This window comes from Pseudomonas sp. GW704-F2 (genome assembly GCF_059423025.1).
Map to the genome: position 1 here is coordinate 1 of NZ_JBWKXO010000036.1, position 55,642 is coordinate 55,642.

Consider the following 55,642-nt stretch of genomic DNA (forward strand, 5'->3'; position numbering starts at 1 on the left):
GCGTCCCCTAGGGGACTCGAACCCCTGTTACCGCCGTGAAAGGGCGGTGTCCTAGGCCACTAGACGAAGGGGACACACGTACAACATTCACTCCCTGCCGCGTTTCGCTGTGTGCTTTACGCTGCAAGTGGCGCGCATTCTATGGATGGATTGAAAGGTCGTCAACCCCCCAGGATAAATTTATTTAAATCAATGACTTCGCCCCCGTTTCCAGACCCGTGCGGGCATTCTGCGCGTCCGTGCCTTGACGCCTATATTCTGGCGCCCGACAAGACGCTATAGTTCGCTCAGCAACTGATGGCATTGTGCATCTACGCAGGGAATGCTTACGTATATAGAAGAAACTACCTGGGCAACTGGTCGAACAGTCCTATCCGGCAGATGTCTCAGTCACTACACTCCACAGCAAACCCTATAAAGAGGTCGCACCGGTGACACCACTCATGATCACCCTGCTGGTAATAGCCGGGATCGTAATACTGATCGCCATTGGCTATATGAACCATGTGGTGGAAAACAACAAACTGGAAAAGCAACGCACCGTGATCGAGCTTAATGACCGGCTGCGTCGCTGTGGTGAAATCACCGAGACCTTCCCCGGCCAGTTGATGACTCCGGCACTCAAGCTGCTGCTGACCCGTCTGGAACTCAACGTCAACCAGCGCTTGCTGCACCTCAACAAGTCCAGCGCACCGCTCAAGGCGCGGATCGCCGAACTGAATGCGCTGGTGGCCCAGGGCGAATCGATCCCGGTCAACAACCCGCCCGGCCCGATCCAGACCGAAGCCAAGGCCAAGGACGTGCGCTTCCTGCTCGAAGCCCTGCACGGCCAGGTCACCCGCGCGGCCCAGGACGGTTTTCTGCCGGCCAATGAAGCCAAGCACTGGATCAGGGAGATTCGCCACATCCTGGTCCTGCTGCACATCGAGTTCTTCAACAACCTCGGCCAGCATGCCCTGCAACAGGACCAGCCGGGCCAGGCGCGCCTGGCCTTCGAGCGCGGCGTGCAGTACCTGCGCAAACAGCCTGAGCCGGCGATCTACAGAGAGCAACTGCAATTGCTGGAGAGTCAATTGGCGCGCGCCAACTCCACGGTGCTGACCAACAGCAAACCGGCGGAAGATGAAGTCAACGAACTGACCGAAGGCCTGAAAGTCGCCGACACCGACGCCGAGTGGAAGAAAAAAGTCATCTACGACTGACCTCCCCCACCCCATGTGGCGAGCGCTCCTCGCCACATGCCATCATTTAGCATCTATCCCCTCGCCGTCGACTCGCGTACAAAAGTCCCCCTCACTCCGTGAAGTTAGAGGCCCGCTATGCCTGTCGCCGTGATTGATGGACAACCGCTGCACTATGTTGACCAGGGCCGCGGCCCGGTCGTCCTGCTGGGTTCGAGTTACCTGTGGGACCGCGCCATGTGGGCACCGCAGATCGAAGCGCTGTCGCAGCAATACCGCGTGATCGTCCCCGAACTGTGGGGCCACGGCGAGTCCGGGCCGCTGCCGGCGCACACGCGCTCCCTGGACGACCTGGCGCGCCAGGCCCTGGCACTGCTCGACCAGTTGCAGATTGCCCAGGTCAATCTGGTGGGTTTGTCGGTCGGCGGCATGTGGGGCGCACGCCTGGCCCTGCTGGCACCCGAGCGGGTCAACAGCCTGGTGCTGATGGACACCTACCTCGGCGCCGAGCCCGAGGCCACGCGCCAGCACTACTTTTCGCTGTTCAAGATGATCGAAGACGCCGGCGCCATCCCCGAGCCGCTGCTGGATGTGGTCGCGCCGATCTTTTTCCGCCCGGGCATCGACCACGCATCGGCGCTGTACCAGGATTTCCGCAAAGTATTGCAGGGCTACCCCACGGCGCGCCTGCTGGACAGCATCGTGCCCCTGGGTCGGCTGATCTTCAGCCGCGCAGATGTGCTGGAGCAGTTGTCACGCCTGGACGCCGACACCACCCTGGTGCTGTGCGGCGAACAGGACACGCCTCGCCCACCCGCCGAGTCCGAGCAGATGGCCAGCCTGATCGGCTGCGGCCTGAGCCTGATTCCCGACGCCGGGCATATCTCCAGCCGCGAGAACCCGGACTTCGTCAATGAAGCGCTGCTGACCTTCCTCGCCAACCACGCCTGATCGCGCCCCGGCCCTTTGATCGCGGCCCGGCGGCGGCGATCAAAGGCGGAAGTGCCCCACCATGCCCTTGAGTTCCGCGCCCAACCGCGCCAGCGCAATACTCGACGCGGCATTGCCTTGCATGCTCAACGCCGATTGATCGGCACTCGCGCGAATGCTGGTGACGCTGCGGTTGATCTCTTCGGCCACCGAACTCTGTTGCTCGGCCGCTGCGGCAATCTGCTGATTCATTTGTTGGATCAATGACACCGCGACCGCAATGCTGCCCAGCGCGCTTTCGGTTTCCAGCGCATCGCTGACGGCCAGCTTCACCAACTCGCCGCTCTGCTGGATCTGCTGCACCGACGCTTGCGCCGCGCTGCGCAAGGTGCCGACCAGGCGCTCGATCTCCTCGGTCGATTGCTGGGTGCGCTTGGCCAGCGCCCGCACCTCATCGGCCACCACCGCAAAACCACGGCCTTGCTCACCGGCGCGCGCGGCCTCGATGGCTGCGTTGAGCGCCAGCAGGTTGGTCTGTTCGGCCACGCTTTTGATCACGCTCAACACGCTGCCGATGTTCTGGATTTCGCTGCTGAGGCTGTCGATGCTGGCGCTCGCGCTGGTGCTGGACGTGGCCAGCTGTTCGATGCGCTGCAAACTCTGGCGCACCACCTGCTGGCCGCTGTCGACTTTGTCATCGGCGGTCTGCGCAGCCTGTGCGGCCTCTTCGGCGTTGCGCGCCACATCGTGGACCGTGGCGGTCATCTGGTTCATCGCCGTGGCGACCTGCTCGGTTTCTTCCTTCTGGCTGCTGACCTCGATGTTGGTCTGCTCGGTGACGCTGGACAGCGAATGCGCCGAACTGGCCAATTGCTCGATGCCCGCTTGCAGCCTGCTGACCATATCGCTCAAGCCGCTGCCCATCTGTTGCATCGCCTGCATCAGCTGGCCGATTTCATCGCGGCGACTGACGTCCATGCGCCCGCTCAAATCGCCGGCTGCGATCTGCTGGGCCACCGCGATCACCCGGCGCAGCGGCGCGACGATCAACCGGGTAATCACCCAGGCAGCAATCAAGCCCATCAACAGCGCCAGGGCCGAGGAGCCGATGATCAGCAGCGCGCTTTTCTTCAACTGCGCCTGCATCGACTGATCTTCGGCGGCATACGCCTGGTCGACGCGGCTGACCACTTGATCGGCGCGATCATGCAATTGTTTGTAGACCACTTTTTCCTGGGCCAGCAGGCCGGTGTATTCGCCGAGCTTTTCATTGAACGCAGCGATATGCCCGCCGACCTCATTGAGCACCGTCTGGTAACCGGCGTCCTTGACCGAGGTCTTCAGTAACTCGACCTGGGCCAGCGCCTGCTCGGCCTGTTCGATCTTGCCTTGTTCGGCGTTGTCTTCCTGCCCTTTGCGGCTCTGATCGAGGCGCACATGGGCCTCGTTCATGGCTTGCAGCATCAACCGCGAAACCTGGCTGACCTGCCCCGCCTGCTCGATAAACTCGGCGCCCTCCTTGCCCTGGCTTTCCTTGAGGCCATAGGCGCCATCGTCGGCCAGGCCGGCCTGCAACACATCGAGGTTATTGGCCACGCTGGACACCGACCAACTGGCCATTTCCAGTGCCAGGTCCTTGGTCTGGGTCAGTTCGACGAACTCATCGAACGCCTTGCGGTAAGCCGCCAGGGCCTGTTCGACCTCCGTCATCAGCGGCACGTTGGTCGCAGACTCGGCCTTGAGGCTGGCGGCCAGGGCGGCCAAGGCGTCGACTTGCTCATGCAGGGCGTCGACGGACTTGGGGTCGGCGTGCAGCGCGTAGTCCTGCTCGATCAAACGCACCTTGAGCAGCCCGCTGTTGAGCGAAGACATGCTCTTGAGGCCCTCGAAACGCAGGCCAACGGTTTGCAGGGACCACACGCCAATCGCTGCGACCAACGCAGTCAACAGCAGCACCAGGCTGAAGCCCAAACCCAGTTTTTTCGCCATACCGAGGTTGGCGAAACGTCGTTGCACGGCCGAAATCATTGCACTCGAATCCTCTTGCAATGGCGGATGCCATCAAGTCCGGTTTCCCAGTAGCGAGATTCGCAACCCCAAGGCCCTGAACACAAGTCGTTGGCGCCACAATAATGGCAAAAAGCTACACACTCGTCGTTTTCAGAATGGTCGAGGTCGATCTGGCGGGCCCCGCGGCGCGGAACAACGCCAGGGCCCGCTGATCAGCAGCATAGGCCACATTGATGCGCTGCCACTCGCTGTGTTCACCCGTGGGGCTGAACAGCGCCCCCGGCGACATCAACACGCCGAGTTGCCGCGCACATGCCTGCAAGCGTGAACGGTCGGCCATGCGAGGCCGCGCCCAGACAAACATGCCGCCGGCGGGCACGGCGAACACCTGCCACTCCTCATCCTCCAGCACCTGCAAGGTCGCGGCCATTTGCGCGTTCAGGCGTTTGCGCAGGCGCTGCACCCATTTGCGATAGGTGCCGTTGGCCAGCAACGTGGCCATCACCGCTTCGGCAAAACGCGAGGTGCCGATGCCGGTGAGGGTCTTGAGGTGTACCAATTGCGCAATGATCGGCGAACTGGCGCTAAGGTAGCCGACGCGTAGGGCACTGCTGAGGGTCTTGGAAAAACTCGAGACATAGATCACCCGGTCATCATGGGGCAACGCCGAGAGCCGCGTGCAACTGGCGTGTTGCAGGTCGGCGTAGACATCTTCTTCGATGATCAGAAAGTCTTCGCTGTGCGCCAGCGCCAGCAAACGCTCGGCCACCTTGCGGCACAGGCTGGTGCCGGTGGGGTTGTGATACAGGCTGTTGATAAACAGGCACTTGGGACGATGGCCACGCAGCAGGGCTTCCAGCGCCGGGACGTCCGGGCCGCCCTGGGTACGCGGCACTTCCAGCAGCGTGACGCCGTGGAAGGCCAACTGACGAAAGAGGTTGCCATAACCGGGGGTTTCCACGACCACCGTGTCGCCGGCCTTGAGCAAGGTGCGGATCAGCAGGTCTTGAGCATGGCTGGCGCCATGGGTGGTGAGAATGCGGTCGAGGCTGGTGGCCACGTGAATCTGGGTCAGGCGCTTGAGCAGTTGCTCGCGCAGCGCCGGCAGCCCCAGTGGCGTGCTGTAGTTGAACAGGCCGCCGGTATCGATGCGGCTGACTTCGCGGATCGCGTAGCTGATGTCATCGCTTTCGCGCCAGGCGTCCGGCAGCCAACCGCAGCCGAGTTTCAACTCGCCCAACGGGCTGTCGGTGAAAGCGCCCCACTCTCGCTCCGCGCCTTCATACCAGTGGCGTTCCTGAGCCACCGGAGGCTGCGCCACCACAAACCTGGAGCCCTGCTTCGAGGTCAGCAGACCCTGGGCCTCCATGCGCTCGAATGCCTCGATCACGCTGGACTGGCTGAGCAGGTTGTCGAGGGCCAGTTGGCGGATGGACGGCAAGCGTGTACCGGGGCTGACCCCGCTCTTGCGAATCCATTCCGCCACCGCGCTGACGATTTGCTGCACCACCGGTACAAGGGCTTGTCGATCGATCCCTAAATCCATGAGCCACTCACTTAACTATCTGTTATTCAACCCAAAACAGTTAAGCACAGAAGCCCGCTCCAACCGGTCGCCAACAGTAACTAAAGTATTGATTTTATTGACTTATTTACCTCCTGATACACATTGGATCACGGCGTTTTGCCAGCTATGGAAATGCCCCACAGCACCTCAAACTTTTTCGAATGAGGTGCGGCTTGGAGTCCTAGATCGCGGTGGCGCCGCCGTCCACTGCCAGGGCGTGGCCGGTGGTGAACGCCGCACCGTCACTGCACAGGTACAACACCGCACTGGCGATTTCCTCGACCTTGCCGATGCGCCCGACCGGGTGCATGGCCGCGGCGAATTCGGCTTTGCGCGGGTCAGCTTCATAGGCACGGCGGAACATGTCGGTGTCGATCACGGCCGGGCATACCGCGTTGACGCGGATGTTCTTTTTCGCGTACTCGATGGCCGCCGATTTGGTCAGGCCGATCACCGCGTGCTTGGACGCGGCATAGATGCTCATCTTCGGCGCAGCGCCCAGCCCCGCCACCGACGCAGTGTTGACGATCGCACCAGCGCCCTGGGCCAGCAACAACGGCAATTGGTACTTCATGCACAACCACACGCCCTTGACGTTGACGCCCATGATCGCGTCGAACTCATCGAGGGTGCCGTCCGCCAACTTGCCTTTCTCGATCTCGATCCCGGCGTTGTTAAAGGCGTAGTCCAGGCGGCCATACGCGGCAATGGTCTGCGCCATCAATTGCTGCACGTCGGCTTCCAGGGTGACGTTGCAGCGCACGAACTGCGCCTCGCCACCGGCCTCGCGGATCAGCGCGACAGTGCCTTCGCCGCCCGCTACGTCGAGGTCGGCAACCACTACCTTCAAACCTTCGGCGGCAAACGCCAGCGCGGTGGCGCGGCCAATACCGGCAGCGGCGCCGGTTACCAGGGCGACCTGGCCGGAAAACGTCATGCTCATGGGGGATGTCCTATGGGAGAAATAGCCGTGGGCCGAGTCTAGCCAAGCCCGACAGCGGCGCGTCAGCACTATCAGAAGGCCGGTTAGCGCTGCATGAATCACAATGATAAGACCGCCTGGCTGACTATCATCGAAGCCTATCGCCAAGCATTCGCAGCCCTCGGCCGACCTTGCTCGCAGGCCATTATGGGTCTATCAATCAGGCTTCATTTCTCAAGAGTCCTTGCCATGACTGCCCAGACCAACCGCCAGTTCCTGCTCGCCAAACGCCCGGTCGGCGCGGCCACGCGGGAGACCTTCACCTACCAGGAAGTGCCGGTGGGCACGCCACAGGACGGGCAGGTGCTGGTGCGCAACGAATACCTGTCCCTCGACCCGGCCATGCGCGGCTGGATGAATGAGGGCAAATCCTACATTCCGCCCGTCGGCATCGGCGAAGTGATGCGGGCGCTGGGCGTAGGCAAGGTGATCGCCTCGAACACCCCTAAATTCGCCGTCGGGGACTACGTGAACGGCGCCCTGGGGGTGCAGGATTACTTCCTCGGCGAGCCGCGTGGTTTCTACAAGGTCGACCCCACGCTTGCGCCCCTGCCGCGCTACCTGTCGGCGCTGGGCATGACCGGCATGACCGCCTACTTCGCCCTGCTCGAGACCGGCGCACCCAAGGCCGGCGAAACCGTGGTGATCTCCGGCGCGGCCGGGGCGGTGGGCAGCATTGCCGGGCAGATCGCCAAGATCAAAGGCTGCCGTGTGGTGGGCATTGCCGGTGGCGCCGACAAGTGCAAGTTCCTGGTGGATGAACTGGGCTTCGACGCCGCCATCGATTACAAACACGAAGACCTGCCCGCCGCGCTCAAGCGCGAGTGCCCCAAGGGCGTGGATGTGTATTTCGATAACGTCGGCGGCGATATTCTCGACGCCGTGCTCAGCCGCCTGGCATTCAAAGCTCGCGTGGTGATCTGCGGTGCAATCAGCCAGTACAACAACGAGGACGCGGTAAAAGGCCCGGCCAACTACTTGTCATTACTGGTCAATCGCGCACGCATGGAAGGCTTCGTGGTGATGGATCACGCGGCGAACTTTGCCGCCGCCGGGCAGGAAATGGCCGGCTGGATGGCGCAGGGCAAGCTCAAGAGCAAGGAAGACATTGTGGAGGGACTGGAGACGTTCCCGGAGACGCTGATGAAGCTGTTCAACGGGGAGAACTTCGGCAAGCTGGTGCTCAAAGTCAGCTGATACACAGCAGATGTCAATGTGGGAGGGGGCTTGCCCCCTCCCACATGGTTGATCGGTGATCGATCAGGCGATCTCGGCGACCACTGCCGCCAATGCCTTGGCCGGGTCCGCCGCCTGGCTGATCGGGCGGCCGATCACCAGGTAGTCCGAGCCGGCGTCCAGCGCCTGACGCGGCGTGAGGATACGGCGCTGGTCATCCTGGGCGCTGCCCGCCGGGCGAATCCCCGGGGTGACCAATTGCAGCGACGGGTGGGCGGTCTTGAGCGCCCGGGCTTCCAGCGCCGAACAGACCAGGCCATCGAGGCCGGCTTTTTGCGCCAGGGCCGCCAGGCGCAGCACTTGCTCCTGAGGTTCGATATCCAGGCCGATCGCGGCCAGGTCTTCGCGCTCCATGCTGGTCAGCACGGTCACACCGATCAGCAAGGGTTTAGGGCCGCTGCGCTGTTCCAACACTTCACGGCAGGCGGCCATCATGCGCAGGCCGCCGGAGCAGTGTACATTGACCATCCACACGCCCATTTCGGCGGCAGCCTTGACCGCCATCGCGGTGGTGTTGGGGATGTCGTGGAATTTCAGGTCGAGGAACACCTCGAAACCTTTGTCACGCAGGGTGCCGACGATGTCCGCGGCGCAACTGGTGAACAGTTCCTTGCCGACCTTGACCCGACACTGCTTCGGGTCCAACTGGTCAGCCAGCTTCAGTGCGGCGTCACGGGTGGGGTAATCCAGGGCGACGATGATAGGAGTCTGGCAGACGGACATTGGAATGGGCTCTCAGGCAAGTCGAAATCGGCGCGGATTGTAGCGCAAGCGACGCCGTTGCGGGATCCGATGATCGGTAAATACTGACCAAGCGCACTCAGGCGGACCTTTCGGCCATTTGTATCAAATCAGATACATTCACGACATGCCCTCAACACGCCCTACCGCTAGCCTCGCCCGCACGACCCACCGACCAGCACTACCAGCCATGGGGCTGGGCGCCTATGCTGACCGCTACCACCAGGCAGATGATCGCACTATGCATACTTCCGTCCCGCTGAACGACGAGCAAAAAAACGCGGTGAGCGCCGATGAAAAGCGCTGGAACACCCGCGCGCTGATTGTCGACGACGATGTGCCGATCCGCGAACTGCTGATCGACTACCTGGCGCGCTTCAATATTCTCGCCACCGGCGTCACCGACGGCGCCGCGATGCGCGTGGCGATGCAAGCCGAAACCTTTGATGTGGTGGTGCTCGACCTGATGCTGCCGGGCGAAGACGGTCTGTCGCTGTGCCGCTGGCTGCGCGCCGAGTCGGACATTCCGATCCTGATGCTCACCGCCCGCTGTGAACCCACCGACCGTATCATCGGCCTGGAACTGGGCGCCGACGACTACATGTCCAAGCCGTTCGAGCCGCGTGAATTGGTAGCGCGCATCCAGACCATCCTGCGCCGGGTGCGCGACGACCGCACCGAGCAGCGCGCCAATATCCGCTTCGATAACTGGCGTCTCAACAGCGTGTTGCGCCAATTGGTGGCCGACGATGGCCTGGTGGTACCGCTGTCCAACGCCGAGTTCCGCCTGCTGTGGGTGTTTATCGAGCGGCCGCGCCGGGTGTTGAGCCGCGAACAGTTGCTGGATGCGGCCCGCGGTCGTTCCATCGAGGCCTTCGATCGCAGCATTGACCTGCTGGTTTCGCGCCTGCGCCAGAAGCTGGGCGATGACCCCAAAGCACCGCAGTTGATCAAGACCGTGCGCGGTGAAGGCTATCTGTTCGACGCACGGGATATCGGCTGATGCGTAACGCCCTCAACACACTGTTCGGCCGGTTGTTCGGTGTGTTGCTGCTGGCGATTGTACTGGCCCATGCGTTGGCATTTTTCTGGTTCCACCACTATGACCCGCCTCCGCCGCCGCCAAAGGCCACCTTTGTCGAGCAACCGGACGGCACGATGAGGCCCCTGCCTAAACGTCCTCGCCCATGGTTTGGCGGCCCGGTGGTGCCGCTGACGTTTCAGTTTTTCTCGTTGATCATCGCCGCCTGGTATGGCGCCAAATTGTTGAGCCGGCCGATCCAGCGCCTGAGTGAGGCCGCCGAGCGCTTGAGCCTGGACCTCGACAGCCCGCCTCTCGACGAGTCCGGCCCCCGCGAAGCCCAGCAGGCCGCGTCAACCTTCAACCTGATGCAAAAACGTATTCGCGAACAAGTCGGCCAGCGCGCGCGCATGCTCGGCGCGGTCTCCCATGACCTGCGCACTCCGCTGTCGCGCCTCAAGCTGCGCCTGGAGCAGATCGAAGACGCCAAGCTGCAAGGCCAGATGCGCCAGGACCTGAACGACATGATCGGCATGCTCGACGCCACCTTGAGCTACCTGCACGAACAACGCACCAGCGAAAGCCGGCACTGGCTGGATGTGCAGGCGCTGGTGGAGTCGATCAGTGAGAACGCCCAGGACCAAGGTTCCAATGTGCAATGTGCCGGCACCTGTGCGCCTTTGCAGGTGCAGCCGATGGCGTTGCGTTCATGCCTCAACAACCTGATCGACAACGCCTTGCGCTACGCCGGCAGCGCGCGCGTGGAGCTGGAGGACAGCCGCGAGGCCCTGACCATCCGCGTAATCGACCACGGCCCCGGGATTGCCGCCGACAAGCGCGAGGCGGTGTTCGAACCGTTCTATCGGCTCGAAGGCTCGCGTAACCGCAACTCCGGCGGCGTGGGCCTGGGCATGACCATCGCCAAGGACGCGGTGGAACGCCTGGGCGGACGGTTGAGCCTGGAGGAAACCCCGGGCGGCGGGTTGACCGCCGTGATGTGGTTGCCCCGCGCCTGACGGCCAACGCCGGCCAGCTCCCCCATAAATCTTGGTCAATCAGCTACAGCGGTTCGTCTTCGCGGCGGCCCTGGGCCTGGGTCGCGCTCCAATCCATCAGCAGGCTGTACGCCACGGCGAGTAAGGTCGGGCCGATAAACAGGCCGATGAAACCAAACGCGATCAGGCCGCCGAATACCCCGAGCAACACGATCACCAGCGGCAGGTTGCCACCACGGCTGATCAGGTACGGCTTGAGCACGTTGTCCACGCCGCTGATGATGAACGTGCCCCACACGCCGAGGAACACTGCGTAGGTGTAATCGCCCTTCCACGCCAGCCAGGCCGTGGCCGGAATCCACACCAGCGGCGGCCCCATGGGGATCAGGCTGAGCAGGAACGTGACGATACCCAGCACCAGCGCGCCCGGCACCCCGGCGATCAGGAAGCCGATCAGCGCGAGCACCGCCTGGGCGGCCGCCGTACCGATCACGCCATTGACCACGCGTTGCACGGTGCCGGCCACCAGTTCGATGTAGTAACCGGCACGTTCGCCGATCAAGCGCTCCAGCAGGCGGTGGACGAACATCGCCAGGCGCGGCCCGTCACGGTAGAAAAAGAACACGAACACCAGGCTGAGGGTCAGCTCCAGGATGCCGCCGCCGATCTGCGCGCTGCGCGCCAGCAGCCAGTTGCCCACCTGCCCCAGGTACGGCTTGAGGCTGACCATCAGCGCCGCGCCTTGCTGGTCGATGCTGTCCCACATCGCCACCAGCCGTTCTCCGACAAAGGGAATCGACCCCAACCAGGCCGGTGCCGCCGGCAAACCGTCGACCTGAATATCCTTGATCAACGCCACCGCGTCGCGCACATGGTCCGCGAGGTTGAACCCCAGCCATACCAGCGGCACCGCCACCAGCAGCATCCAGCCCAAGGTCAGGATGCCAGCGGCCAGGGATTCGCGGCCGCCCAGCCAGCGGGTCAGCAACACCATCAGCGGCCAACTGGCAAACGCCAGCACCGCCCCCCAGAACAGCGCCGACCAGAACGGCGCCATCACCCAGAAGCTGGCACCGAACAGCACCAGCAGCAGGATTTGCACCAGCAGGCGATCGTTATTGAGCATGGAGTTTCTCTAGGAAAAGGCTGAAGGCAGTCAGTTTAGGCGAACGGCGCGGGTCCGTTCGCCCTGTTTCGGTCAGCGTATCAGATGCAGGTGCAGGCCTTTGGCTGGCTCGGTACCGGTTTCCAGGCGTGCGGCCCGCACGCCCTTGTCAATCAGGGCCTGGCGCCACGCTTCGGCATGGGGGCCGGTCAAACTGACACGCAGGGTGGTGTCGAGGTTCAAACCGCGGGAAATCAGGGTCAACCAGGTGGCATCGGGGTCCGTTCCCAAAGCCGGGAAATCCAGCTCGCCAGTGCTTTTGAGTTCGCGCAACAGCGTGGCGGAGGTCGGCAGCAGCTCCCCAAGCGGGGTGCCGGCATCGATCTGTTCGACATGCAGGTAAGCCCGGCGATTGCCGCGGGTGATGCCGTACAACGCCACCAGGGAATTGTCCTGCGGGGCGGCCAGACGCAACAGCAGGTATTCCTGCTGGCCATCGGCGCCGACCAACTTGGCATTACCGAACACTTCATTGGCCCACAGGCTGCTTTCACCGCAGTCACGGGCCTGGCACCAGAACAACAGCTGCGCGCCCTGCTGCTGCAGCGCTTCGCGCGTGGCGGTGAACGCAGCGCTGGAGGTGTGCTCGGCGGGCAGTTCATAGGTGATGGCGGTGGCCTGGCCGCGCGCGGTGGCCTGGGCTTCGTAACGCAACTGGCCGCTGATCTTGCGGATCGCGCCCATGGGGTAGATGCGCTCTTTTTCTTCGGCGGGACGATAATCGACGATTTGCGCGTCGACCTGACGGGCCACGGCGGGCAAGTCCTGGCTACCCGGCACATCGGCGGCGAACACCAACGGGCTGAACACACACAGCCCGAGGGCACGGATACAGCCTTTACGCACGCTCATCGGATAGTTGAGCCCTGGCCATCGGAGGTCGCAGCAGTTTCAAGATCGGTGTTGAGATCGTTCATGGTTGACTCCCTTTCAATCCGCCCAGCCTCGGCAGTTGACCGCGCCAAGTCAAGGTGCAGAGAAGAACCGATTGAAACAGTCTGCAACAAGGACCGCGCCCGCCTCGTCATTCAAGTGCAAATGATGGCCACCGGGCAGGGTCGTCACGGTAAACGGTAGCTGGGAAAGCAATTCGGGATGTCTCGCCAGCATGCCGTCAGCGGCCACCACCAGTTGAGTAGGGCAACCTACGCGGCGCACGAAAGCCATGGCTTGCTCGTCGGTCAGACGCATCGGCGATGCCAGGGTCAAGCGGCTGTCCGTTCGCCAGGTGTAACCGCCCGGCACCGGCATCAACCCGCGCTGGGCCAGCAGTTCAGCGGCTTCGCGGCTGACGGCCACCAGCCCTTTCATCCGCGCTTCGACGGCGCGATCAAGGTTGCCGTAGACCGGCTTGCGCTTGCCCTGCAGGTTCAATTGCGCCTGCAACGCCATGCCCAGCCGCTCGGCGGCGTTCTCGCCAGTGGCGGTCGGCGGGATCACACCGTCGATCAAACCCAGGTGCGTCACCCGCTCCGGCAAGGCACCGGCCAATACCAGGGAGACGATGGCGCCGAGGGAATGGCCAAGTAATGCAAAACGTTTCCAGCCCAGTTGTTCGGCGACCTGCAGCACATCGTGGACGTAATCCCACAGGGCATAACCGGCCCCCGTCGGACGATGCGCCGAATGCCCGTGGCCGGCCATGTCGAGGGCGACGATACGCATGCCCTGCAGTTTCGGCGCCAACCGCGCGAAGCTGTTGGCGTTGTCCAGCCAGCCATGCAAGGCGATCACCGGCAGACCGTCTTCGGGACCGAACAGATGCGCGGCCAATTCGATATGCGGCAGGCTCAGGCGCACTTCTTCGACCGGCGTACTCATGCGCAACTGCGCTCGCGGGTTTCCCAACGGGCGAACAGCTGCTTGAGCAAGGTCGCGGTGTCCTGGGGGCGTTCGAGGGGGAACATGTGGCCGCCGGGCATGGTGAGCATTTCTCCCATGGGCAGGCGCCCGACGCCGCTGGCGTGGTGGCGCATCACCACCCGGCTCTGGCGCCCGCGCACCACCGCCAGCGGCACTTTCAACTGGCGCACCTGGCCCGGGCTGGTGTGGGGCACGCCCCGGTAGATACTGATTTCAGTGGCCGGATCGAAACGCAGGCGCAGGCGATCGCCGACCTGATACAGGCCATGTTGCAGGTAAGCGTCGAAGCATTCCGGGTCGAAGCCGCGAAACAGGGTCTTGCCGGCGAAGTAACTGCGCGCGGCGTCCAGGTCGGCGAATTCTTCACGGCGGCCCAGGGTGCGCCCGGCCGGGGTGAGGCGGTCGATAAAACCAAAGCGCTTGGCGGCGCGGATCACCCAGCGGTCGGCACGGGTCAGCACCGGCGAGTCGAGCATCACCACGCCGCGATACAACTGCGGGCAGCGCATGGCCGCGTGCAAATGCAACACGCCGCCCAGGGAATGGCCCACGCCCCACACCGGTTCGGGCTGCTGTTGCAGATGGTGGATCAGTTCGTCCACCAGGTTCTGCCAGTTGTCGTCCACCGGAAACCGTGGATCGTGGCCGTGCTGCGGCAGGTGCGCGACGGTATATTCCGGGGCCAGGCCGGCAAACAACTTGCCGTAGGTAGCCGAAGGGAAGCCATTGGCGTGGGCAAAAAACACGTGCTGCGACATACCGGTTCCATCTATAAAAACAGACATTGATTGTCACCACGCCCGACCGTTACGGCAATGACCGTAACCGCCAGGAATGATGACACTCACGCCACGCCTATCGCGCCGGCGGGTTCTCGCCCAGGGGCACTACGGCCATGGTCAGGCGCGAGACGCAGCTGGACTTGCCATCATCGTTGGTCAGGCGGATGTCCCACACCTGGGTGGTGCGGCCGATATGAATCGCCCTCGCCACCGCCGTCACCCGCCCGCTGCGCACCCCGCGCAGGTGGTTGGCATTGACCTCGAGGCCGACGCAATAGAACTTGCTCGCATCGATGCACAGGTAGGCCGCCATGGAGCCGACGCTTTCGGCCAGCACGACCGACGCGCCGCCGTGCAGCAGGCCGTAGGGCTGATGGGTACGCTGATCGACCACCATGCTGGCGGTCAGGGATTCTTCGTCGAAACTTTCGAAGCGAATATCCAGCACTTCACCGATGGTGTTTTTCTGCAGAGCGTTGAGTTGCTCGATATTGGGTTGGGTGCGCCACAGGCTCATACCGTTGTCCCTATTGGTTTTATGATGGCCCTAATCCTGCCACAGAATGACTTCGGTGCGCTCGCTCCACACCTGAAACTGTGGGCCGTAGGTCGATTCGATGACATTGCGCCTGATCTTCAAGGTCGGTGTCAGGAAGCCGTTTTCCACCGCCCAACTGTCTTTCACCACCACCAATTGACGCAGGCGCTCATGCTTGTCCAACGCCGCGTTGACCTGCTCCAGCCAGCGCTCAAGGCTGCCGTGCAAGGCTTGGCGCGCATCCGCCGGGCCCGCCGCCGACAGCACGCACAGGCCCATCGGCGCAGGCAGGCCGTCGCCGACCACACACACCTGTTCGATCCGTGCATGTTCGGCCAGACGGTTTTCGATCGGCGCCGGGGCCACGTACTTGCCCTTGCTGGTCTTGAAGATTTCCTTGAGACGCCCGGTCAGGCGCAGACGGCCCTCGGCGTCCTGCTCGCCCTTGTCGCCGGTGCGCAGGAAGCCGTCCGGGGTGAGGGTTTCGGCGGTTTTTTCCGGGTCCTTGAAGTAACCGAGCATGGTCGCGCCACTGCGCACCTGCACTTCACCGAGCGGGTCGATACGCACTTCAACGCCCGGGCACGGCAGGCCGATCCAGCCGATTGTCTGCTGGCCGGGGCGACACACATGGGAATAGCCGCAACTCTCGGTCATGCCGTACACCTCCAGCACATCCAGGCCCAGGCGTTGATACCAGCGCAACAAGGCTTCGGGCACCGGCGCCGCGCCGGACAGCGCAATGCGTAACGCGTCCAGGCCCAGGCCGGCCAGCACCTTGCGGCCCACGCGTTTGCCGATGAAGGGCAGCCGCAACAGGCGTTCCAGGCGCGTCGCCGGGATCTTGCCGTAGACGCCCATCTGGAATTTGGTCCAGATACGCGGCACCCCGAACAGCGCCGTCGGCCGTGCCCGACGCAGGTCCCTCAGAAAAGTCTCAAGGCTTTCGGCGAAATACACGGTTTGCCCGGTATAGATCGCCGCCAATTCCACAAACATCCGCTCCGCCACATGGCACAAGGGCAGGTACGACAGCAGCCGGTCACCCTCCCCCAGGCCGAACAATTCGGTGCCACCGGTGGCGGCAAAGCCCAGGGCGCCGAAGCTGTGCATCACGCCCTTGGGCAGGCCGGTGGTGCCGGAGGTGTAGATGATGGTGGCCAGATCCGACGCGGCAGGTAGCGGCTGATCCTGGATCGGTGAACAGGCTTGCAGCTCGGTCCAGCTGAAATCCAAGTCACCCGCCGGACACAGCGGCAGGCCGATGGTGGGCACGTCGGCCGGAACCCCGGGCGCCATGGCGGGCCAGTCATCGAGCTTGCCGATGAACACCAGCGCCGCCTCGGAGTGCTTCAGCACATGGGCGACGGAATCGGCGGTGAGGTTGGGATAGAGCGGCACCGAGACATGCCCGGCCATCCAGATGGCCAGGTCGGCGATGATCCAGTGCGCGCAATTTTTCGAGATCAGGGCTACGTGCGAACCCTGGGGCAGTTCCCTCGCACGCAGCCAATGCGCGGCGCAGCGGGCCTGGTGGCCGACCTCGGCCCAAGTGAGGGTCTGTACCTCGTCGCCGCCGACGGGCTGCACCAGGAAGGGTTTGCGCGGATGCCGCGCTTCACGTTCGAAGAAGACCTGCAACGGCAAACGAAAAGCGACGGGCATGGGACGCGCTCCTTTGTGGTCCGATGATAGCCAACCAAGCACTTGCTCGGTTGACTATATAGCACACACAAAGCAGTGAAAGCGCCTACGGATGTTTCACACTGACCAGGCTCATCAGCCCCGCCAGCGGGCATTCCCCCTCCAACTCCGCCAGGCTGGCGGTGTACATCGGCAGCGGTTGACGCTGATGGCCATGCTGCAAAAAGCTGGTCAGGCTGCCGACCAGCGGCTGATGGCTGACCAGCAGCACATTCTCATCCGTGTCGAGCTTTTCCAGCACCTGCTGCGGATTGCCGTCCGGTGTCAGCCAGGGCACGGTGCGGATGTCCGGCACGGAGCCCAGCGCTTCACGCACCAGCTGCGCGGTCTGCTGCGCCCGTACATACGGGCTGGCAATGATCGCGCTGATGGGCTGGCCGATCAGGTGCGCCGCGCTGCGCAAGACTTCGGCGCGGCCATGCTCGGTCAGCTCGCGCTCGGCATCGGTGCGGGCATGCGCTTGGGCCTCACCGTGCCGCAAAATCCACAGTTTCACAGTTTTGGCTCTTCATCGCGCACCGGGTGCGGTGCTGGCGGCACGCTGTGGGCGGCTTCGCCTTCCGGCGCACGCGGCGTCGGCCAGTCGGCGAATGGCCAGGGCTTTTGCTCGGTGTGGAAACTGCCGAAGCGGCCGATCTGCGCGAGGAACTGGCTCAGGCTGTCGCCAAAATTCATCAGGCCCAGGTTCGGCGCGCCGTAGACCAGCCGGTAAATCAGTTGCACCACCACCAACGCACCGAGCAGGAATTGCGCCACTTGCCACACCAGGGCAAACACCAGCATCCACAAGATGCGCAGGGCGATGGACTCGTACTTGGGAGCTGCTTTCGGATCGTTCATGACGCGTTCCTCAGTTGAAACCACTGGTGGAAATAAAGTCGACATCGGTTTTCGGCTCGGCGCGCATCAGCAACTCGATGACCTGATTCAGGGTGCGCCCTTCAAACAGGATCGCGTGCAACCCGGCGACCAGCGGCATGTACACGCCGGCCTCCTGGGCCTTGGCCTTGAGCACTTTGAGGGTATTGACCCCTTCGGCCACTTCGCCCAGGCGCGCCACGGCGTCTTCCAGGCTCAGGCCCTGGCCGAGGGCGAAACCGACCTGATAGTTACGGCTTTTCGGCGACGAGCAGGTGACGATCAGGTCGCCCACGCCCGCCAGGCCCAGGAACGTCATCGGGTTGGCGCCCTGGCTCACCGCGAAGCGGGTCATTTCCGCCAGCGCGCGGGTGATCAGCATGCTCTTGGTGTTCTCGCCCATGCCCAGCGCCACCGCCATCCCGGCAATGATCGCGTAGACGTTTTTCAGCGCACCGCCCAGCTCGACGCCGAAGCGATCGCCACTGGCGTACACGCGGAAGGTGCGCCCATGCAGCACGGCCTGGACCCGCTCACACAGTGCTTCATCTTCACTGGCGATCACGGTGGCGGTCAGCGCATGTTCGGCCACTTCCCGCGCCAGGTTCGGCCCGGACAGCACGCCGATGCGCGCCTGCGGGGCGATCTCTTCGAGGATTTCGCTCATCAGCTTGAAGGTGTGCGCCTCGATGCCCTTGGTCAAGCTGACCAGCAGCTTGCCCGCCAGGCGTTCGGCGTGAGGCGCGAGTACCGAACGCAACGCACTCGAAGGCAGCGCGACGAAACACAGCTCGCAGGCCTCCAGGGTCGCCTGCAAGTCGGTGACCGGCTCGACCGCCGGATGAATCTTGATGCCTTTAAGGTAACGAGGGTTTTCTCGATGGACGCGAATGGCCTCGGCCTGTTCGGGATCGCGCATCCACTGGCGCACCGCATGACCGTTCTCAGCCAGCAGGTTAGCCACGGCGGTACCAAAACTTCCGCCTCCCAGGACCGCAATAGGGCGCTGTTCAGTCATATGCAATCCGTTAATCCATACCAGTGGCGATGGCCGCATTATACGGAGCCCCCCGCTTGCGGCCAGCCCCCGTATCAATTCACACGCCTGTCGGAAAATGCCATAGCGACGCGGGGTAATTGCAAAGGCGACGACTGGCAAATGGCCCGGCCTCGGTTAACATGGTCGGCTATCCGTAATTATCAAGGCCGTGCCGTGTATTTGGGCCCTCCTCCCCGTTCATCGTTGTGGTTGATGCTGTTGTGCAGCGGCGCAGTGTTCGCCGACGACCTGTTCCTCGACAACCAACCGCTGCCGCAGGTGCTGACTGCCACTCGCCTCAAACAATCGGCCGCCGCCGTGCCCGGCAGCATGACCGTGATCGACAGCGAACTGATCAAGGCCAGCGGCGCGCGAGACATCGCTGAGTTGCTGCGGCTGGTGCCGGGCATGATGGTCGGCTACACCAGCGGCAACCAGGCGGCGGTGAACTACCACGGCACCAATGCCAGCGATGCGCGACGCATGCAGGTCTTGATCGACGGCCGCTCGGTGTACCGCGCAGGCCTGGCCACGGTGGACTGGAGCGATATTCCGGTGGCCATGGAAGACATCGAGCGCATCGAAGTGTTCCGCGGGCCCAACACCGTCAGCTACGGCGCCAATGCGTTGATGGCTGTGGTGAATATCCTCACGCGCTCACCGGCCGACAGCCACGGCTCAAGGGTAAAAGTGGTACGCGGCGAACGCGGGATCAACGACTTCTATGCCAGCCAGGGCGTGGGCTGGGAAACCGGCGACCTGCGCCTGTCGATGTCCGGGCAGCAGGACGATGGCTTTGACAGCAACGCGGTGGGCGCCGACCGTCGTGACGGCCGGCGTCTCAACCGCTTCAGCCTGGCGGTGAGCCAGACGCTGAACACGCAACAGAGCATCGACTGGCAACTGAATGCCAAGGAAGGGACCAACCAGCGTCCTTATACCTACACGCCGGTATTCGCCGGGATTACCGAGGGCGGCAACAATTCCGACGTTACCGCCAAGGACTATTCCGGCTCCCTGCGCTGGAATTTCGATTTCAATCCCGAACACAGCCTGTATATCCAGGGCTCGGCCCAACAATGGGACCGCCGGCAGATCTGGAAAGCCTGTGACGCCAAGGTGTCGTTCAGCCCGGAATTGACCCGGCTGTGGCAGCTCAACCCCAATTATGCCGAGCGATTGGCCCGGCACATGGACACCTACAGCCAAAGTGTTGCGCCTCCCGGCAGCGCCGACGAACAAGCACTGGGCAACCAAGTATTGGACCAATGGCGCAACGGCGCCAGCCAGAGCGTATGCGGCGACATCGACCAAAGCACCCGCGAAAGCCGCTACGACCTGGAGATCCAGGACACCCTGAGCCTGTCCGACAGCCTGCGCCTGGTCAGCGGTATGAACTATCGCTATGACCGCGCCGACTCCGACACCTATTTCAACGGCACTCTGGATGACACCACCTGGCGCCTGTTCGGCCAGCTCGAATGGCGCGCCAGCGAGCACTGGTTGCTGCAGGGCGGCGCCATGTACGAAGACACCCACCTGAGCGGCAACTCGCTGACGCCGCGGGTGGCGGTCAACTACCTGATCAACCCGCGCCACGGCCTGCGCGCGGTGTACTCCGAGGCGATCCGTTCGCCGGACATGTTCGAGAACAACGTCAACTGGAGCTATCGCGTCACCAACCTCGACTCGCCGGCCTACGGGCAGAATTCCGGGCAGTACTTCGTGGTCACGCGCGGTCCGGGCAACCTCGACAAAGAACTGATGAAATCCCGCGAATTGGGCTATAACGGCTTTTTTGCCGACATCGGGCTGAACATGGACGTGAAACTGTTCTACGACGAAATCACCGACATGATCAGTTCGCCGCTGCGCAACAATCAGTACATTGCCAGCAACGCCAACAGCTCGCGCTTTACCGGCGCAGAATCCCAATTCGACTGGCGCATGAGCAACGCCGACCGCCTGCGGCTGACCTACGCTTACGTCGACGCCAGCACCAGCAACCCGCTGGACAAGGCGCAAACCGCACGCAACAGCGGTTCGGCCGGCTGGTTGCGCGAATGGGGGCAAGGCTGGTCCAGCGCCCTGTTCTACTATGGCGACGACGCCCTTAACCGCTATCGTTTCGAACGGGTCGACCTGCGGGTCGCCAAGCGCATGGCCCTGGGCAACGCCAACGTGGAACTGGCCGGCATGTTGCAACAACGCCTGGACAACCAGCCCACCACCTGGGCCGACAACAACTACGACCATCGCCAAGTGCTCTACTTCAGCGCGGAGTTAGAGTTCTGACATGGGCGCTCAGTCACGGATGACCCTCCTCTCTCTCCCCAGACGCTGGCAACGCGGCCTGCTGCTGCTGTGCCTGCTGCTCAGCGTACCGGCCTGGAGCGCCAATATCCTGCTGACCGCCGCCGAAGACGGCGCCGGGGTGCAGGCCTTCGTCCAGGCGCTCACCCAGCAGCGCCCCGACGACCGTGTGACCTTCACCCCCCTCGCCAACCTGCCCGTGCCCAGCCGCCTACCGGCCAATACGCGCCTGATCCTGTTGGACCTGCCCAGCCTCGACTGGCGCCTGCAGGATGCCCAGGGGCCGTCGACCCTGGTGTTGCGCATCAGCCGCCTGCAAGCCCACCAGCGCCTGGGCCAGGGCGTGCCGGGCAAAATCAGCCTGCTGTGGAGTGACCCGCCGCTGGAGCGCCAACTGCGGCTGATCGCCACAATCCTGCCCCAGGCCCGCCGCATCGGCGTGCTCTACGGGGCCGACAGTGAATTCCTGCTCCGCGAGTTGCGCCAGTACGCCGCGCCGATGGGCCTGGAGATCGTGCCCCAGCGCTGGGACGACATTAACGACAGTCGCCCGCTGCAGCATTTGTTCAGAAACAGCGATGTGCTGCTCGGCCTTGACGACCCGCAGTTATACAACCCGAAAACCGCGAAAAACCTGCTGCTCAGCAGTTATGCCCGGCAACTGCCGCTGGTGGGGCCCAATGCCGGCTTCGTCAAGGCCGGCAGCCTGGCCAGTACTTACAGCGACCAGACCGACTGGCTGGCCGTACTCGACCGCCTGCTCGATCACCCGCCGGCCGGCTGGCCGCGCGCCATGTACCCGGAGCGCTTCAAAGTCGTGGGCAACCCGCAAGTCGCACGCTCACTGGGCATCGAACAGGTCGACGAAGCCAACGTCGCCGCCCGCCTGGCCGAAGGAGAACAACGCCCATGACCTTACGTCGTCGTTGGGACATCAACACCCGCACCCAGCTCATCACCCTGGGGCCGGCGCTGTTGCTGACGTTGCTGTTGATCAGCTTCTTCACCTTCGTGCGGATCCAGGACCTGCGCCAGGAACTCGACCACACCGGCCAGTTGATCGCCAACCAATTGGCCCCGGCCACCGAATACGGGGTGATCTCCGGCAACAACGACGTGCTCGACAGCCTGCTGCGCGCGACGCTGGCCACGCCCCATGTGCGCTTCCTGGAGATCCAGGACAGCGCCGAGAACATCCTGGTGTACGTCGAGCAACCTTCGGAAAACCACGACCGCTCGCTGTCGGTCAAAGTGTTCCAGGCCCCGATCCGCCTGCAACATATCCAATTGGGCAATGACTTTTTCCAGGACAACCTCAACGAACCCAAGGCGCCGCGTGCCGACTACCTGGGCCGGGTGATCGTCGGCATGTCCAACGATGCCTTCAGCCAGCGCCAACAGGAGATTCTGTTCAAGGCCGGCGTGCTCGCGCTGTTTGCCCTGCTGTTCACCTTCCTGCTCGCGCGGCGCCTGGCCGCCAGCCTGTCGCAGCCGATCAGCGCGATGGGCAATGCAGTCAAGGCGATCCAGCAAGGCGACTACAAGACCCCGCTGCCGATTGTCGATGACTCCGAACTGGGCGACCTCTCGCGGCACATCAACAACCTTGCCGAAGGCCTCAACCAGGCCAGCCGCGAACAGCAGCAGGCCATGGCGCAACTGATCCAGACCCGCGAGGAAGCCGAACGGGCGAACAACGCCAAGTCGGACTTCCTGGCGATGATGAGCCACGAGCTGCGCACGCCGATGAACGGCGTGCTGGGCATGCTGCAGTTGCTGGAAACCACCGAGATGACCGAAGAACAGACCGAATATGCCGCGCTGGCCTCCGAGTCCACGGAACATTTGCTCAAGGTCATCAATGACATCCTCGACTTCTCGCGCATCGAACGCACGGCCCTGGAGCTGGAACACATTCCGTTCAACCTCGCGGACCTGATCAACAGCTGCGCCCAGGCCTTCCAGCACAGCGCCCAGCAGCGCGGGCTGAGCCTCGAACTGCCGATCCCGCCGGGCTTGGACACGTTGCGCGTGCAGGGCGACCCGACGCGTATCCGCCAGATTCTGGTGAACCTGATCGGCAACGCGCTCAAGTTCACCGAGCACGGCAGCGTCAGCGTCGAGCCCCATTGGCAACCCCTCGACCATGAACTGGTGTGGTTCACCTGCACCGTGCGCGACAGCGGCATTGGCATTTCCGCCGAGCGCCTGGAACTGATGTTCGATGCGTTCCAGCAGGCCGACAGTTCCATTTCAAGACGTTACGGCGGCACCGGCCTGGGCCTGCCCATCGCCCGCACCCTGGCCGAACGTATGGGCGGCACCCTGCGCGCGCAGAGCGAAGAAGGTCGCGGTTCGGTGTTCACCCTGGAAATCCCGCTGGCCATCGACCAGCACAGCGTGCCGGCCATCGCCGCCAACGCCGAAGGCAAAGCCAGCGCGGGCGACGGCCGCCATGTGCTGCTGGTGGAAGACAACCCGGTCAACCGCACCGTGGTCGAAGCCATGCTGCGCAGCCTGGGCTTTGAGGTCAGCCTGGCCACCGACGGCGCCGAAGCGATCCGCAGCGCCGAGAGCCTGATTTTCACCGCGATCCTGATGGATTGCCGGCTACCGCTGATCGACGGCTACGAAGCCACCCGCCAGATTCGCCAACTGCCGGGCTGCGCCGAGCTGCCGATCATCGCCCTCACCGCCAACGCCTTGCAGGGCGATCGGGAACTCTGCCTGGCCGCCGGAATGAACGATTACCTGGCCAAGCCGTTCAAACGCACGGATTTGCAGCAAATCCTGCAGCGTTGGGTGCAATAGCGCCGCGCCATCAGCCAACTGCGACTGGCGTGAAAGACGAAAGTGCGGCAGTCTTAGGCACCCGAACGGACCGATAAACAGGCCCGGTTTAAAATTTCAGTGAACAAGTGTACATTCAGTGCCTTGACGCTGTGACTTTCACTACAACGCAATAGTCTATGTGTAGGCTGCCGATGTGAGGCATGAACGCTTCAGTCGGTTCGGGAAGATTTGCCCTACCCTGCCGCATGGGATTATTGAGGAGCTCGCATGACCAAACAAAACGCCTTTACTCGGGAAGACCTGCTGCGCTGCAGTCGCGGTGAGCTGTTCGGCCCAGGTAACGCGCAACTGCCCGCCCCGAACATGCTGATGGTGGATCGCATCACCCATATCAGTGAAGAGGGTGGCAAGTACGGCAAAGGTGAATTGGTCGCCGAGCTGGATATCACCCCGGACCTGTGGTTCTTCGCCTGCCATTTCGAAGGTGACCCTGTCATGCCGGGCTGCCTGGGCCTCGACGCCATGTGGCAACTGGTCGGTTTCTACCTCGGCTGGCAAGGCTTGCCGGGCCGCGGTCGCGCCCTGGGTTCGGGCGAAGTGAAGTTCTTTGGCCAGGTTCTGCCGAGCGCCAAGAAAGTCACCTACAACATTCAAATCAAGCGCGTCCTCAAGGGCAAGCTGAACCTGGCGATCGCCGACGGTTCGGTGACTGTCGACGGTCGCGAGATCTATACTGCCGAAGGCCTTCGGGTCGGCGTATTCACTTCCACTGACAACTTTTAAGGGTTATCCGCATGCGCCGCGTCGTTATCACTGGTCTGGGCATCGTTTCTTGCCTGGGCAATGACAAAGAGACCGTCACCGCTAACCTGCGTGCAAGTCGCCCTGGCATCCGTTTCAACCCGGAATATGCCGAAATGGGTCTGCGTAGCCAGGTTTCCGGCTCCATCGACCTGCCCCTCGAAGAGTTGATCGATCGCAAGATCTATCGCTTCGTCGGCCACGCTGCCGCCTACGCCTACCTGGCCATGAAGGACGCCATCGCCGATTCCGGCCTGAGCCACGATCAGGTCTCGAACGTGCGTACCGGCCTGATCGCCGGTTCCGGCGGCGCGTCCACCCTGAACCAGATGGAAGCGCTGGACATCCTGCGCGAGAAAGGCGTGAAGCGCGTTGGCCCGTACCGTGTCACGCGGACCATGGGCAGCACCGTTTCCGCCTGCCTGGCCACGCCGTTCCAGATCAAGGGCGTGAACTACTCGATCTCCTCCGCTTGCGCCACCAGTGCTCACTGCATCGGTAACGCGGTTGAGCAGATCCAACTGGGCAAGCAGGACATCGTGTTCGCCGGCGGCGGCGAAGAAGAACATTGGAGCCAATCGTTCCTGTTCGACGCCATGGGCGCGCTGTCCACCCAGTACAATGACACCCCGGAAAAGGCCTCCCGCGCCTACGACGCCAAGCGTGACGGTTTCGTCATCGCCGGCGGCGGCGGCATGGTGGTGGTCGAGGAGCTGGAACACGCTCTGGCCCGTGGCGCGAAGATCTACGCGGAAATCGTCGGCTACGGCGCCACTTCCGACGGCTACGACATGGTTGCGCCAAGCGGTGAAGGCGCCATCCGCTGCATGCAGATGGCCATGTCCACCGTGGATACCCCGATCGACTACCTGAACACCCACGGCACCTCGACTCCGGTCGGCGACGCCAAGGAAATGGAAGGCGTGCGCGCGGTATTCGGCGACAAGGCACCGGCCATCAGCTCCACCAAGAGCCTGTCGGGTCACTCCCTGGGCGCCGCCGGCGTTCACGAAACGATCTACTGCCTGCTGATGATGGAAGGCAACTTCATGGCCGGCTCGGCCAACATCGAAGAGATGGACCCGGTCGTGGCCGATATGCCGATCCTGACCAAGACCGTCGAAAACGTAAAAGTCGACACCGTGATGAGCAACAGCTTCGGCTTCGGTGGCACTAACGCCACCCTGGTGCTGAAACGCTGGCAGGGCAAGTAAGCCCCGCAGCTTGATCAGATGAAAACGCCCCGACTGGTTCGGGGCGTTTTTTTTGCGCTTGAATTCGGGGTCGCCTCGCCTGTACGCGGGTGTTGCTCCGCTGCCTCGAACTGATGCGGGGAATCCTGCCCCCCGCCATCTGGAAAAATCCTGGAACACTTGAGTGCCAGCATGTTCTATAACTGCATGACTTTCTTCCTGCCACGCTTGAGAGGTTCGCCATGCCTGTTACCGTCAACACCCTGAATGCCGACAACTTCCGCCACAGCCTCAACATCGATAACCACGAGTTGTTCACCGATCTGCCCAAAAGCCTGGGCGGTGACGACACCGCGCCCTCGCCCCACGACTATTTCGACGCAGCCCTGGCGTCGTGCAAGGCCCTGACCCTGAAGCTGTATGCGCAGAGAAAGGGCATCCCGCTGACCGGCGTAACCGTGGAAGTCACCCGCGACGACAGCGAGGAGCAAAAGGGCAAGTACCACCTCAACGTCAAGCTGACGCTCAAGGGCGTGCTCACCGATCAGCAACGCGACGAACTGCACCGCATCGCCGACCGCTGCCCGATACACAAGCTGATGACCACCGCCGAGGTGAGTATCGAGACGAAATTGTCGGAAGGTGCCTTCAGCCAATAGCGGCAACCTCCGGTCGAGCGGGTTATGCTCAGGGCTATCCAACCCGCTCCGACAGGGACGCACCATGACCACCCTCACCGTGATCCGCCCTCGCCTCGAAGATGTCGAAGGCCAGCCCATCCTGCGCCCGCTGCCATCGCGAGAATGCCGTAGCGTCGGGCCGTTCGTGTTTTTCGACCATATGCTGGCTACCCGCTATGCACCGGGCAGCGGCATGAATATCCGCCAGCATCCGCACATCGGCCTGTCGACCCTCACCTACCTGTTCGAAGGCACCTTGCAGCACAAGGACAGCCTCGGTTCGGACCAAATGGTGCAGGCCGGCGATGTGAGCTGGATGACCGCCGGCAGCGCGATTGCCCACGTCGAGCGCACGCCCGAAGCAATCAAGAGCAAGGGGTTCAGCCTGCATGGGCTGCAAGTGTGGCTCGCCTCCCCCAAGGACCACGAGAGCGGGCCGGGGCATTACAGCCACCATCCAGCGGCTGACCTACCGGTCAGCGACAACCTGGGCGTGCAGGTCCGCCTGATCGCCGGCAATGGCTTCTGCCTCAAATCACCGGTGCCGGTGCTGTCACCCACGCTGTACGCCGATGTGCAGATGCAGACGGCCACCACCCTGCTGATCCCGGACGAGCATGAAGAACGCGCGGTGTATGTGCTGGAGGGTGACGTGCAGTTGGACGGTGAGCCGCTTGAGGCACACAGCCTGGTGGTGTTGCCGAGCGGACAGGCGATGACCCTGTCTGCCGACAGCGATTGTCACCTGGTGGTGTTCGGTGGCGCGCCGCTGGATGGGCCACGCCGGATCAACTGGAATTTTGTCGCGAGCGACCCGGCCGTGATCGAGCAGGCCCGACAGCGTTGGGCGGCTGGGGATTGGCCAACGGTGCCCGGTGAAACCGAAAGAATTGAGTTGCCGGTGAGATAGCCGCCTGCTCCCACATTTAACCGCGTTTACCCTGTAGGAATGCGCTCGAATGTGGGAGCTGGCTTGCTCGCGATGAGGCCAGGACAGACGCCAGAGACTTAGCCCTTGAACACTTCATCCAACAAGTTATGCATCGACTGGAACGCCCGGGCAGCGGTCTTCGCATCGTACATCATCATGCCCGGCACGTTGGCGTGCGGGTCGGTGAAGGAATGCACCGCACCGCCATAGCTCAGCAGTTGCCAATCCACACCGGCCGCGTTCATCTCATCTTCGAACGCCGGCAGTTGTGCTTTCGGCACCAGCGGGTCGGAAGCACCATGCAACACCAGCACGGAACCCTTGATGTTCTTCGCATCCGCCGGGTTTGGCGTGTCGAGGGTGCCGTGGAACGACACCGCAGCCTTCAATGGTGCGCCGGTGCGCGCCAGCTCCAACGCACAGCAACCGCCGAAGCAGAAACCGAAGGTGGCCAACCTGGACGTATCCACCGCAGCTTCGCTCTGGCCTTGCAGTTGCGCTAACGCGGCCTGCATGCGCTTGTTCAGCAACGGGCGGTCATTCTTCAACGGCATCATCGCCGCACCGGCTTCATCGTTATTCGACGGGCGCACGGTTTGCCCGTACAGGTCGGCGATCAGCACCACGTAGCCTTTGCTGGCGACGCGCTTGGCAATCTCTTCGGCCCCCGCACTCACGCCCATCCAGTTCGGCGCCATCAACAGGCCCGGCAGCGGGCCGGTTTGGCTGGCATCGAAGGCCAGGCGGCTTTCATAAGACTGGCCATCAATCTGATAGACCACGGAACGCACAGTGACTTGGCTCATCATTTACTCCAGTTGAGGTTGCACAAGAACGAAAAAACCCGCCGAAGCGGGTTTTTCTACAACGGGGTTAAACCGACAGTTCAACCAACAGCTTGTTCAGTCGGCGCACATAGGCGGCCGGGTCTTTCAGGCTGTCGCCGGCAGCCAGGGCTGCCTGGTCGAAGAGGATGTGCGACAGGTCGCCAAAACGCTCTTCGCTCTGTTCGCCGTCGAGTTTCTCGATCAGCGGGTGAGCCGGGTTGAATTCGAAGATCGGCTTGGAGTCCGGCACCTTCTGACCGCTGGCTTCGAGGATCTGACGCATCTGCATGCCCAGGTCCTGCTCGCCGATGGCCAGGATCGCCGGGGAGTCGGTCAGACGGTGGGAAACCCGCACTTCGCTGACGGCGTCGCCCAGAGAGGCCTTGATCCGCTCAACCAGGCCTTCCTTGGACTTGGCCACTTCTTCAGCGGCTTTTTTGTCTTCTTCGGAATCCAGGTTGCCCAGGTCCAGGTCGCCACGCGCCACGTCGACAAAGGTCTTACCGTCGAATTCGCTGAGGTAGCTCATCAGCCACTCATCGATACGGTCGGTCAGCAGCAGCACTTCGATGCCTTTCTTGCGGAAGACTTCCAGGTGCGGGCTGTTCTTGACCTGAGCGTAGGTCTCGCCGGTCAGGTAGTAGATCTTGTCCTGACCTTCCTTGGCGCGTGCCAGGTACTCGGCTAGGGACACCACCTGCTCGCCGTCTTCGCCCTGGGTGGAGGCAAAACGCAGCAGGCCGGCGATTTTTTCCTTGTTGGCGAAATCTTCCGCCGGGCCTTCTTTCATGACCTGGCCGAAGTTCTTCCAGAAGCCTTTGTATTGCTCAGGCTCGTTCTTCGCCAGTTTTTCCAGCATGTCGAGGACGCGCTTGGTCAGCGCCGACTTCATGGAGTCGATGATCGGGTCTTTCTGCAGGATTTCCCGCGACACGTTCAGCGACAGGTCGTTGGAGTCGACCACGCCTTTGATAAAGCGCAGGTACAGCGGCAGGAACGATTCCGCCTGGTCCATCACGAACACGCGCTGCACGTAGAGCTTCAGGCCCTTTGGCGCTTCGCGCTGGTACAGGTCGAACGGCGCGCGGGCCGGTACGTAGAGCAGCGAGCTGTATTCCAGCTTGCCTTCGACCTTGTTGTGGCTCCAGCTCAGCGGGTTTTCGTAGTCGTGCCCGATGTGCTTGTAGAACTCCTGGTATTCCTCGTCCTTGATCTCGGTACGCGGACGGGTCCACAGGGCGCTGGCGCGGTTGACGGTTTCCCACTCAACGGCCGGTGCTTCTTCGCCTTCGGCGGCGGCCTGCTCTTTCGGCAATTCGATCGGCAGGGCGATGTGGTCGGAATACTTCTTGATGATGTTGCGCAGGCGCCAGCCATCGGCAAATTCGTCTTCACCGGGTTTCAGGTGCAGCACGATGCGCGTACCGCGATCAGCCTTGTCGAGGGTAGCGACTTCAAACTCGCCCTCGCCTTTCGAAGACCAATGCACGCCTTCGCTGGCGTCAAGGCCGGCGCGGCGGCTGAACACTTCAACCTTGTCGGCGACGATGAAGGCCGAGTAGAAGCCCACGCCGAACTGACCGATCAGGTGCGAATCTTTCTTCTGGTCGCCCGAAAGGTGCTTCATGAAATCGGCAGTGCCGGATTTGGCGATGGTCCCCAGGTGGGTGATCGCATCCTCACGGCTCATGCCGATACCGTTATCTTCGAGGGTGACGGTCTTGGCGTCTTTGTCGAAGCTCACGCGGATTTTCAGTTCGGCGCCGCCTTCCAGCAACTCCGGCTTGGACAGGGCTTCGAAACGTAATTTGTCGACAGCGTCAGAGGCGTTCGAGATCAACTCGCGAAGGAAAATTTCCTTGTTGGAATACAGCGAATGGATCATGAGGTGCAGCAGTTGCTTCACCTCGGTCTGGAAGCCCAGGGTTTCCTTTTGAGTTTCCACACTCATGGTCATCAAACTCCAATTGGATGGCAGTGGCCGCGCCCTGAAGGGTTGGCGGCGGGTTGTCATCAAAGTTGGGGGCTAAGACCAGGATTTCAAGGGCGGGACACTTCTCCGATCTTGAAATGCGCGCGGGCGGTGGCGATGGGTTCGGCCGCGGTGCTTTGCCAGGCGGTGATCGACACGTTCGCCACCCGTCGACCCTGGCGCCAGACCTGGCACTTGGCGTAAGTGTCGCGAAACTGGCCGGCACGCAGGTAATCCAGGGAAAAGTCGATGATTTTCGGCAGGCCCGGTGCGCCGGTGAATACCAGCAGGTGCAACGCGGCGCAGAGTTCCATAAAGCCTGCAATCACACCGCCGTGCAGCGCCGGTAATATCGGGTTACCAATGTTGTCCTTGTTGGCCGGCAGGCGGAACAGCAGCTCATCGCCTATCCGCGTGCATTCGATGCCGATCAGCTTGGCGTAGGGGATCAGATCGAGCAGCGCCTTGTAGTTGCCGTGCTCATGGGCCTGCTCCAGACGTGTCTTGAAGTGATGTGTCATGCCTGTTCTCCCGTGACTGTACTGCCCAGCCCCTGCGCACCCTTGAGGCGCTTGCCCATACGCATGAACGTCCCCACCGTGTGGGCGACGGGTTGTTGCGGGTCGTCCTGATAAGCGAAACCACGGGTGAAAATCACGTCGGTGGTCACCCGGTAGCACTGGGCAAAACCATACACCGGCTTGTGCGGTTCGGCGGGATGCATGTAGTCGATGCGCAGGTCGAGGGTCGGGCACACCTCGAACTCCGGCAACACGCACAGGGTGGCCATGCCGCAGGCGGTGTCCATCAGCGAGGTCAATGCGCCACCATGGATCACGCCCGTCTGGGGATCACCCACGATCATCGGGCTGTAGGGCAGAACCAGGGTAATCCCCTCCTCGCTGGCTTGATGAACGGTAATGCCCAGCACTTGGCAATGGCGCAACGCTGAAATAAAGCGCTTGGCACGCTCTAACAAGGGATTTTCGGTCATTCGGTTCAGACTCTGATGAATGTGGGGCCGGCGCAGTATGGACCGTCGGAAAAAGTTCCTTGGGAAAATGCTTTATATATCTGTGGGATATAAGGAACTAATGCTGGCCCCATGTGCTCGAAAGGCCAGTAGATATCTTCACTAAGGAGAAACACCCAATGCGCAAGACTTTAGCTATTTCCATGATGCTGGCCGCTGCCCTCGGTCTCGCTGCCTGCGACAAGAAATCCGAAAACAAGGCCCAAGATGCCGCCGCGCACTCTGAGCAAGCTCAGAAAGATATGGCTGCAGCACAGGATAAAGTGAACGAAGCTGCGAAAGAAAACGGCGATGCTGCCAAAGCTCAGGCCGAATCGAACAAAGCCGCAGCACAAGAAGCAGCACCTGCTACTCCAGCAACCGGTTCTTGATACCGGGGCTTGAAATAGCTTGGCTGCAAAAAGAAAGCCCGCTTAGATAGCGGGCTTTACTTTGTCTGCTGTTGGCGCGGAGTGCGATAAACCGGCGCTATGCCTGCAGCGCTTTACGCCACCGGGTCTTTGGCCACGTCCGGCAGCGACGTATCGGTCTGCGTATACACCATCACTTGCAGTACGTCGGAATGAAACTCTCGGCGATACAGCACCAACACCACCCCGGCGCTCATCGACATGAACAGCCAGGGGCTGACAAACCATGCCAGCATGGTCATCCCGAAGTAGTAAGCGCGCAAGCCAAAGTTGAACTGGTTGGCCGCCATCGAAATCACCCGCGCCGCCCGCAGGGCAAACGCCTTGCGCTCCTGCTCCGACACGTGCCGCTCACCGATCATCGGCGCCGACCCCACCAGCACCGCAGCAAAGTTGTACTGGCGCATACACCAGCTGAAGGTGAAGAACGCGTAGACGAACACCAGTGCCAGGCACAGCAGCTTGATCTCCGACATGCCCTGGGATGCCTGCTGCACCAGCGGAATATCGGCCAGCAATGAAACTGCCCGCTCCGAGGCGCCCAACACGGTGAGAATGCCCGCAAGGATGATCAAGGTGCTGGAGGCGAAGAACGAGGCGTTGCGCTCAAGATTGCCAATCACACTGGCGTCGGCGATGCGGTTGTCACGCAGCAGCATGCGACGCATCCAATCTTCGCGATACAGGTGCAGCACGCTGGCCAGACAGGCAGTGTCGCGGGCTTTCCAGGTGGCATAACGGGTGTAGCCGCCCCAACAGAGGACGAACCAGAGGGCGGCAAGCAAGTGGATCAGGTTGGCTTCGATAAACGGCATGCGGGTCCTTATACACGACAGATTTCATGAACCCGGTTAAGTGTGGGCGCCGGGTTCCAGCTTGAGCTTTGCGTTACTCCTTCGACGTTAGCCCATGGAAAAAGGCACTGCCCGCCGCCCATAAAAAATGCCCCGTATCAATCGATACGGGGCATTTCAATACAGCGTGAAGCCGGGGGTTACGCGACCGCTTCGCTGCGCTTGCCCAGCATGCGGTCAACCACCACCGCGACCACCAGCATCATCACCGATGGCACCAGCCACGCCAGGCCCTGCTCGCTCAACGGCAGGTTGGCCAATTGCGCCGGCATCCAGCCCGCCAGGCCGGCGCCCTTGAGCGCATCGATGCAGCCGAAGATGAACGACACCAACATCACCGGGCCAACGATGCGGCTCTGCTCCTGCCAGAAGTCTTTGCAGAAGCTCAAAGCCACCAGCACGATGCATGGCGGGTAGATCGCAGTGAGCACCGGGATCGAAAACGCGATCAGTTTGGTCAGGCCCAGGTTGGACACGAACAGCGAGAACAGCGCCAGGATCACCACCAGGGTCTTGTAGGACAGCGGCAGGATCCGGCTGAAGTACTCGGCGCAGGCACAGGTCAGGCCGACGGCGGTGACCAGGCAGGCCAGGGAGATCAGCACGGCCAGGAAGCCGCTGCCCAGGGAGCCAAAGGTGTGTTGCACGTAGGCGTGCAGGACGGCGGCGCCATTGGCGGCACCGGCGGCGATCTCATGGCTGCCCGCCCCGAGGCGGAACAGGCTGACATACACCAACGCCAGGCCGACGCCGGCAATCAGCCCGGCAATGATCGCGTAGCGGGTGATCAATTTAGGCGATTCGACACCACGAGAACGGATCGCGTTGACGATCACGATACCGAACACCAGCGCGCCCAGGGTATCCATGGTCAGGTAACCATTGATAAAGCCTTGGGAGAACGGCGCGGCCACGTATTCCGGGTTGGCGACGCCCACTTCACCGGCCGGCAAGGCAAACGCGGCGATACCAAGGATGGACAGCGCGATGATTTTCAGCGGTGCCAGGAAACGGCCCACGGTGTCCAACAGACGGCCCGGGTACAGGGAGACGAAAAACACCACCAGAAAGTACACCGCGCTGTAGAGGAACAGCGCCAGCGGGCTTTCACCGGTCAACGGCGCCAGGCCCACTTCAAAGGACACGGTCGCGGTACGCGGGGTGGCGAACAGCGGCCCTACCGCCAAATACGCTGCCGCCGCCAGCAGGCCACCGGCGATCTTGCCGATCGGGCTGCTCAACGCATCCATACCACCACCGACCTTGGCCAGGGCGATCACGGTGACCACCGGGAGCCCGACCGCGGTGATCAGGAAACCCAACGCCGCCATCCAGACATGGGGTCCGGACTGCAAACCAACGATAGGCGGGAAGATGATGTTGCCGGCCCCCACAAACAGGGCAAAAGTCATGAAGCCCAACGCCAGGATGTCCTGGCTTTTCAACACTTTCATTTGAGGAAATACCACACTACTGAATCGGAATTTAGAGAGGGCTTCCCTATGGATGAGGGAAATGCTGCCGGCCCTTGTGGGCACCGACCGGTCTAGCGCGCGGCTTCCTTTTGGGATGCGAGCGCTTAAAGAGGCGGCAAGGTTACAGAATTTGGCCGATAAACGCACTGTTGCAGGGCGAACTGTCCGATAAGCGACATTGGAATGTCGTGTTTTCATACTTAATGTGGCAATACAGACAAAAAATGTGGGAGGGGGTTTGCTCCCGATAGCGGAGGTTCAATCACATCATCAGTGACTGAGCCATTGTCATCGGGAGCTAGCCCCCTCCCACATGGGACCAAGTACATTTCAATAAATGGACCGCCCAGAACGCACAAAGGCCACCCGAAGGTGGCCTTTGCTGGTGAAGCGTCAGTTAAGCGCGAGGCTTACTTGACTGCCCAACCGGTCAGCTCGGCCAAGGCCTTGCCAATGTCTGCCAGCGAACGCACGGTTTTTACGCCTGCGTCTTGCAGTGCAGCGAATTTCTCGTCTGCAGTGCCTTTGCCGCCAGAGATGATTGCGCCAGCATGGCCCATGCGCTTGCCAGCAGGGGCAGTCACACCAGCGATGTAGGAAACAACCGGCTTGGTCACGTGGGCCTTGATGTAGGCAGCCGCTTCTTCTTCAGCCGAACCGCCGATCTCACCGATCATGACGATCGCTTCGGTCTTCGGGTCTTCCTGGAACAGCTTCAGGATGTCGATGAAGTTCGAGCCTGGGATCGGGTCACCGCCGATGCCGACGCAAGTCGACTGACCGAAACCGGCGTCAGTGGTCTGCTTCACAGCTTCGTAGGTCAGGGTGCCGGAACGGGAAACGATACCGACTTTACCTGGCAAGTGAATGTGACCAGGCATGATGCCGATCTTGCATTCGCCTGGAGTGATCACGCCTGGGCAGTTAGGGCCGATCAGGACCACACCCAGCTCGTCGCACTTGACCTTGGCGTCCAGCATATCCAGGGTAGGAATGCCTTCGGTGATGCACACGATCAGCTTGATGCCGCCGAACGCCGCTTCCAGGATCGAGTCTTTGCAGAAAGGAGCCGGAACGTAGATCACGCTGGCGGTCGCGCCAGTGGCAGCTACTGCGTCTTTAACGGTGTTGAACACTGGCAGGCCCAGGTGCTCGGTGCCGCCTTTGCCCGGCGTTACACCACCAACCATCTTGGTGCCGTATTCGATGGCTTGCTGGGTGTGGAAGCTACCTTGCGAACCGGTAATACCCTGGCAGATAACTTTGGTGTCTTTATTGATCAGGACGCTCATTATTTGCCCTCCGCAGCTTTGACAACTTGTTGAGCAGCGTCGGTCAGGCTGGTAGCCGCGATGATGTTCAAACCGCTTTCTGCCAGTACTTTAGCGCCCAGTTCAGCGTTGTTACCTTCAAGGCGAACAACAACCGGGATTTTCACGCCGACTTCTTTCACTGCACCGATGATGCCTTCGGCAATCATGTCGCAACGAACGATGCCGCCGAAGATGTTGACCAGTACTGCAGCGACGTTGGAGTCGGACAGGATGATCTTGAAGGCTTCGGTTACGCGTTCTTTGGTAGCACCACCGCCCACGTCGAGGAAGTTGGCTGGTTTGCCGCCATGCAGGTTGACGATGTCCATGGTACCCATGGCCAGGCCGGCACCGTTGACCATGCAGCCGATGTTACCTTCCAGGGCTACGTAGTTCAGTTCGAACTTGGCAGCGTGCGCTTCGCGCGGATCGTCTTGCGACGGATCGTGGAAAGTCTTCAGCTTAGGCTGACGGTACATGGCGTTGGCGTCGATGTTGATCTTGGCGTCGAGGCAATGCAGATCGCCGTCAGCCTTGATCACCAGCGGGTTCACTTCCAGCAGGGCCAGATCGTGATCCTGGAACAGTTTGGCCAGACCTACGAAGATCTTGGCGAACTGGGCAACTTGCTTGCCTTCCAGACCCAGCTGGAAAGCCAGCTCGCGACCCTGGAATGGCTGAGCGCCAACCAGTGGATCGATAGTGGCTTTCAGAATTTTTTCAGGGGTATCGTGAGCGATCTTCTCGATGTCCACGCCACCTTCGGTGGAAGCCATGAACACGATGCGACGGCTAGAACGGTCAACGACAGCGCCCAGGTACAGCTCTTTAGCGATATCAGTGCACGATTCAACCAGGATCTTGGTGACTGGCTGGCCATTGGCATCAGTCTGGTAAGTCACCAGACGCTTGCCCAGCCACTGCTGTGCGAAGGCCTTGGCGTCTTCTTTGCTGCGAACCAGCTTAACGCCGCCCGCTTTACCGCGACCACCTGCGTGAACCTGGGCTTTTACAACCCATTCGGTCCCGCCGATTTTATCGCAAGCTTCTGCTGCTGCTTCCGGGGTGTCTACTGCGTAGCCCTGGGATACTGGCAGGCCGTATTCAGCGAACAGCTGCTTACCCTGATACTCGTGAAGATTCATGCTTTTTACCGTCTTCGTTAGGTACTGCGCATTCGGCGCTGCGCTCATTATGAGTGCCGCGCCACCTGTGACTGCTGCTTACGCAACTTGCCGGACTCAAGCCCGGTCAAGCTGCGCAAGACTGCGTCCAGCGGATATTCCGCGGTGAGTCTTGCGCGCAAGGCTCACGACGGGCAACCGCCGTGGTTTCTTATTATCTCGTTTTAGCGCTTCTTCTTGTTCGCGATGTGAATGGCATGACCATTCACTGCCAGCGCGGCTTCGTGCAATGCTTCGGACAGGGTCGGATGGGAGAAAACCATCATGCCGATGTCCTCGGCACTGGTGCCGAATTCCATACCGATTGCGCCCTGCTGGACCAGTTCTGCTGCGCCTGGGCCAATCACATGGACGCCCAATACGCGGTCAGTCTTGGCATCAGCGATGACTTTGACAAAACCACCGGTGTCGTTGGCTGCCATGGCACGACCAGAAGCAGCGAACGGGAAGGTGCCGACGTTAACTTCAACGCCTTCAGCTTTCAACTGCTGTTCGTTCTTGCCGACCCATGCAATTTCCGGGTGGGTGTAGATAACCGATGGGACCAGGTCGTAGTTCATCTGGGTTTTGTGGCCCTTGATGCGCTCGACAACCATGATGCCTTCTTCGGAAGCCTTGTGCGCCAGCATCATGCCGCGAACCACGTCGCCAATGGCGTAGACGCCAGGAACGGTGGTAGCGCAGTGATCGTCAACGTGGATGAAACCACGCTCGTCGATGTTCACGCCGCTGTCGGCAGCCAGCAGGTCGGTGGTCACTGGACGGCGACCAACGGCTACGATCAGCTTGTCGAAGGTGATGGTCTGTTCGCCATCCTTGTCGGTGTAGGTCACGACCACTTCTTCGCCGTTGACCTTCGAGCCGGTCACGCGAGCGCCCAGCTTGATGTCCAGACCCTGTTTGGTCAGGGTTTTCAGGGCTTCCTTGGACACTGCGGTGTCGGCAGCCAGCAGGAACGTGTCCAGGGCTTCGAGCACAGTGACCTGGGAACCCAGGCGGGACCAGACCGAACCCAGTTCCAGGCCGATCACGCCAGCGCCGATCACGCCCAGACGCTTGGGAACTGCTTGGAATTCCAGGGCGCCGGTCGAATCAACGATGACTTTCTGGTCAACAGGTGCTGGTGGAATGTCGATCGGACGCGAACCTGGAGCCAGGATCACGTTTTCGGCTTCGATGATTTCGACCGAACCGTCCGGCTTGGTGATTTCAACTTTCTTGCCGGCCAGCAGCTTGCCGTGGCCTTGCAGGGAAGTTACGCCGTTGGCCTTGAACAGGGTGGCAACGCCGGAGGTCAGGCCTTTGACGATGTTGGCTTTACGGCCGACCATCGCGGGTACGTCCATGGTCACGCCAGCGTGGTGGATGCCGTGGATGGCAAAACCGCTTTGCGCTTCGTGGAATTTCCAGGAGCTGTCCAGCAGCGCCTTGGAAGGAATGCAACCAACGTTCAGGCAGGTACCGCCCAGTGCCAGTTTGCCTTCCTTGTCGGTGTATTTTTCGATGCAAGCAGTCGAGAGGCCCAGTTGTGCGGCCTTGATAGCGGCAACATAGCCGCCAGGACCTGCACCAATCACTACAACGTCAAATTTCTGCGACATGAAAATAGTTCCTCTATTTAGCAGCAAGCTGTCAAGCCGCAGGCCCCAAGCCCGACTGCCGTATCCGGCAGCCTGTCACTTGAGGCCCGCAGCTGCTTCTATCAGATATCCAGCAGCAGACGAGCTGGGTCTTCCAGCAGGTTCTTGATGGTCACCAGGAAAGTCACGGCTTCTTTACCATCGATCAGGCGGTGATCGTAAGACAGCGCCAGGTACATCATCGGACGGATCACGACTTGGCCGTTGATGGCCATCGGACGCTGGATGATGTTGTGCATGCCCAGGATCGCAGCTTGCGGCGGGTTGACGATCGGAGTCGACATCATCGAACCGAAGGTACCACCGTTGGTGATGGTGAAGGTGCCGCCGGTCATCTCGTCGATGGTCAGCTTGCCGTCACGGGCTTTCTTGCCGAAGCCGGCGATGCCGCCTTCGATTTCAGCCAGGCTCATCAGCTCGGCGTTACGCAGAACCGGAACCACCAGGCCGCGGTCGCTGGACACGGCAACGCCGACGTCTGCATAACCATGGTAAACGATGTCGCTGCCGTCGATGGAAGCGTTGACTGCCGGGAAGCGTTTCAGCGCTTCGGTGGCCGCTTTCACGAAGAACGACATGAAGCCCAGGCGCACGCCGTTGTGGCTCTTCTCGAACAGGTCCTTGTACTTCGAACGCAGGGCCATGACTTCGGTCATGTCGACTTCGTTGAAGGTGGTCAGCATCGCCATGTTCGACTGTGCTTCAACCAGACGCTTGGCCACGGTGGCACGCACGCGGGTCATCGGCACGCGCTTCTCGGTGCGGTCGCCAGCGGCGAACACAGGAGCAGCGGCAGCAGGCGCTGCAGCCTTGGCGGGTGCGGCAGCTGGAGCGTTTTTCTTGGCTTCAACGGCAGCAACCACGTCTTCCTTGGTCACACGGCCGTCTTTGCCGGTGCCTTTGATGGAAGCCAGGTTGATGCCGTTCTCTTCGGCCAGCTGACGAGCAGCCGGTGCGGCGATTGGATCTTCGCCACCCGCCGCCGGAGCGGCAGCTGGAGCAGAAGCAGCAACAGCCGGTGCAGCGGCAGCCGGAGCGGCAGCAGCGCTGCCCGCTTCGATCGAGCCCAGTACCTGGTTGGACAGGACGGTATCGCCTTCGTTGGCAATGATCGCGCCCAACACGCCGTCAGCTTCAGCCAACACTTCCAGAACGACTTTGTCGGTCTCGATGTCGACGATCAGTTCGTCACGCTTTACAGCCTCGCCTGGTTTCTTGTGCCAAGTGGCAATGGTGCCATCGGCAACCGATTCCGGGAATGTCGGGGCTTTGATTTCGATAGCCATTATCTGTGGGTCCTTAAAATTCGGTTTCAGTCAGCGCGAAGGCGTTAAACAGTGAAAGCATCTTGCAGGAGTTTTTCCTGCTGCTCGGCGTGCATCGATGCATAACCACAGGCAGGCGCGGCAGAAGCATCGCGACCGGCGTATTCCAGGCCCAGGGCCTTGTTGTGGTTACCAATGCTGCGACGCAGATGATGCTGGCTGCTGTACCAGGCGCCCTGGTTCATCGGTTCTTCCTGACACCACACTACATGAGTGAGGTTGGTGTAAGGCGCGATGATCTCCATGAGGTCATCTTCCGGGAACGGGTAAAGCTGCTCGATACGCACGATGGCGATGTCTTCGCGGCCTTCGGCACGGCGTTTTTCCAGCAAATCGTAGTAGACCTTGCCGCTGCACAGGATCAGGCGAGTGACCTTGGCCGCGTCCAGTGTATCGATTTCTGGAATAACGGTCTGGAACGAGCCTTCCGCCAGATCTTCCAGGGTCGAGATGGCCAATTTATGACGCAACAGCGATTTCGGCGTCAGCACTACCAGCGGCTTGCGCAGTGGGCGAATGACCTGGCGACGCAGCAAGTGGTAGATCTGGGCCGGGGTAGTCGGCACGCACACCTGGATGTTGTGCTCGGCGCACAGCTGCAGGTAACGCTCCAGACGGGCCGAGGAGTGCTCCGGACCCTGACCTTCATAACCGTGTGGCAGCAGCATGGTCAGACCGCACAGACGGCCCCACTTGTGCTCGCCGCTGGTGATGAACTGGTCGATAACCACCTGGGCACCGTTGGCGAAGTCGCCGAACTGGGCTTCCCAGATCACCAGCGCGTTAGGCGTGGTGGTCGAGTAACCGTATTCGAACGCCAGTACGGCTTCTTCGGACAGGAACGAATCGTACAGGTCGAAACGTGGCTGGCCTTCGTACAGGTGTTGCAGCGGGATGTAGGTGCCTGCGTCTTTCTGGTTGTGCAGAACCGCGTGACGGTGCGAGAACGTACCACGGCCGATGTCCTGGCCGGTCATGCGGATCGGGTGACCTTCGAACGCCAGGGTCGCATACGCCATGGTTTCGGCGTAACCCCAGTTGATCGGCAGGCCGCCGGCTTGCATCTTCTGACGGTCTTCGTAGATCTTCGCGACCTGGCGCTGTACGACGAAGCCGTCAGGAATTTCCAGCAGCTTGGCAGACAGTTCCTGCAGAGTCTTCAGATCGAACGACGTATCGTGACGCGCAGTCCAGGCGTGGCCCAGGTACGGACGCCAGTCGACGAACAGCTCTTTGTTCGGCTCTTTGACCAGGCTTTTTACAACATGCAGACCATTGTCCAACGCGTTGCGGTATTCGTCGACTTTCGCCTGAACACGCGCTTCGTCAATCACACCGGCCTTGGTCAGGCTTTCGGCGTACAGCTCACGGGTGGTGCGCTGCTTGGTGATCTGCTGGTACATCAACGGCTGGGTGCCGCTTGGTTCGTCCGCTTCGTTGTGACCGCGACGGCGGTAGCAAACCAGGTCGATCACCACGTCACGCTTGAACTGCATGCGGTAGTCGACAGCCAGTTGGGTCACGAACAGCACGGCTTCCGGATCATCACCATTCACATGGAGGATCGGCGCCTGGATCATCTTGGCAACGTCGGTGGCGTACTCGGTGGAACGCGCGTCCAACGGGTTGCTGATGGTGAAGCCCACCTGGTTGTTGATGACGATGTGAACGGTACCGCCGGTCTTGAAGCCGCGGGTCTGCGACATCTGGAAGGTTTCCAGGACCACGCCTTGACCGGCGAATGCCGCGTCGCCGTGGATGGAAATCGGCAGAACCTTCTCACCGGTCGCGTCGTTACGACGATCCTGGCGAGCGCGCACCGAACCCTCGACCACTGGAGAAACGATTTCCAGGTGGGACGGGTTGAAGGCCATGGCCAGGTGAACTTCACCGCCGGTGGTCATCACGTTGGACGAGAAGCCCTGGTGGTATTTAACGTCACCGGAACCCAGCTCGACCTTTTTCTTGCCTTCGAACTCGTCGAACAAGTCGCGCGGGTTCTTGCCGAAGGTGTTGACCAGCACGTTGAGACGGCCACGGTGGGCCATGCCGATCACGATTTCCTTGGTGCCGTAGGAGCCGGAACGCTGGATCAGCTCGTCGAGCATCGGAATCAGGCTCTCGCCGCCTTCCAGGCCGAAACGCTTGGTGCCCGGGTATTTGGTGCCCAGGTATTTTTCGAGACCTTCGGCTGCGGTCACGCGCTCAAGCAGGTGGCTGCGCACATCGGCAGACAACACCGGACGGCCACGCACGCCTTCCAGGCGATGCTGGAACCAGTGACGCTGTTCGGAGTCGGTGATGTGCGTGAACTCAGCGCCAATGGTGCGGCAATATGTCTGCTGCAACGCTTCGTGAATTTCGCGTAGGCTCGCTTCCTCTTTGCCGATGAACAGGTCTCCGGCACGGAAGGTCGTATCAAGATCGGCATTGGTCAAGCCGTAATGATTGATCGACAGGTCTGCAGGTGCAGGACGCTTCCAGAGCCCCAGCGGGTCGAGCTGGGCCGCCTGGTGGCCGCGCATACGGTAGGCCTGGATCAGTCGCAGTACTTCAACTTGCTTCTTCTCATGCTCACTGCTCACGCTTCCGGCGGAAACCGGTTGGGCGCGGCGCTGGTTCTTTGCCAGCAGCACGAACTGATCGCGAATTGTTGCGTGCGATACATCGGTGGCAGCGTTGCCGTCTGAAGACAACGTCTGAAATTTGGTGCGCCATTCTTCTGGCACAGCGTTAGGGTCGTGCAGGTAGAGCTCATAAAGCTCTTCCACATAGGCAGCGTTACCACCTGAAAGATAGCCGCTGTTCCACATGCGCTGCATCACGCTTTCTTGCATGCTTGGTCACCCTCGATTTGGGGACACCACCGGCGGCGACACCGAGTTTGCTTGCAAAAGGCCAAGTGCAGCGACCAAAACAAGCCACTTAGGATCACGCTGATAGTTCGGGTACCAACCCGAATGCCCCTGCTTGTCTCATTTCTTCAAAATAAGAGCCGCGGCTTTGTAAGTCGCTGCTCAAGTTAAGACTACGGCGCCGGTTGAAGCCTGCGCCGTAGCATTTACGGGCACAACGGTCCTGCTTTGCTACAACGTCAATTACACGCCGCTTTGCAGCAGCATGTTACGGATGTGACCAATGGCCTTAGTCGGGTTCAGGCCTTTAGGACATACGTTGACGCAGTTCATGATCCCGCGGCAGCGGAATACGCTGAACGGGTCATCCAGTGAAGCCAGACGCTCGGAGGTCTGGGTGTCACGGCTGTCTGCCAGGAAGCGATATGCTTGCAGCAGAGCAGCCGGGCCCAGGAATTTGTCCGGGTTCCACCAGAAGGATGGGCACGACGTCGAGCAGCAAGCGCACAGGATGCACTCGTACAGGCCGTCGAGCTTCTCGCGCTCTTCCGGGGACTGCAGACGCTCGATGGCCGGAGCCGGCGTATCGTTCTGCAGGAATGGCTTAACCTTCTCGTATTGCTTGTAGAAGATGCTCATATCGACGACCAGGTCACGGATAACCGGCAAACCTGGCAGAGGACGAATGATCAGCTTGTTGCCTTTGACCACGGCGGACAGCGGCGTGATGCACGCCAGGCCGTTCTTGCCGTTGATGTTCATGCCGTCGGAGCCGCAAACACCTTCACGGCAAGAGCGACGATAGGAGAACCCTTCGTCCTGCTCTTTGATCAGGGCCAGCACATCCAGCACCATCAAGTCTTTACCACCGGTATTGACCTGGAATTCCTGCATGAACGGCGCAGCGTCCCGATCAGGGTTGTAGCGATACACACTGACTTTCAACATGGCAGCCACCCTTAGTAAGTCCGAATTTTCGGTTCAAACATCGGAACCGTCTTCGGCGAGAAGTTAACGGCACGCTTGGTGACGCGCTTTTCACCCGGGAAGTAGAGGGTGTGGCACAGCCAGTTTTCATCGTCACGGTCTTCGTAGTCTTCACGAGCGTGAGCACCGCGGGACTCTTTACGAACCTCGGCGGCAATCGCAGTCGCTTCAGCCACTTCCAACAGGTTTTGCAGCTCAAGGGCTTCGATACGAGCGGTGTTGAACGCCTGGCTCTTATCGTTGATCTTGACGTTGGCGATGCGCTTGCGCAGGTCAGCCAGCAGGGCAATACCCTTCTGCATGTATTCGCCGGTACGGAATACACCGAAGTAGTTCTGCATGCAGCTTTGCAGCTCGCGACGCAGGGTAGCCACGTCTTCGCCTTCGGTACGCTCGTTCAGAGCGGACAGACGCGCCAGGGCAGCTTCGATGTTGGCGTCGGTAGCGTCATCGTATTCGATGCCGTCGGTCAGCGCCTTTTCCAGGTGCAGGCCGGCAGCGCGGCCGAAGACCACCAGGTCGAGCAGCGAGTTGCCGCCCAGACGGTTGGCGCCGTGAACCGATACGCAAGCCACTTCGCCCACCGCGAACAGACCATGGATGATCTCGTCCACGCCGTCGGCATTCTGGGTGATTGCCTGGCCATGGATGTTGGTCGGCACGCCGCCCATCATGTAGTGGCAAGTCGGAACAACCGGAACCGGAGCAACCACCGGGTCAACGTGCGCGAAGGTCTTGGACAGTTCGCAGATACCTGGCAGGCGGCTGTGCAGCACTTCCTCGCCGAGGTGATCGAGCTTGAGCAGCACGTGGTCGCCGTTCGGGCCACAGCCGTTGCCGGCGATGATTTCCTTGACCATGGAACGGGCTACAACGTCACGACCGGCAAGGTCTTTCGCGTTCGGAGCATAACGCTCCATGAAACGCTCACCGTGCTTGTTGATCAGGTAGCCACCTTCACCACGGCAACCTTCGGTGACGAGCACACCGGCGCCGGCGATGCCGGTCGGGTGGAACTGCCACATTTCAATGTCTTGCACCGGCACGCCGGCACGCAGCGCCATGCCAACGCCGTCGCCGGTGTTGATCAGTGCGTTGGTGGTCGAGGCGTAGATACGACCTGCACCGCCGGTCGCCAGAACGGTAGCCTTGGCGCGGATGTAGGTGGTTTCACCGGTTTCGATGCAGATAGCGATCACGCCGACGAATGCGCCGTCCTGGTTTTTTACCAGGTCAACCGCGTAGTACTCGTTCAGGAACGTGGTGCCGGCTTTCAGGTTGCCCTGATACAGGGTGTGCAGCAGCGCGTGACCGGTACGGTCGGACGCGGCGCAAGTACGGGCAGCCTGGCCGCCTTTACCGTAATCCTTCGACTGACCGCCGAATGGACGCTGGTAGATACGACCTTGCTCGGTACGCGAGAACGGCAGACCCATGTGGTCCAGCTCGAACACGGCGGCCGGGCCTTCCTGACACATGTATTCGATAGCGTCCTGGTCACCGATATAGTCGGAGCCCTTGACGGTATCGTACATGTGCCAGCGCCAGTCATCGTTCGGGTCGGCGGAGGCGATGGCGCAGGTGATGCCACCCTGGGCCGATACGGTGTGGGAACGCGTCGGGAACACCTTGGTGATCACGGCAGTCTTGTGACCGCCCTGAGCCAGTTGCAGCGCTGCGCGCATGCCGGCGCCGCCGCCACCAATGATGATGGCGTCGAAGGAAATAGTTGGAATGTTAGCCATGGATCAGATACCCCAAAGAATCTGCACACCCCAGACGAAGTAAGCGAACATCGCGACGCCGCATACTGCCTGGAAGAGAAACCGTACTGCTGTCGCAGACTTGCCCAGCGCCATCGGCGTCAGGTAGTCGGTCGAAATGGTCCACATGCCGACCCAGGCGTGAGCGCCCAGGGCTACAAGGGCCAGCAGACTGAAGATTCGCATCGCATTGTGGGAAAACAGGCCATGCCATTGCTCATAGCCGATACCCGGATTGGCGACGAGGTATCCGATCAGGAAAATGAAATAAGCCGCGAGAACGACCGCAGACACACGCTGTGCCATCCAGTCATAGAGGCCCGAACGCGACAGATTCGTTACGCTGGTTACCATATCCAAACTCCTGCCAGAACGATCAGCGCCACGGAAACGGCGATGACGATTTTCGAGCCCAGGCGGCCGCCTTCCAGCGTCTCACCGATGCCCATATCCATGATCAAGTGGCGCACGCCGGCTACCAAGTGATACAGCAGAGCGGACAAGAGGCCCCATGCTACGAACTTGGCCAGCGGACTGGTCAAGCATGCCTTCACCTCGGCATAACCTTCCTCGGAACCCAGGGATTTGCTCAATGCATAAAGCATGAAGCCCAGGCCCAGGAAGAGGATGATGCCGGAAACACGGTGCAGGAACGACGTAACGCCGGTGATGGGGAGTTTGATGGTCCTTAGGTCTAGGTTTACAGGTCGTTGGCTATTCACGGCTTTTTTTCACACTGAAGAGCCCCTAACAATCAGGGCAAAGTTGTTGGGGAGCGGACTGGTCAGGTAACACCACCCAGGGAGTGCGACCCCCAATGAAAGCAAGCCCAAAAGCCCTTGGCGGTCGGTGGCCGAGTATAGACAGTTAGGTTACTAATGACAACGCGCTGACCTCACCCTAATAGCGCATTGCGTTGGCAGGATAAAAGGCGTAAATGGCGGTAAATTTCGAGGAAAAAGTCCGGTTAAAGCCTTCTGGGGCAAGACTTTAGGCAAATTGACATCTGAATTTATCTCACTATAGTGGTGCGGGCCCTGCGTGGGGGGTCTGTCTGATGATTTGAAGCATAAATAGGAGGCCACATGGCTGACAAAAAAGCGCAGTTGATCATCGAGGGCGCAGCCCCCGTCGAGCTGCCCATTTTAACCGGCACCGTTGGTCCTGATGTTATCGACGTACGGGGCCTGACGGCCACGGGCCGTTTCACTTTCGACCCAGGTTTCATGTCGACTGCCTCATGCGAGTCGAAGATTACCTATATTGATGGCGATAATGGCATTTTGCTGCATCGGGGCTACCCGATCGAGCAACTGGCTGAGAAATCGGACTACCTGGAAACCTGCTATCTGCTACTAAATGGCGAGTTGCCAACCGCCGAGCAGAAAGCCCAGTTTGTCAGTACTGTAAAGAACCACACCATGGTTCACGAGCAGTTGAAGACGTTCTTCAACGGCTTCCGTCGCGACGCCCACCCGATGGCCGTCATGTGCGGCGTGGTCGGCGCCCTGTCGGCTTTCTATCACGACTCCCTCGACATCAATAACCCGCAGCATCGCGAAATTTCCGCGATCCGCCTGGTTGCCAAGATGCCGACCCTGGCCGCAATGGTTTACAAGTACTCCATGGGGCAACCCATGATGTACCCGCGCAACGACCTGACTTACGCGGAAAACTTCCTGCACATGATGTTCAACACCCCGTGCGAGATCAAACCGATCAGCCCGGTGCTCGCCAAGGCAATGGACCGGATCTTCATCCTCCATGCCGACCACGAGCAGAACGCCTCCACCTCTACCGTGCGTCTGGCCGGCTCTTCGGGTGCCAACCCGTTCGCCTGTATCGCCGCCGGTATCGCCGCGCTGTGGGGCCCTGCCCACGGCGGTGCGAACGAAGCCGTATTGACCATGCTCGATGAAATCGGCGATGTCTCGAACATCGACAAATACATCGCCAAGGCCAAGGACAAGAACGATCCGTTCAAGTTGATGGGCTTCGGTCACCGGGTCTACAAGAACCGCGACCCGCGCGCCACCGTCATGAAGAAGACCTGCGACGAAGTGTTGAGGGAACTGGGCATCAAGAACGATCCGCAACTCGAACTGGCCATGCGCCTGGAAGAGATCGCTCTGACCGACCCGTACTTCATCGAACGCTCGCTGTACCCGAACGTCGACTTCTACTCGGGGATCATCCTCAAGGCGATCGGCATTCCAACCAGCATGTTCACCGTGATCTTCGCCCTGGCGCGGACCGTGGGCTGGATCTCCCACTGGAAAGAAATGCTCTCCAGCCCGTACAAGATTGGCCGCCCGCGCCAGCTGTACACCGGCTACGAGTCGCGTGACATTACCAAGTTGGAAGATCGCAAGTAAGCATCTGACTGACGCGCAATAAAAAAGCGGCCTCCTTCATGGAGGCCGTTTTTATTTGTGCAAGAACCAAGAAACTGTTTTGTCTGAAATTCAGCTATCGGGAGCAAGCCCCCAGCCTATCGACCGGGACACGTCCTATTAAGCCCCCAAACCTGACCAATTACCCACCTTGGAATGCAATCAACTGTGGGAGGGGGCTTGCCCCCGATAGCAATGGCCCAGCCACCACAAAACTCCAGCCAAAAAAAATGCCCCAGCCTATCGACCGGGGCATTTCCTATTCCCCCCCAAAACCTGACCAACTACCCACCTTGGAATGCAACCAACTGTGGGAGGGGGCTTGCCCCCGATAGCAATGGCCCAGCCACCACAAAACTCCAGCCAAAAAAAAATGCCCCAGCCTATCGACCGGGGCATTTCCTATTGAGCTATAACCTTAGTGAGAAACCGCCCCACTCGCCCCCAAGCCAGTCTGCGAACGCACAAACTGCGGGAAGTACAGCGCCCGTTCCTTGACTGCCGCCGCCGACTTGTCGGTGATGGAGAAGAACCAGATGCTGACGAACGCGATGAACATCGAGAACAGCGCAGGGTACTCATACGGGAAGATGGCTTTTTCGTGATGCAGGATCGACACCCAGATGGTCGGCCCCAGGACCATCAGGCCCACAGCACTGACCAACCCGAGCCAGCCGCCAATCATTGCGCCACGGGTGGTGAGGTTTTTCCAGTACATGGAAAGCAGCAACACCGGGAAGTTACAGCTGGCAGCGATAGAGAACGCCAGGCCGACCATGAACGCAATGTTCTGGCTTTCAAACAGGATACCCAGACCGATTGCCAGCACCGCCAAGGCGATAGTGGTGATCTTCGAGACGCGAATCTCCTCTTTGTCGTTGGCCTTGCCTTTCTTGATCACGCTGGCATACAGGTCATGGGACACCGCCGAAGCACCGGCCAGGGTCAAGCCCGCAACCACCGCGAGGATGGTGGCAAACGCCACAGCCGAGATGAAGCCCAGGAAGATACTGCCACCCACCGCGTTGGCCAGGTGAACCGCCGCCATGTTGTTACCACCGAGCAAGGCGCCTGCAGCATCCTTGAACGCCGGGTTGGTGCTGACCAGCAGGATCGCGCCGAAACCGATGATGAAGGTCAGGATGTAGAAGTAGCCGATGAAACCAGTGGCGTACAACACGCTCTTGCGCGCTTCCTTGGCGTCGCTCACGGTGAAGAAGCGCATCAGGATGTGCGGCAGGCCGGCGGTACCGAACATCAGTGCCAGAGCCAGGGAGAACGCGGAGACCGGATCTTTCACCAAACCGCCAGGGCTCATGATCGCTTCACCTTTAGGGTGAACCTTGATCGCCTCGGAAAACAGCGTGCTGAAGTCGAAGTTGACGTGCTTCATCACCATGACTGCCATGAACGTAGCACCGGACAGCAGCAACACTGCCTTGATGATTTGCACCCAGGTGGTCGCCAGCATGCCGCCGAACAGCACGTACAAGCACATCAGGACACCCACCATGATCACCGCTACATGGTAATCAAGGCCGAACAGCAGCTGGATCAACTTGCCCGCGCCAACCATCTGCGCGATCAGGTAGAACGCCACCACTACCAGCGAACCGCAAGCCGACAGGCTGCGGATCTGGGTTTGCCCGAGGCGGTAGGACGCCACGTCGGCAAAGGTGTATTTGCCCAGGTTACGCAGGCGCTCGGCGATCAGGAACAGAATGATCGGCCAGCCCACCAGGAAGCCGATCGAGTAGATCAGGCCGTCGTAGCCGGAGGTGTATACCAGTGCGGAAATACCCAGGAAGGACGCGGCCGACATATAGTCGCCGGCAATCGCCAGGCCGTTCTGGAAGCCGGTGATCTTGCCGCCGGCCGCATAATAGTCGGCCGCCGAGTTGTTGCGCTTGGACGCCCAGTAGGTAATGCACAACGTCGCGCCGACAAAGACCACGAACATCAGGATCGCTGGAATATTCAGCGGTTGTTTTTGCACTTCACCGGTCAACGCCTCCCCCGCCCATATAGCAGGCGCGAAGACCGAAGCACCCAGTACAGCCAATAGACGACGGATCATTGCGCAGCCTCCTTGAGAATCGCATTGTTCAGATCGTCGAATTCGCCGTTGGCGCGTCGCACGTAGATCGCAGTGAGGACAAAGGCCGATAGAATCAGCCCGACACCGATAGGGATTCCCCAGGTGATGGACGAAGTGGAGCTGATCTTAGCCCCCAGCAATTGTGGCCCGTAGGCAATCAACAGGATGAATCCGGAGTAAAGCCCTAGCATGATCGCCGAGAGAATCCAGGCGAACCTTTCCCTTTTTCTAACCAGCTCCTTGAAGCGCGGGCTGTTTTGAATCGAGAGGTAAATGCTGTCGTTCATTGTTTTTATCCTCGCAGCACAGCTTTGTTATTATTGAAACAATAGCCACTGTATGCGGCTACGGGGCAGGTTCCAGACGACCTTAGTATTAGAGGGAGTGTAGCGAGGGTTTGCGAGGGCGCAGAAACATTTGCGGGCGGCGAAAATAATGTGGGAGGGGGCTTGCCCCCGATTGCGGTGTGTCAGTCGCTGATGATCTGACTGATCCATCGCTATCGGGGGCAAGCCCCCTCCCACAGAGGGTTACATCAAAGGGGGGTTACTTGGCGAGCCACTCGGCAACCCGCTCAGGGTGCTTGGCAACCCAGTCCTTGGCGGCTGCATCGGGCTTGGCGCCCTCCTGGATGGCGAGCATGACTTCACCGATTTCGTCCTTGGAAGCCCATTGGAATTTCTTCAGGAACGCCACGACGTCCGGGGCTTTCTTCTCCAGGCCCTTGCTACCGATGCTGTTGACGGTTTCAGCAGCGCCATAGATCCCTTTTGGATCGTCCAGGAACCGCAGTTTCCACTTGGCGAACATCCAGTGCGGCACCCACCCGGTGACTGCAATGGATTCCTGCTTGTCTTCGGCGCGGGTCAGTTCGGCGATCATCGCGGCACCGGAGCTGGCTTGCAGCTTGTAGTCCAGGCCATAGGCCTTGATCGCTTCGTCGGTCTTGAGCATCACGCCTGAACCGGCGTCGATACCGACGATCTTGTTCTTGAAGGTGGTGTCGGTCTTGAGGTCTTCGATGGACTTGGCCTTGACGTACTCCGGCACGATCAGGCCGATCTTCGCATCCTTGAAGTTGGGGCCGTAGTCGACCACCTTGTCCTTGTTCTTGGCCCAGTATTCACCGTGGGTCACGGGTAGCCAGGCAGAGAGCATGGCGTCGAGCTTGCCGGTGGCAACACCCTGCCACATGATCCCGGTGGCGACCGCTTGCAACTTGACGTCATAACCGAGCTTTGCCTTGATCACCTCTGCCGCCACATGAGTGGTGGCAACGCTGTCGGACCAACCGTCCACGTAGCCGATGCTCAGGGTTTTGCTGTCGGCGCTGGCCAGTGTGGAGCTCATCGCAACTACCAGAGTGGCAACTGCGCCCAAGAGTCGTCGCATCTTCATCGTACTTCCCCGAAAGTGCTGCGCCCGACGGATGTCGAGCGACGTCAACCTGTTGTTATGTGGTGCGCCACGCCCCCTTCACGCGCATCGATCCGGCGGCAACGACATCAGTGGAGTGCTGATACTTCGATCATCAACCTGCCGGGGCCCGCGTCCTGCTCTGTCAGCGACCTCAGGTAAGCAAGAAACGACATCACATCGCCAGCTATCGCTGTTATGGGACGCTCACCTCATACCCCGCCCGAACTTTGCATGTCTAAATCATGCAGCCCCACTGGGACGCGACAAATCCGGGTAAGATGCGCGCCTTTGCTCCCCAGATAAGCCGACCATGCCCGCAACTGCCCGCTTCCCTGCCCTGCCCTATTTATTCGCCTTGATCCTCGGCCTGCTTGCGCTGGTCGGATACTGGTATGGCCTCGGCCGGCCAGTGGTGCTGCCGGACGTGGCCAGCGCCAGCCACAAACTGCAATGCGCCTCCTACACACCGTTCGACAAGGACCAATCACCGTTCGACCAGCCGTTCAAGCTGCGCCCCGAGCGCATGGACGCCGACCTGGCCCTGCTGGCCACCCGCTTCGAATGCATCCGCACCTACTCCATGACCGGCCTGGAAGCCTTGCCGGACCTGGCGCGCAAGCACGGGCTGAAACTGATGATCGGCGCCTGGGTCAACGGCAACCCGGTCGACACCGAAAAAGAAGTCGACGCCTTGATCGCCTCGGCCAACGCCAACGCCGACGTGGTGACTTCGGTGATCGTCGGTAACGAAACCCTGCTGCGCAAGGAAGTCACGGCCGCACAGTTGGTGAAGCTGATCCATAAGGTCAAAAGCCAGATCAAGCAGCCGGTCACGTATGCCGACGTCTGGGAGTTCTGGCTGCAACACCCGGAAATTGCCCCGGCGGTGGATTTCCTGACCATCCACTTGCTGCCGTACTGGGAAGACGCCCCCTCGGGAATCGACCAGGCGCTCAAGCATGTCGGTGACGTGCGCCAGACCTTCGGCAATAAATTCGCGCCCAAGGACGTAATGATCGGCGAGACCGGCTGGCCCAGCGAAGGCCGCCAGCGTGAAACCGCGGTGCCGAGCCGGGTCAATGAGGCCAAGTTCATGCGCGGTTTCGTGGCCATGGCCGAAGCCAATGGCTGGCACTACAACCTGATCGAAGCCTTCGACCAGCCGTGGAAGCGTGCCAGTGAAGGCGCTGTCGGCGGCTACTGGGGCTTGTTCGATGCCGATCGCCAGGACAAAGGCATCCTCGCAGGCCCAGTGACCAACGTACCGTACTGGCCACTGTGGCTGGGAGTCGGTGGACTCATCCTGCTGGGCACCCTGGCGCTCGGCGGGCGGGTGCGCAGCGTGCGCGCCGCCTGGCTGCTGCCGCTGCTCGGGGCCGTCGCCGCCTGTTCCATCGGCACCTGGGCCGAACTGACCCGCGTAACCGCACGCTTCAATGATGAATGGGTGTGGGCGGGGCTGCTGGTCGCGTTGAACCTGCTGGTACTGGCACATGCGGCCCTAGCCTTGAGCAGCCGCGAGGGTTGGCGCGAGCGGGCGTTCAACTGGCTGGAACCGCGCGCGGGCTGGCTGGTGGCAATCGCCGGGTTCGCTGGCGCGGTGATGATGCTGGCGCTGGTGTTTGACCCGCGCTACCGCAGCTTCCCAAGTGCGGCGCTGGTGCTGCCTGCCCTGGTCTATCTGATTCGCCCGGTGACCGGGCCACGTCGGGAAATTGCCCTACTGGCCTTTATCATCGGTGCCGGCATTGCGCCGCAGCTGTTCCGCGAAGGGCTGTTGAACCAGCAGGCATGGGGTTGGGCGCTGGTCAGTGGGTTGATGGTTGTGGCTTTGTGGCGGTGCTTGCGGATGCGCAAGGCTTAAGAGTGCCATCGGGGGCAAGCCCCTCCCACATTTGGAACGCGTTCCCATGTGGAAGGGGCGGTGCGACGATTCGACTTGCCCCCGATTGGCCCTATCAGGCCGCCCGTGGCTTGCGGACCAAGCGCAACCCGGCAATCACCACCGCAAACACCGCAAATGTGGTGTTGTACAACGCCAACGCCGGCAACCCGAACACCAGCCCCAGCACCGCCAACCCCCACCCCGCACGGCCCGGCACGAAAAACGCCAGCACCGACGCGATCAGTGCAGCCCAGCCCATCACCTGGAAGTGAATCATCAAGCCCAGGTTCGAACGCACCTGGCATTCCCAACGGCTGGCTTCATCCGCGCAAATGCCGACCCACCGGCCATCCTCCATGAAGCCATAACGCGCGGCATAACTGGCGGCCAGCCATAATGGCAAGGCAATGAGCAGTAGGGTCAGCGGCAAGCGGCGGGACATGGAGCACTCCGATAGGCAAAAACGGCGCTCAGCTTAATCCCCCGGTGGCCGTTAGCAAGATGTGTACGCAGATAAGTGTCCATCAATACGCGGCAAAGTGTATCTTCTGCCTACTATTACCCCGACTCCGACGTTTTTTATCCGACTTTTCGTGCCGATGGCTGGCACTTCGGTGGCAACGCGGTGGTCATAGCCTGCGAACTTCATTCAGCACGTTTCCTCTTAGGGATTAAGTCATGCTCCGTTCCTTGCGCTGCGCTGCCTTGCTGGGCAGCCTTTTTTTGAGTGCGTCAGCACTGGCCGTCGACATCGACCAGGCCAGCTATGGCTTCCCTTTGACCAACCCGTTCGAAGCGACCATCGCCACCACCCCGCCTGACCTTCGGCCCAGCTTGCCGAGCGACGACGAAATCAACCAGTCCGACTACACCCTGAACATGCGTCCCGAGCGCGAATTCAGCCTGCCCGACAACTTCTGGGCAGTGAAGAAACTCACCTACCGCATCGCCAAGCAAGACCGCGCCGCGCCGCTGATCTTCCTGATCTCGGGCACCGGTGCGCGGTTCGACAGCAGCATCAACGAATACCTGAAAAAACTGTACTACCAGGCCGGCTACCACGTCGTGCAACTGTCATCGCCGACCAGCTTCGACTTCATGAGCGCCGCCTCGCGCTTCGCCACGCCGGGTATCACCCAGGAAGACGCCAAAGACATGTACCGCGTGATGCAAGCAGTGCGCGCGCAGAACGCCTCACTGCCGGTCACCGACTTTTACCTCAGCGGCTACAGCCTCGGTGCGCTGGATGCGGCCTTTGTCAGCAAGCTCGACGAAACCCGCCGCAGCTTCAACTTCAAGAAAGTGCTGCTGCTCAACCCGCCGGTCAACCTGTACACCTCGATCACCAACCTCGACAAGCTGGTGCAGACCGAGGTCAAGGGCATCAACAACACCACGACCTTTTATGAACTGGTGTTGAACAAGCTGACCCGCTACTTCCAGCAAAAGGGCTACATCGACCTTAACGACGCCCTGCTCTACGACTTCCAGAACTCCAAGCAGCACCTGACCAACGAACAGATGGCCATGCTGATCGGCACCACGTTCCGCTTTTCGGCGGCCGACATCGCGTTCACCTCAGACCTGATCAACCGCCGCGGCCTGATCATCCCGCCGAAGTACCCGATCACCGAAGGCACCAGCCTCACGCCGTTCCTCAAGCGCGCGCTGCAATGTGACTTCGATTGCTACCTCACCGAACAGGTCATCCCGATGTGGCGCGCCCGTTCCGATGGCGGCAGCCTGTTGCAATTGGTCGATCAGGTCAGCCTGTACGCCCTCAAGGACTACCTGCACACCAGCCCGAAAATCGCCGTCATGCATAACGCCGACGACTTGATCCTCGGCCCGGGCGACCTCGGCTTCCTGCGTCAAACCTTCGGCGATCGCTTGACTGTCTACCCGCTGGGCGGCCATTGCGGCAACCTCAACTACCGCGTCAACGCCGACGCCATGCTGGAGTTTTTCCGTGGCTAAATATCTTCTGCTGCTTGCCGCCCTGATGTGCGCAAGCGTGGCCAATGCCGACAACAGCAAGGCTCACGCGCCCACCGTCGTGGGTGCCGACGGCTTCAAGGAGCCGCTGAGCAAGCTCAAGTTCAACCCGGGCCTGGACCAGCGCGAATTCGAACGCTCGTCACTGACCGCCCTCAACGTGTACGACCCGCTGGAATCGTGGAACCGTCGCGTTTACCACTTCAACTACCGCTTCGACCAATGGGTGTTCCTGCCGGTGGTCGACGGTTACCGCTACGTCACGCCGAGCTTCCTGCGTACCGGCGTAAGCAATTTCTTCAACAACCTGGGCGATGTGCCCAATCTGTTGAACAGCCTGTTGCAACTCAAGGGTCACCGCTCCCTGGAAACCACCGGGCGCCTGCTGCTCAACACCACCATCGGCGTCGCCGGGCTGTGGGACCCGGCTACCGCCATGGGCCTGCCGCGCCAGAGCGAAGACTTCGGCCAGACCCTGGGCTTCTATGGCGTGCCTGGCGGCGCCTATCTGGTGCTGCCGATCCTGGGCCCATCGAACCTGCGCGATACCAGCGGCCTGGTGGTCGACTACAGCGCCGAATCGCAGATCAACTTCCTGAACGTCTCCGAAGTCAGCTCCAACCATCCGGAGATCTGGGCCCTGCGCGTGGTCGACAAGCGTTACCAGACCAGCTTCCGCTACGGTCAGTTGAACTCGCCGTTCGAGTACGAAAAGGTGCGCTACATCTATACGGAATCGCGCAAGTTGCAGATTGCCGAATAAGCGCGGCGCGCGGTAAAAAAGCCATTCGACGCGCTCGAATGGCTTTTTTTGGGTTCTTCACGGATTGCCGGGAAAGACGCTCTTGATCTTCATGAAAAAGAATTCGCTGTCCCGGTAACCGTACGCCA

49 protein-coding genes, 1 tRNA gene and 1 pseudogene are annotated in these 55,642 nt (G+C 61.0%); 17 read left to right on the forward strand and 34 right to left on the reverse strand.

From position 1 onward, the window contains the following. Position 1: 1 nt before the first annotated feature. Positions 2-74, reverse strand: a tRNA-Glu gene (locus tag AC07W0_RS24085). Between the two features lie 357 nt (positions 75-431). Here AC07W0_RS24085 and AC07W0_RS24090 point away from each other — a divergent pair. After that, entirely contained in the window at positions 432-1,202 is a 771-nt protein-coding gene (locus AC07W0_RS24090; RefSeq protein WP_026139998.1) for a hypothetical protein, read from the forward strand. A 117-nt stretch (positions 1,203-1,319) separates the two neighbouring features. Next, positions 1,320-2,132 (forward strand): alpha/beta fold hydrolase, encoded by an 813-nt coding sequence (locus tag AC07W0_RS24095; protein ID WP_102618149.1) that lies wholly within the window; start codon positions 1,320-1,322, stop codon positions 2,130-2,132. A gap of 39 nt (positions 2,133-2,171) precedes the next feature. Here the strand turns inward: AC07W0_RS24095 and AC07W0_RS24100 are convergent, their stop codons facing one another. The 4 genes and pseudogenes from AC07W0_RS24100 to AC07W0_RS24115 form a co-directional block, all read right to left on the reverse strand. Continuing rightward, on the reverse strand, positions 2,172-3,053 hold the full coding sequence (locus AC07W0_RS24100; RefSeq protein WP_370737521.1) for a methyl-accepting chemotaxis protein: 882 nt from the start codon (positions 3,051-3,053) through the stop codon (positions 2,172-2,174). Further along, positions 3,033-4,139 (reverse strand): annotated as a pseudogene (locus AC07W0_RS24105) (HAMP domain-containing protein); the annotation flags it as partial. The gene AC07W0_RS24100 and the pseudogene AC07W0_RS24105, both read right to left, overlap by 21 nt. Before the next feature lie 115 nt (positions 4,140-4,254). Then, positions 4,255-5,667 carry an aminotransferase-like domain-containing protein gene (locus AC07W0_RS24110; protein WP_102618150.1) on the reverse strand — a complete coding sequence of 471 codons (1,413 nt, stop codon included), beginning with the start codon at positions 5,665-5,667 and terminating at the stop codon, positions 4,255-4,257. A gap of 202 nt (positions 5,668-5,869) precedes the next feature. Further along, positions 5,870-6,631: an SDR family oxidoreductase gene (locus tag AC07W0_RS24115; protein ID WP_046384180.1), complete on the reverse strand. Its 762-nt coding sequence runs from the start codon at positions 6,629-6,631 to the stop codon at positions 5,870-5,872. Between the two features lie 228 nt (positions 6,632-6,859). Here AC07W0_RS24115 and AC07W0_RS24120 point away from each other — a divergent pair, with 228 nt between their 5' ends. Next, entirely contained in the window at positions 6,860-7,867 is a 1,008-nt protein-coding gene (locus AC07W0_RS24120) for an NADP-dependent oxidoreductase (RefSeq protein ID WP_017846796.1), read from the forward strand. 63 nt (positions 7,868-7,930) lie between these two features. Here the strand turns inward: AC07W0_RS24120 and pyrF are convergent, their stop codons facing one another. Next, complete coding sequence (gene pyrF / locus AC07W0_RS24125) at positions 7,931-8,629, reverse strand: orotidine-5'-phosphate decarboxylase (RefSeq protein WP_102618151.1); 699 nt, start codon at positions 8,627-8,629, stop codon at positions 7,931-7,933. 259 nt (positions 8,630-8,888) lie between these two features. On the opposite strand from pyrF, the gene AC07W0_RS24130 reads away from it, so the two are divergent. Next, positions 8,889-9,650, forward strand: a complete 762-nt coding sequence (locus AC07W0_RS24130) for a response regulator (protein ID WP_032804413.1) — start codon at positions 8,889-8,891, stop codon at positions 9,648-9,650. After that, positions 9,650-10,684, forward strand: coding sequence for a sensor histidine kinase (locus AC07W0_RS24135; RefSeq protein ID WP_046486360.1), 1,035 nt, complete (start codon positions 9,650-9,652; stop codon positions 10,682-10,684). The genes AC07W0_RS24130 and AC07W0_RS24135 overlap by 1 nt, the downstream gene beginning before the upstream one ends. 43 nt (positions 10,685-10,727) lie before the next feature. Here AC07W0_RS24135 and AC07W0_RS24140 read toward each other — a convergent pair whose 3' ends face one another. The 9 genes from AC07W0_RS24140 to AC07W0_RS24180 form a co-directional block, all read right to left on the reverse strand. Then, positions 10,728-11,789: an AI-2E family transporter gene (locus tag AC07W0_RS24140; protein ID WP_046486361.1), complete on the reverse strand. Its 1,062-nt coding sequence runs from the start codon at positions 11,787-11,789 to the stop codon at positions 10,728-10,730. Between the two features lie 72 nt (positions 11,790-11,861). Continuing rightward, positions 11,862-12,680 (reverse strand): DUF4892 domain-containing protein, encoded by an 819-nt coding sequence (locus AC07W0_RS24145; RefSeq protein WP_046486363.1) that lies wholly within the window; start codon positions 12,678-12,680, stop codon positions 11,862-11,864. A gap of 114 nt (positions 12,681-12,794) precedes the next feature. Beyond that, positions 12,795-13,649: an alpha/beta hydrolase gene (locus AC07W0_RS24150; protein ID WP_017846790.1), complete on the reverse strand. Its 855-nt coding sequence runs from the start codon at positions 13,647-13,649 to the stop codon at positions 12,795-12,797. Beyond that, a complete protein-coding gene (locus AC07W0_RS24155; protein ID WP_102618152.1) occupies positions 13,646-14,449 on the reverse strand; it encodes an alpha/beta fold hydrolase in 804 nt (267 codons plus the stop codon). The genes AC07W0_RS24150 and AC07W0_RS24155 overlap by 4 nt, the downstream gene beginning before the upstream one ends. A 97-nt stretch (positions 14,450-14,546) precedes the next feature. Further along, positions 14,547-14,990 carry a hotdog fold thioesterase gene (locus AC07W0_RS24160; protein ID WP_017846788.1) on the reverse strand — a complete coding sequence of 148 codons (444 nt, stop codon included), beginning with the start codon at positions 14,988-14,990 and terminating at the stop codon, positions 14,547-14,549. A gap of 30 nt (positions 14,991-15,020) precedes the next feature. Further along, a complete protein-coding gene (locus AC07W0_RS24165; RefSeq protein ID WP_046384186.1) occupies positions 15,021-16,676 on the reverse strand; it encodes an AMP-binding protein in 1,656 nt (551 codons plus the stop codon). 85 nt (positions 16,677-16,761) lie between these two features. After that, the gene (gene sixA, locus AC07W0_RS24170) at positions 16,762-17,211 is read right to left on the reverse strand and encodes a phosphohistidine phosphatase SixA (RefSeq protein WP_102618153.1); all 450 of its coding nucleotides are present in this window, start codon (positions 17,209-17,211) and stop codon (positions 16,762-16,764) included. Further along, positions 17,208-17,555: a DUF4389 domain-containing protein gene (locus tag AC07W0_RS24175; RefSeq protein ID WP_017846785.1), complete on the reverse strand. Its 348-nt coding sequence runs from the start codon at positions 17,553-17,555 to the stop codon at positions 17,208-17,210. Before AC07W0_RS24175 ends, sixA begins: the two co-directional genes overlap by 4 nt. A gap of 10 nt (positions 17,556-17,565) precedes the next feature. After that, positions 17,566-18,591, reverse strand: a complete 1,026-nt coding sequence (locus tag AC07W0_RS24180; RefSeq protein WP_017846784.1) for an NAD(P)H-dependent glycerol-3-phosphate dehydrogenase — start codon at positions 18,589-18,591, stop codon at positions 17,566-17,568. A 195-nt stretch (positions 18,592-18,786) separates the two neighbouring features. Here AC07W0_RS24180 and AC07W0_RS24185 point away from each other — a divergent pair, with 195 nt between their 5' ends. From AC07W0_RS24185 to AC07W0_RS24215, 7 genes are all read left to right on the forward strand, one after another. Then, complete coding sequence (locus AC07W0_RS24185; RefSeq protein ID WP_319017436.1) at positions 18,787-20,907, forward strand: TonB-dependent receptor plug domain-containing protein; 2,121 nt, start codon at positions 18,787-18,789, stop codon at positions 20,905-20,907. Between the two features lies 1 nt (position 20,908). Further along, on the forward strand, positions 20,909-21,838 hold the full coding sequence (locus AC07W0_RS24190) for an ABC transporter substrate-binding protein (RefSeq protein WP_046486370.1): 930 nt from the start codon (positions 20,909-20,911) through the stop codon (positions 21,836-21,838). Continuing rightward, complete coding sequence (locus tag AC07W0_RS24195; RefSeq protein ID WP_102618155.1) at positions 21,835-23,736, forward strand: ATP-binding protein; 1,902 nt, start codon at positions 21,835-21,837, stop codon at positions 23,734-23,736. The genes AC07W0_RS24190 and AC07W0_RS24195 overlap by 4 nt, the downstream gene beginning before the upstream one ends. Before the next feature lie 249 nt (positions 23,737-23,985). Continuing rightward, positions 23,986-24,501 carry a 3-hydroxyacyl-[acyl-carrier-protein] dehydratase FabA gene (gene fabA, locus AC07W0_RS24200; RefSeq protein ID WP_003190035.1) on the forward strand — a complete coding sequence of 172 codons (516 nt, stop codon included), beginning with the start codon at positions 23,986-23,988 and terminating at the stop codon, positions 24,499-24,501. 11 nt (positions 24,502-24,512) lie between these two features. After that, positions 24,513-25,733, forward strand: a complete 1,221-nt coding sequence (fabB, locus tag AC07W0_RS24205) for a beta-ketoacyl-ACP synthase I (RefSeq protein ID WP_017846780.1) — start codon at positions 24,513-24,515, stop codon at positions 25,731-25,733. 221 nt (positions 25,734-25,954) lie between these two features. Further along, positions 25,955-26,371: an OsmC family protein gene (locus AC07W0_RS24210; protein WP_017846779.1), complete on the forward strand. Its 417-nt coding sequence runs from the start codon at positions 25,955-25,957 to the stop codon at positions 26,369-26,371. Between the two features lie 64 nt (positions 26,372-26,435). Beyond that, on the forward strand, positions 26,436-27,302 hold the full coding sequence (locus AC07W0_RS24215) for a pirin family protein (protein WP_102618156.1): 867 nt from the start codon (positions 26,436-26,438) through the stop codon (positions 27,300-27,302). Between the two features lie 98 nt (positions 27,303-27,400). On the opposite strand, the gene AC07W0_RS24220 is transcribed toward AC07W0_RS24215, so the two are convergent. From AC07W0_RS24220 to AC07W0_RS24235, 4 genes are all read right to left on the reverse strand, one after another. Further along, complete coding sequence (locus AC07W0_RS24220; RefSeq protein ID WP_017846777.1) at positions 27,401-28,129, reverse strand: dienelactone hydrolase family protein; 729 nt, start codon at positions 28,127-28,129, stop codon at positions 27,401-27,403. 67 nt (positions 28,130-28,196) lie between these two features. After that, entirely contained in the window at positions 28,197-30,101 is a 1,905-nt protein-coding gene (htpG, locus tag AC07W0_RS24225) for a molecular chaperone HtpG (protein ID WP_017846776.1), read from the reverse strand. Between the two features lie 89 nt (positions 30,102-30,190). Continuing rightward, on the reverse strand, positions 30,191-30,643 hold the full coding sequence (locus AC07W0_RS24230) for a PaaI family thioesterase (RefSeq protein WP_017846775.1): 453 nt from the start codon (positions 30,641-30,643) through the stop codon (positions 30,191-30,193). Then, entirely contained in the window at positions 30,640-31,116 is a 477-nt protein-coding gene (locus AC07W0_RS24235; protein ID WP_017846774.1) for a PaaI family thioesterase, read from the reverse strand. Before AC07W0_RS24235 ends, AC07W0_RS24230 begins: the two co-directional genes overlap by 4 nt. 158 nt (positions 31,117-31,274) lie before the next feature. Between AC07W0_RS24235 and AC07W0_RS24240 the strand changes: the two genes are divergently transcribed. Beyond that, a complete protein-coding gene (locus tag AC07W0_RS24240) occupies positions 31,275-31,526 on the forward strand; it encodes a hypothetical protein (RefSeq protein ID WP_017846773.1) in 252 nt (83 codons plus the stop codon). A gap of 113 nt (positions 31,527-31,639) precedes the next feature. On the opposite strand, the gene AC07W0_RS24245 is transcribed toward AC07W0_RS24240, so the two are convergent. The 11 genes from AC07W0_RS24245 to sdhC all read right to left on the reverse strand — a co-directional run bounded on the left by AC07W0_RS24245 (position 31,640) and on the right by sdhC (position 45,683). Then, positions 31,640-32,380 carry a DUF599 domain-containing protein gene (locus AC07W0_RS24245; protein WP_017846772.1) on the reverse strand — a complete coding sequence of 247 codons (741 nt, stop codon included), beginning with the start codon at positions 32,378-32,380 and terminating at the stop codon, positions 31,640-31,642. A gap of 179 nt (positions 32,381-32,559) precedes the next feature. Then, complete coding sequence (gene brnQ / locus AC07W0_RS24250; protein ID WP_102618157.1) at positions 32,560-33,873, reverse strand: branched-chain amino acid transport system II carrier protein; 1,314 nt, start codon at positions 33,871-33,873, stop codon at positions 32,560-32,562. 431 nt (positions 33,874-34,304) lie between these two features. Next, positions 34,305-35,186: a succinate--CoA ligase subunit alpha gene (gene sucD, locus AC07W0_RS24255; protein WP_003172813.1), complete on the reverse strand. Its 882-nt coding sequence runs from the start codon at positions 35,184-35,186 to the stop codon at positions 34,305-34,307. Then, positions 35,186-36,352, reverse strand: a complete 1,167-nt coding sequence (gene sucC / locus AC07W0_RS24260) for an ADP-forming succinate--CoA ligase subunit beta (RefSeq protein ID WP_017846770.1) — start codon at positions 36,350-36,352, stop codon at positions 35,186-35,188. The genes sucD and sucC overlap by 1 nt, the downstream gene beginning before the upstream one ends. Before the next feature lie 203 nt (positions 36,353-36,555). Next, positions 36,556-37,992, reverse strand: coding sequence for a dihydrolipoyl dehydrogenase (lpdA, locus tag AC07W0_RS24265; protein WP_017846769.1), 1,437 nt, complete (start codon positions 37,990-37,992; stop codon positions 36,556-36,558). A gap of 101 nt (positions 37,993-38,093) precedes the next feature. Then, positions 38,094-39,317 carry a 2-oxoglutarate dehydrogenase complex dihydrolipoyllysine-residue succinyltransferase gene (odhB, locus tag AC07W0_RS24270; RefSeq protein WP_017846768.1) on the reverse strand — a complete coding sequence of 408 codons (1,224 nt, stop codon included), beginning with the start codon at positions 39,315-39,317 and terminating at the stop codon, positions 38,094-38,096. 44 nt (positions 39,318-39,361) lie between these two features. Then, a complete protein-coding gene (locus AC07W0_RS24275) occupies positions 39,362-42,193 on the reverse strand; it encodes a 2-oxoglutarate dehydrogenase E1 component (protein WP_017846767.1) in 2,832 nt (943 codons plus the stop codon). A 261-nt stretch (positions 42,194-42,454) separates the two neighbouring features. After that, on the reverse strand, positions 42,455-43,159 hold the full coding sequence (locus AC07W0_RS24280; RefSeq protein ID WP_017846766.1) for a succinate dehydrogenase iron-sulfur subunit: 705 nt from the start codon (positions 43,157-43,159) through the stop codon (positions 42,455-42,457). Positions 43,160-43,170: 11 nt separating this feature from the next. Then, complete coding sequence (gene sdhA, locus AC07W0_RS24285) at positions 43,171-44,943, reverse strand: succinate dehydrogenase flavoprotein subunit (protein ID WP_017846765.1); 1,773 nt, start codon at positions 44,941-44,943, stop codon at positions 43,171-43,173. A 3-nt stretch (positions 44,944-44,946) separates the two neighbouring features. After that, the gene (sdhD, locus tag AC07W0_RS24290; RefSeq protein ID WP_017846764.1) at positions 44,947-45,315 is read right to left on the reverse strand and encodes a succinate dehydrogenase, hydrophobic membrane anchor protein; all 369 of its coding nucleotides are present in this window, start codon (positions 45,313-45,315) and stop codon (positions 44,947-44,949) included. Then, the gene (sdhC, locus tag AC07W0_RS24295; protein ID WP_017846763.1) at positions 45,309-45,683 is read right to left on the reverse strand and encodes a succinate dehydrogenase, cytochrome b556 subunit; all 375 of its coding nucleotides are present in this window, start codon (positions 45,681-45,683) and stop codon (positions 45,309-45,311) included. The genes sdhD and sdhC overlap by 7 nt, the downstream gene beginning before the upstream one ends. Before the next feature lie 363 nt (positions 45,684-46,046). Between sdhC and gltA the strand changes: the two genes are divergently transcribed. Then, positions 46,047-47,336: a citrate synthase gene (gene gltA / locus AC07W0_RS24300; protein ID WP_017846762.1), complete on the forward strand. Its 1,290-nt coding sequence runs from the start codon at positions 46,047-46,049 to the stop codon at positions 47,334-47,336. Positions 47,337-47,772: 436 nt separating this feature from the next. On the opposite strand, the gene AC07W0_RS24305 is transcribed toward gltA, so the two are convergent. The 3 genes from AC07W0_RS24305 to AC07W0_RS24315 form a co-directional block, all read right to left on the reverse strand. After that, positions 47,773-49,431, reverse strand: a complete 1,659-nt coding sequence (locus AC07W0_RS24305; protein ID WP_017846761.1) for a cation acetate symporter — start codon at positions 49,429-49,431, stop codon at positions 47,773-47,775. Next, complete coding sequence (locus AC07W0_RS24310) at positions 49,428-49,739, reverse strand: DUF485 domain-containing protein (RefSeq protein ID WP_017846760.1); 312 nt, start codon at positions 49,737-49,739, stop codon at positions 49,428-49,430. Before AC07W0_RS24310 ends, AC07W0_RS24305 begins: the two co-directional genes overlap by 4 nt. 259 nt (positions 49,740-49,998) lie before the next feature. Beyond that, the gene (locus tag AC07W0_RS24315) at positions 49,999-50,850 is read right to left on the reverse strand and encodes a glycine betaine ABC transporter substrate-binding protein (RefSeq protein ID WP_026139996.1); all 852 of its coding nucleotides are present in this window, start codon (positions 50,848-50,850) and stop codon (positions 49,999-50,001) included. A 331-nt stretch (positions 50,851-51,181) separates the two neighbouring features. Here AC07W0_RS24315 and AC07W0_RS24320 point away from each other — a divergent pair, with 331 nt between their 5' ends. After that, on the forward strand, positions 51,182-52,735 hold the full coding sequence (locus AC07W0_RS24320; RefSeq protein ID WP_102618158.1) for a glycoside hydrolase family 17 protein: 1,554 nt from the start codon (positions 51,182-51,184) through the stop codon (positions 52,733-52,735). Between the two features lie 94 nt (positions 52,736-52,829). Here the strand turns inward: AC07W0_RS24320 and AC07W0_RS24325 are convergent, their stop codons facing one another. Further along, positions 52,830-53,198, reverse strand: coding sequence for a hypothetical protein (locus tag AC07W0_RS24325; protein WP_017846757.1), 369 nt, complete (start codon positions 53,196-53,198; stop codon positions 52,830-52,832). Between the two features lie 236 nt (positions 53,199-53,434). On the opposite strand from AC07W0_RS24325, the gene AC07W0_RS24330 reads away from it, so the two are divergent. Both AC07W0_RS24330 and AC07W0_RS24335 read left to right on the forward strand, forming a co-directional pair. After that, positions 53,435-54,733 (forward strand): serine protein kinase PrkA, encoded by a 1,299-nt coding sequence (locus tag AC07W0_RS24330; RefSeq protein ID WP_017846756.1) that lies wholly within the window; start codon positions 53,435-53,437, stop codon positions 54,731-54,733. Continuing rightward, positions 54,726-55,514 carry an MlaA family lipoprotein gene (locus AC07W0_RS24335; protein ID WP_046384201.1) on the forward strand — a complete coding sequence of 263 codons (789 nt, stop codon included), beginning with the start codon at positions 54,726-54,728 and terminating at the stop codon, positions 55,512-55,514. The genes AC07W0_RS24330 and AC07W0_RS24335 overlap by 8 nt, the downstream gene beginning before the upstream one ends. Positions 55,515-55,642 lie beyond the last annotated feature (128 nt).

What these genes read in the sequence shown, in the direction of transcription:
- htpG (WP_017846776.1), bottom strand. Translation starts at nt 30,101, where the DNA reads ATGAGTGTGGAAACTCAAAAGGAAACCCTGGGCTTCCAGACCGAGGTG.
- AC07W0_RS24230 (WP_017846775.1), bottom strand. Translation starts at nt 30,643, where the DNA reads ATGACACATCACTTCAAGACACGTCTGGAGCAGGCCCATGAGCACGGC.
- AC07W0_RS24310 (WP_017846760.1), bottom strand. Translation starts at nt 49,739, where the DNA reads ATGAACGACAGCATTTACCTCTCGATTCAAAACAGCCCGCGCTTCAAG.
- fabA (WP_003190035.1), top strand. Translation starts at nt 23,986, where the DNA reads ATGACCAAACAAAACGCCTTTACTCGGGAAGACCTGCTGCGCTGCAGT.
- AC07W0_RS24240 (WP_017846773.1), top strand. Translation starts at nt 31,275, where the DNA reads ATGCGCAAGACTTTAGCTATTTCCATGATGCTGGCCGCTGCCCTCGGT.
- AC07W0_RS24120 (WP_017846796.1), top strand. Translation starts at nt 6,860, where the DNA reads ATGACTGCCCAGACCAACCGCCAGTTCCTGCTCGCCAAACGCCCGGTC.
- AC07W0_RS24115 (WP_046384180.1), bottom strand. Translation starts at nt 6,631, where the DNA reads ATGAGCATGACGTTTTCCGGCCAGGTCGCCCTGGTAACCGGCGCCGCT.
- AC07W0_RS24210 (WP_017846779.1), top strand. Translation starts at nt 25,955, where the DNA reads ATGCCTGTTACCGTCAACACCCTGAATGCCGACAACTTCCGCCACAGC.
- AC07W0_RS24220 (WP_017846777.1), bottom strand. Translation starts at nt 28,129, where the DNA reads ATGAGCCAAGTCACTGTGCGTTCCGTGGTCTATCAGATTGATGGCCAG.
- AC07W0_RS24305 (WP_017846761.1), bottom strand. Translation starts at nt 49,431, where the DNA reads ATGATCCGTCGTCTATTGGCTGTACTGGGTGCTTCGGTCTTCGCGCCT.
- sucD (WP_003172813.1), bottom strand. Translation starts at nt 35,186, where the DNA reads ATGAGCGTCCTGATCAATAAAGACACCAAAGTTATCTGCCAGGGTATT.
- AC07W0_RS24145 (WP_046486363.1), bottom strand. Translation starts at nt 12,680, where the DNA reads ATGAGCGTGCGTAAAGGCTGTATCCGTGCCCTCGGGCTGTGTGTGTTC.
- AC07W0_RS24095 (WP_102618149.1), top strand. Translation starts at nt 1,320, where the DNA reads ATGCCTGTCGCCGTGATTGATGGACAACCGCTGCACTATGTTGACCAG.
- AC07W0_RS24315 (WP_026139996.1), bottom strand. Translation starts at nt 50,850, where the DNA reads ATGAAGATGCGACGACTCTTGGGCGCAGTTGCCACTCTGGTAGTTGCG.
- AC07W0_RS24165 (WP_046384186.1), bottom strand. Translation starts at nt 16,676, where the DNA reads ATGCCCGTCGCTTTTCGTTTGCCGTTGCAGGTCTTCTTCGAACGTGAA.
- AC07W0_RS24110 (WP_102618150.1), bottom strand. Translation starts at nt 5,667, where the DNA reads ATGGATTTAGGGATCGATCGACAAGCCCTTGTACCGGTGGTGCAGCAA.
- AC07W0_RS24275 (WP_017846767.1), bottom strand. Translation starts at nt 42,193, where the DNA reads ATGCAAGAAAGCGTGATGCAGCGCATGTGGAACAGCGGCTATCTTTCA.
- AC07W0_RS24130 (WP_032804413.1), top strand. Translation starts at nt 8,889, where the DNA reads ATGCATACTTCCGTCCCGCTGAACGACGAGCAAAAAAACGCGGTGAGC.
- AC07W0_RS24100 (WP_370737521.1), bottom strand. Translation starts at nt 3,053, where the DNA reads ATGCAGGCGATGCAACAGATGGGCAGCGGCTTGAGCGATATGGTCAGC.
- fabB (WP_017846780.1), top strand. Translation starts at nt 24,513, where the DNA reads ATGCGCCGCGTCGTTATCACTGGTCTGGGCATCGTTTCTTGCCTGGGC.
- AC07W0_RS24155 (WP_102618152.1), bottom strand. Translation starts at nt 14,449, where the DNA reads ATGTCGCAGCACGTGTTTTTTGCCCACGCCAATGGCTTCCCTTCGGCT.
- AC07W0_RS24180 (WP_017846784.1), bottom strand. Translation starts at nt 18,591, where the DNA reads ATGACTGAACAGCGCCCTATTGCGGTCCTGGGAGGCGGAAGTTTTGGT.
- sdhA (WP_017846765.1), bottom strand. Translation starts at nt 44,943, where the DNA reads ATGGCTAACATTCCAACTATTTCCTTCGACGCCATCATCATTGGTGGC.
- AC07W0_RS24160 (WP_017846788.1), bottom strand. Translation starts at nt 14,990, where the DNA reads ATGAGCCTGTGGCGCACCCAACCCAATATCGAGCAACTCAACGCTCTG.
- AC07W0_RS24140 (WP_046486361.1), bottom strand. Translation starts at nt 11,789, where the DNA reads ATGCTCAATAACGATCGCCTGCTGGTGCAAATCCTGCTGCTGGTGCTG.
- sdhD (WP_017846764.1), bottom strand. Translation starts at nt 45,315, where the DNA reads ATGGTAACCAGCGTAACGAATCTGTCGCGTTCGGGCCTCTATGACTGG.
- brnQ (WP_102618157.1), bottom strand. Translation starts at nt 33,873, where the DNA reads ATGAAAGTGTTGAAAAGCCAGGACATCCTGGCGTTGGGCTTCATGACT.
- AC07W0_RS24215 (WP_102618156.1), top strand. Translation starts at nt 26,436, where the DNA reads ATGACCACCCTCACCGTGATCCGCCCTCGCCTCGAAGATGTCGAAGGC.
- AC07W0_RS24135 (WP_046486360.1), top strand. Translation starts at nt 9,650, where the DNA reads ATGCGTAACGCCCTCAACACACTGTTCGGCCGGTTGTTCGGTGTGTTG.
- gltA (WP_017846762.1), top strand. Translation starts at nt 46,047, where the DNA reads ATGGCTGACAAAAAAGCGCAGTTGATCATCGAGGGCGCAGCCCCCGTC.
- AC07W0_RS24245 (WP_017846772.1), bottom strand. Translation starts at nt 32,380, where the DNA reads ATGCCGTTTATCGAAGCCAACCTGATCCACTTGCTTGCCGCCCTCTGG.
- AC07W0_RS24320 (WP_102618158.1), top strand. Translation starts at nt 51,182, where the DNA reads ATGCCCGCAACTGCCCGCTTCCCTGCCCTGCCCTATTTATTCGCCTTG.
- pyrF (WP_102618151.1), bottom strand. Translation starts at nt 8,629, where the DNA reads ATGTCCGTCTGCCAGACTCCTATCATCGTCGCCCTGGATTACCCCACC.
- AC07W0_RS24195 (WP_102618155.1), top strand. Translation starts at nt 21,835, where the DNA reads ATGACCTTACGTCGTCGTTGGGACATCAACACCCGCACCCAGCTCATC.
- sucC (WP_017846770.1), bottom strand. Translation starts at nt 36,352, where the DNA reads ATGAATCTTCACGAGTATCAGGGTAAGCAGCTGTTCGCTGAATACGGC.
- AC07W0_RS24175 (WP_017846785.1), bottom strand. Translation starts at nt 17,555, where the DNA reads ATGAACGATCCGAAAGCAGCTCCCAAGTACGAGTCCATCGCCCTGCGC.
- AC07W0_RS24325 (WP_017846757.1), bottom strand. Translation starts at nt 53,198, where the DNA reads ATGTCCCGCCGCTTGCCGCTGACCCTACTGCTCATTGCCTTGCCATTA.
- AC07W0_RS24280 (WP_017846766.1), bottom strand. Translation starts at nt 43,159, where the DNA reads ATGTTGAAAGTCAGTGTGTATCGCTACAACCCTGATCGGGACGCTGCG.
- AC07W0_RS24150 (WP_017846790.1), bottom strand. Translation starts at nt 13,649, where the DNA reads ATGAGTACGCCGGTCGAAGAAGTGCGCCTGAGCCTGCCGCATATCGAA.
- odhB (WP_017846768.1), bottom strand. Translation starts at nt 39,317, where the DNA reads ATGGCTATCGAAATCAAAGCCCCGACATTCCCGGAATCGGTTGCCGAT.
- AC07W0_RS24190 (WP_046486370.1), top strand. Translation starts at nt 20,909, where the DNA reads ATGGGCGCTCAGTCACGGATGACCCTCCTCTCTCTCCCCAGACGCTGG.
- lpdA (WP_017846769.1), bottom strand. Translation starts at nt 37,992, where the DNA reads ATGTCGCAGAAATTTGACGTTGTAGTGATTGGTGCAGGTCCTGGCGGC.
- AC07W0_RS24235 (WP_017846774.1), bottom strand. Translation starts at nt 31,116, where the DNA reads ATGACCGAAAATCCCTTGTTAGAGCGTGCCAAGCGCTTTATTTCAGCG.
- AC07W0_RS24330 (WP_017846756.1), top strand. Translation starts at nt 53,435, where the DNA reads ATGCTCCGTTCCTTGCGCTGCGCTGCCTTGCTGGGCAGCCTTTTTTTG.